Below are 57,671 nucleotides of genomic sequence, written 5' to 3'. Positions count from 1 at the left end.
CTCAACCACCAGCTCTAGGTTTTCGATACGGATTCCAAATTCATCTGCACGGTAGTAACCCGGCTCGTTTGATAACACCATGCCTTCAACAAGAGGTACGTCGATTAGCTTCTTAGAGATGCTTTGCGGACCTTCATGAACACTTAGGAAATGACCAACACCGTGACCAGTACCGTGGTCGTAGTCGAAGCCTTCTGCCCATAAGTGTTGGCGAGCTAGGATATCAAGTTGGAAACCACGAGTACCCTGTGGGAAACGTGCTCGCGCGATACCGATGTGACCTTTAAGCGCTAGCGTGAACTGCTGGATCATTTCGTCGCTTGGCTGGCCAATTGCGATAGTACGAGTGATGTCGGTCGTGCCATCTAAATACTGACCGCCTGAATCGACTAGGTACAGAGTATTCATCTCTAACTGACCTGGTTCAGGTTGGTTCTCGTGGTTGTAGTGACACATTGCTGCGTTGCCGCCTGCTGCTGAAATCGTGTCAAAACTTAGGTCCATTAGCGTTGGGTCTTGCTCGCGGAATGATTGTACTTTGTCAGCCAATACCGCTTCGTTGTGTAGGTTACCTTGCGCTACTTCAGCATCAATCCAAGACAAGAACTTGGCCATCGCAACACCATCACGAATGTGACACGCTTTCATACCTGCGATCTCAGTTGCGTTCTTCGCGGCTTTTGGCATTAAGCATGGATCTGCTGCTTCAATGATATGTGCGCCAGCGTTTTGTAGAACAAGCGTGTACCAAGCATTGCTTGTGCCTGAATCGACAGATACATTTTTGCTTTCTAATGATTGAAGGCGCGCTTCAAGCTCTGATGGGTGAGAAACTCGAATACCATTACCAACGTGTGCTTCAAAGCCTGTTGGGATACGTGCTGGGTCTAGGAAGAAATCGACGCTTTCATCGGCGTGAATGATCGCGTTGGATAACACAACAGGTAGACGGGATACGTCCAAACCACGAATGTTAAGCAACCAACATATTGAGTCAAGCTCGGTAAGGATAGCGGCGTCCGCACCTTTTGCTTTTAGTAAGCCAGCAATCTCGGCACGCTTGTTCTCGCTTGATTGACCAACGGCGTCTGTTGCCATTAGGCGAACACCGGATACCACAGGCTCAGGGCGATTAGACCAAAGCTCATCCATTGGATTAGAAGAGAGTGTTGTTAGCTCAACTTTCTCTGCCAGTTTTGCTTGTGCGCCTTTCAACCAAGCTGCGGTGTGCATGCGTGGGTCGAAGGCAACCTTACTGCCTTGTGGCAATGAATTAATGATCCAATCTAAAGCCGGTTCTTCAATAAGGTGGCGATACTCAAATAACTCTGCTGGTACTTGCTTACGAACCTGAACGGTGTAGCGACCATCAACAAAAATAGCAGCAGTTTCACGAGTGATAACTGCGGCACCGGCAGAACCAGTGAAACCTGTTAACCAGTGAAGTCGCTCGTTATGAGCTGGAACGTATTCACCTAGGTATTCGTCTTCGTGTGGAATGATAACGGCATCTAGGTTGTTTGTTTCAAGCCAAGCTCGAACCGCAGCAACGCGTTCAGCAGTGATATTGTGCATCTGTGTTTATCCTTATTGTTAGGGTCCTTGTTAACACTCACCGTCGATATACATGTGAGGGGACTTATTAGGTCAATAAGCTAGCGCTTTTGTTCGTTTGCTGCAAACGCTGTACGCCATTTTTATCTAAGGTGCAGAGTTTTTTCTTTGATGATATCTCGCAGCCAAGTTAAGGCTGGGTCATTTTCTCTGTCACGGTGCCAAAACAGAGTGTATGCCATCGGTGGGAATTCCATTGGTAAAGGGACAACCACTAAGTCGAGTTGCTTGGCGACGAGGTAAGTAAAATGACTTGGTGCGGTAAACACAAAGTCGGTGTAGGTACACAAGCTTGCTGCACTATTGAAGTCTGGAACAGAAATAGCGATATCACGCTGATGACCAAGATCAGCCAGTTTGTAGTCGAGCAGCCAGCGATCGTTACCATCACATCTTACTTGTACATGACGTTGTGCAAGGTAGGTTTCCAGATCCCATTTACCGTTCAGAGCTGGGTGGTTGCGTCTTAACACACACATCTGTGCATCACGGTAGATCTCTTGTTCGCAAATATCATCTGGTGGCAGCATAGTCAGGCGCGCATCGTTGATGTCGATATCTTTACCCGTGAGTCCGATATCTAGTTCACCAAGCTGCAATTTCTTAAAGGTTTGCTCCGTCCAAGCATGGGTATTGATATTCACCTTAGGGGCTTGTCGAAATATAGCCGGTAAGAAGTGGGGAAGAATCAGCGGGTAAACACTCTCAACAGCCGCAATATGAAAACTGTGGTCGCTGTTGTTGGGAATGAACGTCTCTGGTTGGGTAAGCACATCAAGTTGATTGATCAGCGTTTCTAATCGAGGCTTTAGAAATAAAGCCTTAGGTGTTGGTCGTAGGCCATGAGCACTTCGCGTAAAAAGGGGGTCATTAAATTGCTCACGTAGCTTGGCTAGCGACTTACTCACAGCCGATTGGCTCAAGCATAATCGGTGTGCGGTGCGAGTGACACTCAGCTCTTCCATCAGCACCTGCAAGCAAACCAATAGATTGAGGTCGAGGCGTGATAGTTTTTCGATATTCATGTGAGTTTCCTATTTGGAATAATGCTAATGAGTATATGCCATTTTTGTTCATATCTTTAGTTGGTTATCATGCACCTAAATTAACTCATTCGGAGAATCTTGTGCCTTCTAACGCGCTTCCAACCCCTAGTAAACTGCAGGTTGCTTTATTGGCAATGCTGGTTCTATTTAGCCCTTTGGCTATAGATATTTATCTTCCAGCTCTGCCACAAATTTCGACAGCGTTTCACGTGGAACACGCACTAGCACAAGATACGATTACCTGGTTTTTATTTGCTATGGGCGTCGGGCAATTATTTGCAGGCCCTTTGGCTGATAAGTTAGGACGTCGAACCGTTGCATTGGGAGGTGTTAGTATCTATGCATTGAGTGCTTGCTTGGCGTGGGCAGCTCAATCGATTGATATGATGCTAATAGCTCGGCTGCTACAAGGCTTAGGAGCTTGTGCGACTTCTGTAGCAGCCTTTGCAACGGTTCGCGATCTATTTGGCCCTGAGAAAAGTGGCCGTATGATCAGTTACCTCAATGGTGCAATTTGCTTTATTCCTGCACTGGCACCGATTCTTGGTGCGTGGTTGACTCAACAGTTTGGCTGGCGCTCGAACTTCAGTTTCATGGCTGTGTTTGCTGTCGTGGTTGGCACCATTTTGTTTTTCCAAATGAAAGAGTCTAATCCAGCGACAGAAAAGGTCGCGGTGTTCAAACTTGAGCGTTACTGGTCGGTATTGAAAACACCATCATTCCTTTTCCACGCAACTTTGTGTCTGATGGCGATGGCGGTCATTCTTGCTTACGTTACCTCTGCACCTGTTGTGCTGATGGAAAACCTAGGTTTGACGATGAATGAGTTTACGTTCTGGTTTGGTATCAACGCGGTTATCAACATCACGGCTGCATTCACGGCACCGAAGTTCATGGACCGTTTTGGTACTTACAAAGCATTGGTTGTCGGTATTTCAACGCTTGGCTTAGCGGGTGTGGTTATGTTGGTGCTTGCTGAGCATGCTAGCGCGATCGCATTCATGCTGCCGATTTTCCTATCTTCAGTTGGCTTCGCTTGGATTCTTGGTGCCGCAGCCGGTAAGGCACTTGAACCTTTTGGTGACCGTGCGGGTACCGCAGCTGCGTTGCTTGGCTTGTTCCAAATGAGCGGTTCTGGACTGCTTGTTGGTACGATGCAACGTCTTGATTTAACGTCTCAAGTGATGATTGCGCTGCAAATGTTCCTTATTGTTCCTGCCTTGTTAGTGCTTGCGAGCAAAGCGGGTAAGTCGTGGCACACGACGTTTGCTAAGGCATAAGTCTCAAGGGTGACAAAATATACAAATGGCGGTTTGCGAAACGTTAAAACATGGTATATTTGTCACTCATTGAAACGTTAGTCCCCAACGGAAAATACTGTAATGTCATTAACAACCTACGAAATGGCGCGCATCTTAGAACAAATGGAAGATGCACCTGAAAAGGTCATGTTTGGTAAATTGCTTAAAGAGCTAGGAAACCAAAGTGAAGAGCGTATTCGCAGTGCGGCAAAACAAGTTCCAATTGATACTTTGCGAGATATCATTTACCAATTTCAACGCGTGGTTGAATCTCGTAAAGGTGAACAAGTTCAGCTACTAGCAAAAGAGCTAGCCGAGCAAGGTATTTCTGCTGAAGAATTACAAGCTTTTCTGAGCAAGTAGTTTTTCACCAGTTAAAAAGAAACCACTCATTTGAGTGGTTTTTTGCGTTTTGGGATTGTGTAAATTTAGACTCTGTTGAAAAGAGGTTTAACTTCTAAACTGCGCTTTCAAGATTCTATCCAATGAAAATGGTCCAGCGCCCCATACAACGACGATAAGAATCATTAATCCCCAAAGCTGATGATCGTAGAAGCCTTGCGCCCACAATACAGGGTATGACACGACGGCCATGATATTGAAAACGAACAGTACTGCAGCCATAGGTCGTGTTAATAAACCAAGAGCTAAGAACACCGGTAGAATCAATTCAGCGGCAGTCCCCATATAGGCCGCTAACTCCCAAGGTAACAGTGGGACTTGGTATTCCAACTCAAACAAGTAAAGGGTGCTATCCCAAGTTGCTATCTTGGTGAGCCCAGAGTTAAAGAAGACCCACGCCACCCATAGGCGGCAAAACAGAAGTAGGACAGGAACAAAAAGTGCCTGTGATTTCTCAATCAAATTGTCGTATTGAGCCATCATGTTCGTGACTGTGTTGTTATCCATATTATGTCTCCAATTCGGCATCGATTGAAAAACCTGAGATGACATTAAGCGCTATGACAGTATTCAGGTGTTGTAGTAGTGAAGGGTCAATTTCAGCGAGCGCTTGACCCGATTGCAATTCGGTTAATAGTTGGTGGCATTCTTCTGTCAAGCAATGACTCTCAACCCGTGAATTCTCAGCTCGGATTAACACCCCAAATTCAGGTTGGTTGATGTCTAACCCGTCGAGTTGTTGCTGATAGATGGCTTGCTCAAGTGCGATCATCGTATAGCTAGAATTGACTAACGTTATTGAACCCTTGAGATGAAAGACTAAAGCGCCTTGCTTCTCTTGTGGCACATCAGCTAAACAAGAAAGGGGGCGTTGGTCGACATGTGATTCTGAAACACATCTTACTAAGCTATCTTTTTGCCATTCATACAAAGCCACTTCAGCGAGATAAGGTGCAGCCTCAATAACGGCAGGAAAGGCTTGGATAGTCTGTTCAAAATGTTCCCCATAACCGCTGACATCACCAGAGGTTGATGGATAACTCAAGACATGTTGACGAGCCATCTGTTGGAAGCACTCTTCACCAACCAGCATTTCAGTGAGTGGATAGGTTGCTGCCAGTACTTCGCTCAAGCTAATCACAAAGTTATCACGGTAAATCTGGATTCGCTGTTCATCAGTAAAATGGTCGCTCACTATGTCGCAATGCTCACCATTGTTTTGATAGCGTAATGCGTTCGCAAACTCTGATTGAACATCTGCTAGGGAGTGGCTCATGATGCGCGACTCCTTTGGTTGAACTTGTCGTGTTGATACAAGACATCACTGGCTTTGGTTGCTTCAGCCAATAAGACTTGTGGTTCTGGGATATCTAGATCCCACTCAATCAAGGTATGGCGCAAACCATGTTGTGCTATCCAGTCAGTGTAGAGTTGCCACACTTCATCACAGACAGGTTTACTGTGGGTGTCTATCCAGATCTCACCTTGTTCAAGCTTCTTTTTGGTAAAACCTGCCAAGTGAATTTCTTCCACCTTGTCCGCAGGAATTCCGCTTAAGTATTCTTCACAGCTGAAGCCATGATTAAAAGATGAGACAAAAATATTATTGAAATCGAGTAATAGTCGACACTCGGTGCGCTTCTGTACCTCGGCCAAAAATTCCCACTCTGGGATCGTTGAATGCTTGAAAGCAAGGTAGCTCGATGGGTTCTCAATCAGCATAGAGCGTTGCAGGCTGTCTTGCACCTCGATGACATTGCGGCAAAAGACTTCTAACGCCTCTTCGGTATAAGGCAGCGGCAGCAAGTCATTGAAGTAATGACCGCCGGTCTGACTCCAGCTGAGATGGTCAGAAACCAAGAAGGGTTCGATATCATCAATGAGTTCTTTTAACTGTACGAGATGATGTTGATTGATGCGATCAACAGAACCTAGCGACAATCCAACACCGTGACAGCTGATGTTGTGTGCACTACGAATCTCTCTCAGTTGTTGGCGTTGCGGTGATTGAGCTAAAAAGTAGTTCTCGCTGTGCACCTCTAACCAACTCACTAAAGCTAGGTTTTGGCTAAAGAAGTCCAAGTGCGGTGCTCTAAGACCAATCCCTGCGTTGGGGTGAAGAGTTTGAGTCACAACGATTCTCCTAATCGGAAGTGGAGGTGAGCTGAATGTCAGCTCACCATACTTAGTGCGTCAATTACGATGATTGAGTACTACCACCCGCTAATTTGCCACATAGCCCTTTAGGAACGACCACGAATGCATCTGATTGGTTGTCTTCTTTTGCTGTACCCGCACATGAGCTTGTTTTGGTTGCACAATCATTTTGGCCAGCTTTTGCCACGCCGTAGCATTTTTCTTTTGCTGCTGCTTCCGCAGGTGCTGATGTAAGAACTGCACCGCCAAACGCGAGTACACTTGTGATTGCAGCTGTAACAGCAAGATTAGAATTTTTCATAGTCATTCCCTCTAGACTTAATATTATTTATACATCGCAGGTTAATGAGTTGTTAACTTGCTTACTAAAAAGGATAGGAATAACTAGGAAATAATTTCACAGCATTATAAAAAATATCAATATTAGTGATGTTTTAGCGTTTAAGTTGTTGAATTTATGATGTTAAATTTTGATTGTTTTTTCTTCTTATTATCCTAAACGCAGCCTAGTGTTTAGGTTATAATCAACTTTTATGTATAAATACCCAGTAGTGAGCATATCCAATGATAGATCCTTCGCTTTTACTCGATGGCCTAAACGATAAACAACGTGAGGCGGTCGCGGCACCTTTAGAAAACCTACTTATTCTGGCAGGTGCAGGCAGTGGTAAAACGCGAGTATTGGTGCATCGTATCGCTTGGCTGCAAAGTGTAGAGCAAGCATCACCGTTCTCTATTATGTCGGTTACCTTCACCAACAAAGCGGCAGCAGAGATGCGTGGTCGTATTGAAGAGCTGATGATGGGCAGCTCGTCAGGCATGTGGAACGGCACCTTCCATGGTATCTGTCACCGCATCCTTCGTGCTCACTACCTAGATGCAAAACTGCCAGAAGATTTCCAGATCATTGATTCAGATGATCAGGTTCGTTTGCTACGCCGCTTAATCAAGGCGCAAAACCTTGATGAAAAACAGTGGCCTGCCAAGCAAGCTTCTTGGTGGATAAATGGCAAGAAAGACGAGGGACTACGCCCAAGTCACATTGACGCCTACCATGATCCAATAACTCAAACGTGGTTAAAGATCTACTCTGCTTATCAAGAGGCATGTGACCGTGCTGGCTTGGTCGATTTTGCAGAAATTTTATTAAGATCACATGAACTGCTGCGCGATAAGAAACACATTCGTGAGCATTACCAAGCTCGCTTTAAGCATATTCTTGTCGACGAATTTCAAGATACCAACAACATCCAATACGCTTGGCTACGTATGATGGCAGGCCCAGATTGTCGCGTGATGATCGTGGGTGATGATGACCAATCTATTTATGGCTGGCGTGGCGCGAAAATCGAAAACATTCAGAAGTTCTTGGACGAATTCCCAGGAGCGTCAACGGTTCGACTCGAACAAAATTACCGTTCAACCAAAACCATTCTTCAGGCGTCGAACGAGCTTATCTCGAACAACACCGAACGTATGGGTAAAGAATTGTGGACCGATGGCAACGATGGCGAGCCAATCTCTGTTTACTCGGCTTATAACGAGTTAGATGAAGCGCGTTTCACGGTTAGCAAAATCAAAGAGTGGCAAGAGAAAGGCGGTGCGCTAGAAGATACCGCGATGCTTTATCGTAATAACGCCCAATCTCGTGTTCTGGAAGAAGCGCTTATCCAAGGTGGTCTGCCTTACCGCATCTACGGGGGCATGCGATTCTTCGAGCGTCAGGAAATCAGAGATGCCTTGAGCTACCTGCGCTTAATGAGTAACCGCAGCAACGATGCGGCATTTGAACGTGTCGTCAATACACCCACTCGTGGATTAGGGGATAAAACCTTAGAAACGATTCGCCTTGCGGCGCGTGATCGTGGGGCAACCATGTGGGAAGCCAGTGTTGCTTTGATAGAAGAGCAAGTGCTACCCGGTCGTGCTGCGGGTGCATTGAGCCGCTTTATCGAGCTTATCAATGCACTTGAAGATGACACCATTGAACTGAGACTTCATGAGCAAACCGACCACGTGATTAAATCGTCTGGCTTGTTTGCGATGTACGAGCAAGAGAAAGGCGAGAAGTCGAAGGCACGTATTGAGAACTTGGAAGAATTGGTAACGGCAACGCGTCAGTTTGAAAAACCAGAAGAAGCAGATGAAATGAGCATGCTAACGGCGTTCTTAACTCATGCGGCTTTGGAAGCGGGTGAAGGTCAGGCTGATGAGTTTGATGATGCGGTTCAGTTAATGACTCTGCACAGTGCCAAAGGCCTGGAGTTCCCGATGGTATTTATGGTGGGTGTAGAAGAAGGTATGTTCCCAAGCCAGATGTCGGCAGAAGAAGCGGGGCGTTTAGAAGAAGAGCGTCGTTTGTGTTACGTAGGCATGACTCGTGCGATGGAGAAGCTTTACATCACATACGCTGAGATGCGTCGCTTGTACGGTCAGGACAAATACCACAAACCATCACGCTTTATTCGTGAACTACCAGAGACATGTCTGGATGAAGTTCGTATGAAAGCACAAGTGAGCCGTCCTGCAAGCAGTGGCCGTTTTAGCCAAACAGCTGTGAAAGAGAACTTCAATGAAACGGGCTTTAGCTTAGGTTCTCGCGTGAAGCATCCTAAGTTTGGTGAAGGCACCATCATTAACTTCGAAGGAAGTGGTCCACAGAGTCGAGTTCAAGTCGCGTTTAACGGTGAAGGCATCAAGTGGTTAGTAACGGCTTACGCTCGTTTAGAACAGCTTTAATCTGCTACTTTAGAAACTAACAACCATTCATGATAAAAAAGAGCAGCCGATGGCTGCTCTTTTTTATTGCTCTGTACCGTCCTAATTTAGGTTAATACAAGCTGAAGACATTTCTGCTTATAAGCGAGACCTACAGTGCTGCAAGTGCTGCTTCGTAGTTTGGTTCTTCAGTGATCTCTGCAACCAACTCGCTGTGAGTTACCACACCGTTTTCATCAACACATACAACCGCACGTGTTGTTAGGCTTGCTAGTGGGCCCTCAGCAATCGCCACGCCGTAGTCTGATGCGAACGCTGGAGAACGGAAAGTCGAAGCGTGTTGAACGCCTTCAATGCCTTCTAGTTCGCAGAAGCGACCAGCAGCAAACGGCAAGTCAGCAGAAACACAAACAACAACCGTGTTCTCAAGCTCTGCTGCTTTGGCATTGAACGTACGTACGCTTGTTGCACAAGTCGCAGTATCAATACTTGGGAAGATGTTTAGAACCACTTTCTTGCCTTCAAGAGAAGCAAGAGTCAGCTCAGAAAGATCGCCAGCAGTCAGTGCAAAGCTTGGTGACTTCTCACCCGTTTGTGGGAATGTGCCAGTTAGAGGTACAGCAGCGCCTTTGAAGGTAACGTGTGACATGAATTATCCTTAGTTTAATTATGGTTATGAAACTAGTTGAGCCTAGTGTGGCTTACATTACTCTGAAGTGATCAAGAAGTGAATGCTTTAAATGTCAGAAATATAATTAGACGTATTCGATTTTCGGTAGGTAGGTGAAACGGAAAGGTTAGTTGGAAGTAATTGATTGAGATATAGATAAAGAAAAACCCCGAGAGCTTGCGCTCATCGGGGTCTATAGTCTTACTCGCAGCAATCCGGCTACTAAGTGTGCTCCATGCATCAAATCCATGATAGTGTGCTGTTATCCTTCAGCGTATTCCTTTCGTCGCCTTCCTAGCGGTGTCCTTGATCTTATCCTGATCTGCCAACAATCCTCGTTAGCGCGCGTCACTTGTTCCTTGAGCGGTGTCCTTTACATCATCCTGATGTTCAGTCCTTTCCTCGTCCAGAGGTGTCCATTGTCTTTCCTTAGTAGCAACCATCCTAGTTACTATTGCGTCCATTCAATGTCCATTTCGCTATCCATGCCGATTATTCATCCTGAGTAATCGAATCTTCATCCTGAAGATAACCAAGTCCTTGGCGTTTCCTGTTCCGTGTCAGCATCCTTCCGACACCGTTAATACTACCGATTCTTGATTTATCAGCAATGGTGCAATAAGTGAATTTCTGTATAATTATTTGAATGATAAATGTACGTATCGTTTTGTTTCAATGGTTTATGGTGTGTTGGTGTTTAATTTATCAGTTAAATATCGATATTTACTCACTACCTTGTGAGAGATCTCGCACAAGGCAGTGAGTAAAAAGGGAGGGTTATTCCCTATTGGCCGATAGCAGTACCTTCACGGCGAGGGTCAGCAGCTCCTTCTAAGCCGTCTTTTGTAAGACGAATAGCGTGCAAACCAGAGTTCAGATCGCGAACGTTTACTTCAAACCCCATCTTTTCTAGCTCAGGTTTGAAGTTTTCCGCCGATGTTCCTTTTTCCAGATCTAAGGTGCCGAAGCGGTTTAAGAAATGCGGTTGGTTGATTGCTTGCTGAATATCCATGTCCCATTGGGTATGAGCAATGATCGCTTGCGCCACATAACCTATGATACGACTTCCGCCCGGAGAACCGATCGCCATGTAAGGTTTATCATCTTGCATGATGATGGTCGGTGCCATCGAAGAGCGCGGACGCTTACCCGGTTCAAGGCGGTTAGCTATAGGCTTACCATCGTTGTGGGTCTTGAATGAAAAGTCCGTGAGTTCGTTATTGAGCAGGAAGCCTCTCACCATTAAACGTGAGCCAAAGGCATTCTCAATGGTGGTAGTCATCGACACGACGTTACCATCGCTATCGACAATATTGAAGTGGCTGGTGGACGGTAATTCAATCGAAACATCTTGGCTGCGCAGCATAGCGTGCTCCCACGGTGGGGTGCCCGATGGTGCGCTTTCTAATGCCTTACCAGAAGTAATTAACTGGGCACGTTCCTGCAAGTAGTCAGTATTCACTAACCCTTGGGCTGGCATTGGCACGTAATCTTGATCTGCCATGTACATACCACGGTCTGCAAAGGCTAGGCGAGAAGCGTCCGCTAACACTTGCCAAGATTTCGCATCGTTTGGTCCCCATGATTTAAGATCAAACTGTTCGGTCATCGCGAGAATTTGTCCAACCGTCAATGCACCTGAACTGGGTGGCCCCATTCCACATACTTGATAGCTCTCATAAGCAGAACAAACTGGCTCGCGTTGCTTGATTGAGTAGGCGTCGAAGTCTTTTTGTGCCAGTACGCCCGGGTTACCTTTCGCGGTTTGGACGGTATTGATGATATCCGCAGAGATCTCACCCTGGTAGAAGGCCTTGGCACCGTTCTTCGAGATCGCTTTTAACGTTGCTGCGTATTCTGGGTTTTTAAGTAAGGTGCCTGCTGTTTTCGGACTACCATCGGTATTGAAGAAGTAGGCTTTGGTGGTGGTAAAGCGGCTCAGTCGTTCTTGGTCATTTTTAATCAAGGTCGCTAAACGTGGGCTGATAGTGAAACCTTCTTCAGCCAGTTGAGCAATTGGCTTGATCAGAGATGCCCACTCTAACTTGCCGTATTTCTGGTGGGTATCCCACAGCAGCTGTACGGTGCCCGGGGTGGCAACAGAACGACCACCAACCACGGCATCATAAAATTTAAGTGGTTGGCCATTTTCATCTTGGAACAGGCGTGGTGTTGCATCAAGTGGTGCAGTTTCACGACCATCGTAGGTTTTGAGTTGCTTGTCCTTGCCATCAAAATAAACAAGGAACGCACCACCACCAATACCTGATGACTGAGGTTCTACCAAGCCAAGCATAAGCTGTACCGCTACCATGGCATCAATCGCGTTACCACTACGAGCAAGTACATCAGCGCCGGCTTGTGCTGCGAGAGGGTTGGCCGCGGTGACCATCCAATCATTGGCTTTAACGAGTTGTTTGGTTTCTAAACCACTACTTTGTTCGGGTGCGACGGAATCGGCAGCTTGATTTGCCCAACTGACGTGAGAGGCAAAAAGTAGGGTAGAAGTGGCGAGGGTTGTTAGTTTTGTTTTCCACTGCATGATCTTCTCCTTTTAATATGCAGAGCTAGATTGGCAGTGGAAAGATGAGATAGCCAGAGTGTTGTTAACGAATTGTAATCTTGATTCGAATTTAAGCGATTAAACCGGATAGCGACTGCCAAAGAATACTCAGGCCAATCAGGCTGAACACCACGCCACATAAGCCATCGATGTATACCGTTGCTTCGCTGAGTTTTTTTTGTAGAGCCTTAGTCGAAAGCATCCACGCCAGTAGTGAGAACCAAAATAGAGACAGACCAAACAGGATGATCAGGGCAAAGCCTTTACCCGACAGAGACATGTCGGCAGGGACTAGGCTCGACATCAAGCTGATAAAGAACACCAAAGCCTTTGGGTTGAGAATATTGGTCGCAAACCCTTTCGAAAATGCCTGACGCTTGTTGGTCAGAATCAGATCTTTAGAATTAATGCTATCGGCATCATTGTCGTGGTTCTGAATGATTTGCCAGGTTGCTTTAAGTGCGCCATAGCCTAAGTACAGTAAGTAGCTACCGCCGGCCAATTGGATAATGGCAAAGATGGTTGGCTGCTGGTGGACTAGGTAACTGATTCCCGTCAGGCTCAGCAATGAATGCAGCAAGATCCCGCAAGACAGACCTAAAGCAATGTACAAGCCTGTTTGGCGTCCGTGACGCGTCGCATTTTGCACGACTAACGCAAAATCAGGGCCGGGGCTCATCAAAGCGATGAAGTGGATAGAGGCTAGGGTGATCAGTATAGTGACTTCGTTCATCGTCAGTTCTCAATAACGTTGCCGCTATTTTTAAATAAGTAATCGTATTGAGCGTAGCTTACCGTGATTTGAAATCGAGCAATTGTAAATTATCAACACTTAGTTGATTTGTGACGGTGGTACGCCGAATGTGGTTTTGAAAGCCTTAGAGAAGTGTGCTTGATCATAGAAGCCAACTTGGTGCGCGACTTTGGTACCACATATCCCAGACTTAATCAGACGCATGCTCTGCTCCATACGTAAACGGCTCAGCCATGCATAAGGCGTAATGCCCATTCTGTTTTTAAAATGGCGTTGGAATTGAGTCGTGGTTAAACCACACAACTCAGACAATTGTTCTAATCGCACTGGTTGATCCAAATTCGCCATTAAATAGTCTTTTAGCGTATCAATCGATTGATTACCCAGTTTGATGTCACTTTTCGATCCAAATTTCGCATAACGATCGACAATCGTCGAGAAGCCTTCGAAAGGTAAGCAATCTTGAGCAAGTTGGCTGATGTTTTGATTGATAAGCAACCCGTGCAGGTTACACAATTGTAAAAAAGTCGCTTGATCGGAGAGGATCAACTCAGAAAAGCTTAAAGCGTGACCATTTTCTCTGTGATCGGCAAGATCGCCCAGCCATTGCGGCGAGACAGCAAATACACTGACTTGATAACCCGAATCGAGTTTGGAGTGCCCATCATGCAGCTCATCGGGTGGCATGATAACAACTTGGCCAGCACCAACATTATGGCTCGTCCCTTTATAGACGAATTTCTGCTGTCCTTGGGTAATTAAGCCAATGTGAAAGTCCAAATGATAGTGGCGCTGAAAAGCAAACTCTTGGTATTGAGCTTGGATCAGGCTGATATCTTCTGTTGGTGTTGAGTAATAGTGGACTTTATCCATGGTACAAAAAAGCTTGGTCAAATAGTCATCAATTCAACCAAGCTTATCTTCGTATTCAGGGATTGTCTTGTAAAAAACGATCAGTGTTACTGCTTAGCGCGTTTGTTCTTTCTGTTGTTACGTAGACCGTCAAAGCTGAATATTACCAAAGCTCCCCAAATAAAGGCGAAGGTAATCGCTTTGTCACTGGTAAACGCTTCGCCATAAATCAGCACCGCTAACAAGAACATTAAGCTCGGTCCAATGTACTGGAAGAAGCCGAGGGTCGATAACTTTAAGCGTGTTGCAGCGCCAGTAAAACACAGCAGTGGAATGGTGGTAATAACACCAGCAGCAACCAGTAATAGATTGAGTTGCATCGGGTTCATTGAGAAGTCTGAGGTTGGGCTATCAGCAATAAACAGTAGATACGTTGCTGCGAGAGGCAACATAACCAGAGTCTCAATGAACAAACCGGTTTGTGCTTCCAAGCTCACTTTCTTACGCAGTAAGCCATAAAAACCGAAGCTAAAGGCTAGGGCAATGGCTACGATCGGCACTGAACCGAAGGCAACTAATTGGATTAATACGCCAATCGCAGCAAGAGCCACTGCAAACCATTGCAGCTTACGTAAGCGTTCGCCGAGGAAGAGCATCCCGAGCAACACGTTAATCAGTGGGTTGATGTAATACCCCAAACTTGCATCGAGCATGTGATTGGAGTTGACCGCCCAAATAAAGATCAGCCAGTTAGCGCCTACCAAAATAGACGTCGCCACCAAATAGAGCATTTTTGGCTTCGAGGTCAGGGTGTCACGGACTTTACGCCAGCTGCGGCCAATGTGTAGTAAGAAAGCGAGTAAGAAAAAAGACCATACTACACGGTGGCTAAGGATCTCTAACGGGGAAACATCACTTAACGATTTGAAATATATAGGGGCGATCCCCCACATTGTGTAGGCACCTACAGCAAGCAAAATTCCTTGGCGCGTACGTTGTTGTTCTTCTGGAGTCATGCATCTTTCTCTAGCACTGAGTGCTTATTAATAAGATTTATAAGAGAGTTGGTCAGTATAGGAGCGATAACCCTTTTCACCTAACAATTTGCGGTTTAATTCGCCAGCGTTCCCCTCTACAATGTGCGACTTGCTTGCCGAAGATGCTTGCTGATTTCATACCTCGATTAGGAACCATAATGACCGCCACTCTGATTGCTGAGCAAATACCAACTCCCGCGAATGATGCGCAAACCATCTTGCAAGATGTGTTCGGCTATCAAAGCTTTCGCGATGGTCAGCAAGAGGTCATTGATTTGGCCGTTGAGGGCAAAGACAGCTTGGTGATTATGCCAACTGGTGGCGGTAAATCTCTGTGTTACCAAATCCCGGCTTTGGTTCGTGAAGGGCTAACTCTGGTTATCTCACCGCTGATTTCGTTGATGAAAGACCAGGTTGATCAGCTGAAAGCTAACGGCGTCGCGGCAGAGTGCATTAACTCGTCAATGCCGCGTGAGAATCTGATCTCGGTCTTTAATCGTATGAACTCAGGTCAGCTGAAAATGGTGTATGTCTCGCCAGAGCGCGTGTTGATGCGTGACTTTATCGAGCGTCTACAAGGCTTACCGCTTTCGATGATTGCGGTCGATGAAGCGCACTGTATCTCTCAATGGGGACATGATTTCCGACCTGAATATGCTTCGCTAGGCCAGCTTAAGCAATATTTCCCTCATGTGCCTTACATGGCGCTTACAGCAACCGCTGATGATGCGACGCGCAAAGATATTATCTCGCGTTTGCAGCTGGTGGATCCGCACACTTACTTAGGCAGCTTCGATCGTCCTAATATTCGCTACAACTTAGTTGAGAAACACAAGCCGGTGTCTCAGGTGGTTCGCTACCTAGAAACACAGAAAGGCAATTGCGGCATCATCTACTGTGGTAGCCGTAAGAAAGTGGAGATGGTGACCGAGAAGCTGTGCAATAACGGTATTCGCGCCGCGGGTTACCATGCTGGCATGGACACCGACGAACGTGCTTACGTTCAAGAAGCTTTCCAACGTGATGATATTCAGATCGTTGTGGCGACCGTGGCCTTCGGTATGGGCATCAACAAACCCAATGTACGCTTTGTGGTTCACTTTGATATCCCACGCAACATCGAATCTTACTATCAAGAGACAGGCCGTGCTGGTCGTGATGGCTTGCCTGCTGAAGCTATGATGTTGTTTGACCCTGCTGATATGGGTTGGCTGCGTCGTATGCTGGATGAGAAAGAAGAAGGCCCGCAAAAACAAGTTGAGATGCACAAGCTGAACGCGATGAGTGCCTTTGCCGAAGCGCAAACGTGTCGTCGTCAGGTTCTGCTTAATTACTTTGGCGAGTATCGCGAGAAGCAATGCGGCAACTGCGATATCTGCCTAGATCCACCAAAACACTTTGATGCGACCCAAGAGGCACAGAAGGCGTTGTCTTGTGTGTATCGAGTGAATCAGTCGTTTGGTATGGGCTACGTGGTCGAGGTGATGCGCGGTATGCAGAATATCCGTGTGCGCGATAATGGTCACGATAAGCTGTCTACTTACGGTATCGGCCGCGACCATAGCCACGATTACTGGATCAGTATCTTCCGTCAGCTGATTCACAAAGGTTTGTTGTTCCAAAACATCACTCGTAACTCAACATTACAGTTAACAGAAGAAGCCCGCCCGTTACTGCGTGGTGAGATGTCTTTGGAGTTGGCTGTGCCTCGTTTAGATACCGCAGTTCGTAATGCTAAGTCCGATAAACTCAGCAGCAAGAACTACGATAAGAAGCTGTTTGCCAAACTGCGTAAGCTACGTAAATCGATCGCTGATGAAGATGGTTTGCCACCTTATGTGGTATTCAGTGATGCGACTCTGATTGATATGGCCGAAATCCTACCCACATCTTATGGCGAGATGCTGGCAGTCAATGGTGTTGGTCAACGCAAACTCGATAAGTACGCTGATCCATTCTTAGATTTGATTCAAGAACACATCACCACACACGGTTAATTGGCTAATTGCTAGTTTTCAGAAGCGTTTAGCTATAAAACGATTAGCTCATAGAAAAGAATAAGGTTGATAGGGACATGACAACACCAACAGAATTTGGCTTAAGAGAGTATTTGGCTGAGGAAGGGCGTTTATTGATTACGTCTCCAAGTTTTGATTTTGATTCTTACGAAGTGTTAGGTGAAAAGCTAGTGGCATTGTTGTCTGCTTCTGTGGTGGAAAAGCAGTGGGACGCTGACATGCACTCTTGGTTGATCGATTTTGAAGATTGTCGGATGTTCTTAAAGTCTGAGCATTACAGTGAATCAATTTGGTTTGAGTCGTTAAACGCTGAAGAGAGCCGAGAAGAGTTTGATTATTTAGCGACGCTTTTCAAGCGCGGCTTCTAACTTCAAGCGTGGTTTCTAACGTTTAGCATAGCTTCTAAAAATAGAGCTTCTAACGTCATTCACCAATAAAAGTGAGGATAAACGTTTGCGTTTGTTCTCACCATTGCAGCCAATATTGATTAATGTATAATCGCCCGCCGCTCAATAGAGCAAATTATAGAAACATTTTTAATTCACATTATTGGTAAGAGCTTTCTTGGATTATTCGAAGAAATGACTCGATTTGGGTTCCCTCACCCCCAAACCAAACTAAAAAGGTACAGCATGAGTAACTTTACCCCTGCGCAACAGCGCAAAGCCCTAGCACTATTAGTTTTGTTCCATTTGATCATTATTGCATCAAGCAATTATTTGGTTCAGCTCCCTTTTACCGTCTTCGGTATGCACACCACTTGGGGTGCTTTCACTTTCCCGTTTATCTTCCTAGCGACCGATCTCACAGTACGCATTTTTGGCGCGCAGCTTGCTCGTAAAATCATTTTCTTAGTGATGTTGCCTGCACTGGCCGTTTCTTATTTATTGTCTGTGGTGTTTTTTGAAGGTTCATTCCAAGGCTTTAGCCAACTCGGTGAGTTCAACTTGTTTGTTGCACGTATCGCAGCAGCGAGCTTCATGGCTTATTTGTTGGGGCAGATCTTGGATGTGCATGTTTTCAACCGTCTACGTCAGCTTAAGCAGTGGTGGGTCGCCCCAACATGTTCAACGCTATTTGGTAATGCTCTCGATACCATTGCGTTTTTTGCGATTGCTTTCTACCAAAGCCCAGATCCATTTATGGCTGAGCACTGGACTGAGATTGCCTTAGTTGATTATGGATTCAAACTTATCATTAGTTTAGGTCTGTTCGTGCCTATGTATGGTGTACTTCTTAATTACATTGTTAGAAAGCTAACCGCTGTGAATCCTGATTTTAAAGCGACAGGCGTTAACGCTTAAGTTTGATATTTGTAACGCAAAGCATTGATACTGCGATAAGAAAAAGCCCAAGTTAGTAGACTAACTTGGGCTTTTTTAATTTCTAGCGTCAGATACTAATATCAGAGGCATTCAATATTCAGTGGCCAGCCAATATCAGTTTGTCTATTCGACTCGATCTCTAGCTCTGCAGCAGTAAGCGGGTTGTTTGCTAGCCATTGCTTAGAAAGCGTCAAGGTCAGGTTATTATCATCAGTTGTCAGCTTGAACTCAGGTTCTAGCTCTGGATTGCGACGGTGGGTCAACAAAATAGCTAAACGCAGAATTCGTAAAATACGCTTGCTGCTGGTGCCTGAGATTGCATGTTGCTCTGGCAATGAAGTTAACTGCTCGCGGTAACGACGTGTTAATTCACCCAAGTAGTATTTTTGTGCTCGGGTAAAACCTGGCAAGTCTAGATTTTGCAGTAGGTAAGCACTGTGCTCGCCGCCTTTTTTGAAATCGATCGTTAAACCAATCTCATGAAGCTTGGCCGCGGTTTGCAATAAAACGCTGGCTTGAGGTTCTGATACCCAAGCTTCATCGCCCGCTTGATCTAACAGAGTTTGTGCGACTGCGGCTACTTGTTCACCGTAGCTTACGTCCATTTGATAGCGTGATTGCACGCTCTTGATGGTACGTGCACGGATATCTTCTTGGCGTAGCTCATCAACCATTTCGTAGGCTAAACCTTCACGGAGTGCGCCGCCTGCGAGTGTCATTGAATCTATTTCAAGCAGCTCAAAAATAGCGATAAGAATAGAAAGACCACTTGGGAACACTAGTGCGCGCTCAAGGGTTAAGCCTTCAATCTCAAGCTCTTCTAAGCGCTCTGTAATCATGGCTTGTTTTTGTAGACGCTTGAGTTTGGCATGAGTAATGACTTCATCCATGCCTTGCGCCAACATGATTTCTTGCAGTGCTTGAACGGTACCACTGGCACCAACACACACATCCCATCCGATATCAGTGTAGCTATCTAGGATAGGAGCCAACGTAGACTTAGCCGCTTCAATGGCATTGTTGAAGTTGGTTGCGGTTAATTGGCGATCTTTAAAGTGGCGTTCAAGCCAAGTAACACAACCCATCTTTAGGCTAGTTAAGGCTTTGGCTGAGAAACCTTCACCGATGATCATCTCGGTACTTGCACCACCAATATCAACCACTAGTCGGCGGCCGCTGCCACCAGAAGTGTGTGCTACGCCTTTATAGATAGTCGCAGCTTCTTCTTCTCCAGAGATAACATTGATGTCGTAACCAAGGATCTGGTTCGCTTTCGCGAGAAATATATCCACATTGATAGCGGTACGTAGGGTCGCTGTACCAACAATGCGGATATTTTCTTTCGGAATATCTTGCAGTCGCTCTGCAAAGAGACTCAAACAGTCCCAACCGCGCTGCATGGCTTCAGAACTAAGCGCATTATTTTCATCTAAGCCTGCAGCTAAACGAACTTTGCGCTTAATTTTAGCCATGGTTTGTACGCTGCCATCGATATGACGCACAACGAGCATATGAAAACTGTTCGACCCGAGGTCGATTGCAGCATAAAGCGGTGGTGACACTGTCTGACTCATAAGCGACTAAGCTTCCTTGTTATGACGCGGTTGGCGTGGGCGACGGTTCTGGTTTGGTTTACGGTTACCGTTGCGTGGGCCATTGTTGTTTGAGCGGCGTTGTTGCGGGTTACGTGTACGTAAGCGCATCGGTGCTGGCAGATCTTCCAGTAGTGCAGAAGCATCGTAGTCAGACATTGGGATAGCGTGCTCAATGTATTCTTCGATTGGTGGCAAGTTGATTGCGTAATCTTCACAAGCAAAGCTGATCGAGTGACCGCTTTCACCAGCACGACCTGTACGGCCGATACGGTGAACGTAATCTTCACAATCGTCAGGTAGGTCAAAGTTGAATACGTGTGTTACTTGAGGGATGTGTAGGCCACGAGCTGCAACATCCGTTGCGACAAGCAGGTCAACATCACCTTTAGTGAATTGCTCAAGAATCTTTTCACGTTTCTTCTGAGGAACATCGCCAGTTAGTAGGCCAACACGGTGACCATCTGCAGCCAAGTGGCCCCAAACTGATTCACACTTGTGCTTAGTGTTAGCGAAGATGATTGCACGATCGGGCCATTCTTCTTCGATTAACGTTTGTAGAAGAGCCATCTTATGTTCGTTAGAAGGGTAGAACAGCTCTTCTTGAATGCGGTGACCTGTTTTACGCTCTGGCTCAACAACCACGTGTTCTGGGTTGTGCATGTGTTCGAACGCTAGCTCTTGTACGCGGTAAGACAATGTCGCAGAGAACAGCATGTTCAGACGATCTTTTGGCTCAGGCATACGGCGGAACAAGAAGCGAATGTCTTTGATGAAGCCAAGATCGAACATGCGATCAGCTTCGTCAAGAACAACTGCTTGAATGTGGTTAAGGTTAAATACCTTCTGCTTGTAGAAATCGATGATACGGCCAGTAGTACCAATTAAGATATCTGCGCCTTCTTCGATCTTACCTAGTTGCTTGTCGTAGCTTTCGCCACCGTAAGCGAGTGCTGCTTTGATACCTGTGCTTTCAACCAGAGAGTCAGCATCGTTGTAGATCTGAATCGCAAGTTCACGCGTTGGTGCCATAATAATCGCACGTGGCTGGTTAGGCTTACGCCCTTCATGCTCAGGTGTTTTTAGCAGGTGGTTAAAAGTAGCAGTAAGAAACGCAAGCGTTTTACCAGTACCCGTTTGGGCCTGGCCTGCAATGTCTTGGCCGGTGAGCAGTACCGGGAGCGCCAAGGCTTGGATAGGGGTACAATAATCGAACCCTTTTTTCTCCAATCCTTCAATGACTTGAGGAAGTAAATCCAAGTCGGCGAACTTTTGCTCTGTGATATGCGTCTTTTTCATTGCTATAGAATATCAGCTTAAGCTTGCAATACGAAAGTAAATACATTCCAATAGGGCATCTATTTACTGGTTATCATCCAACCAGTTCTAAAAAATACATTGGAGTGGAAGATGAGTGATAAGATTTTGCAGCTAACTGATGACGGTTTTGATAACGATGTAATCAATGCTGCAGGCCCTGTTCTTGTTGATTTTTGGGCAGAATGGTGTGGTCCATGTAAAATGATTGCGCCGATTCTTGATGAAATCGCAAACGAGTACGAAGGTAAGCTCACAATCGGTAAATTAAATATCGACCAAAATGCAGGTACTCCACCAAAATTTGGTATTCGCGGTATTCCAACGCTACTTCTTTTCAAAGATGGTGGCGTAGCAGCAACTAAAGTTGGTGCATTGTCTAAAACTCAACTTAAAGAGTTCCTAGACGCTAACCTATAATCAGGTCAGCATTTGAAAAGAAACCGTGCAGTTAACAAATGCGCGGTTTTGTTTTTTCTAAGCTATGGACTAGTCTTAGTTTTAGTGCTAATTTATCGCACGTTAATTGAACAAATTCTCTTCTTGGTCGAGCCTGTGACCAAATCCTTCTTAACTTAAGAAAACAGACCCTATTTTGACTAAACAAACTTCCACCACTATGAATCTTACTGAACTGAAGAACAGACCTGTGTCTGAACTTGTTAAACTTAGCGAAAGCCTAGGTCTTGAAAATCAAGCTCGCTTAAGAAAACAAGACATTATCTTCTCCATCCTTAAAGCACACGCAAAAAGTGGTGAGGACATCTTTGGTGATGGTGTTCTAGAAATTCTTCAAGACGGTTTTGGCTTCCTACGTAGTGCAGACAGCTCATACCTTGCTGGTCCTGATGATATTTATGTATCACCGAGCCAGATTCGTCGTTTTAACCTTCGTACAGGTGACTCTATTGGCGGTAAAATCCGTCCACCTAAAGATGGCGAACGTTACTTTGCTCTGCTTAAAGTAAATACGGTTAACTACGATAAACCAGATAACGCTCGTAACAAGATTCTTTTCGAAAACCTTACTCCTCTTCACGCCAACGAACGTATGGTGATGGAAGCGGGTAATGGTGCAACTGAAGATATCACAGCTCGTATTCTTGACCTTGCTTCTCCAATTGGTAAAGGTCAGCGTGGTCTGATTGTTGCTCCGCCAAAAGCGGGTAAGACAATGCTTTTGCAAAATATTGCTCAAAGCATTGCTCGTAACCATCCTGAGTGTGAACTAATGGTTCTACTTATCGATGAGCGTCCAGAAGAAGTAACAGAAATGCAGCGCCTAGTTAAAGGCGAAGTAATCGCATCGACGTTTGATGAACCAGCATCTCGCCACGTACAAGTAGCAGAAATGGTAATCGAGAAGGCGAAGCGTCTTGTTGAACACAAGAAAGACGTGGTTATCCTACTGGATTCAATTACTCGTCTAGCTCGTGCTTACAACACTGTGATCCCTTCTTCAGGTAAAGTTCTTACTGGTGGTGTTGATGCGAATGCTCTACATCGTCCAAAGCGTTTCTTCGGTGCGGCACGTAACGTAGAAGAAGGCGGTAGCTTAACTATCATCGCAACAGCACTGGTTGATACTGGTTCTAAGATGGATGAAGTTATCTACGAAGAATTCAAAGGTACAGGTAACATGGAACTGCACCTTAACCGTAAGATTGCTGAAAAACGCGTATTCCCAGCGATTGACTTCAACCGCTCTGGTACTCGTCGTGAAGAGCTTCTTACCAAGAACGATGAACTACAGAAGATGTGGATCCTGCGTAAGATTGTTCACCCAATGGGCGAAATCGATGCAATGGAATTCCTTATCGATAAGCTAGCAATGACTAAAACGAACGATGAGTTCTTTGACGCAATGCGTCGTCAGTAATCTTGATTAGCTGATAGTTATTAAAAAGCGCTGCCTTCGGGTGGCGCTTTTTATTTGCATTTTGTCGCGGCAGCTTGCAGAATGAGCAAAAGTGTTACGAGGAAGTTAAAATGCAACATGGACTGTTGTCATCATTACTCCTGTCTACTTCACTGTTACTTTCACCGGTCGGCATGAGTTATGCCACTGAGATGTCTCCACTTACAGTAGAGTCTTGGCTTGAGAATGATCAAGTAAAACTGAAAACTGCTGAATTACTCGATCTAGTCGTGCGTGACGAGGTCAACTCACTACGCTTTGCGCTTGAGCGTCTGACATTTCCCCAGCAAGAGGTAGCTCGCTATCAACTCTTGAAGAAGCTCGAACAGCAAGAGATTGTACTTACCCCTAAGATGTCCATCTTCATTGAGCAACAGCTCGCTATCACGCCGACTTACCAAGTATTAGAACGTGGGGAGGGCTATGAATTTACGGTACCTGCTTTTAATTACCCTTCGATAGCAAATCGACTGATCAAACAATGGCACCAAGACCAAAAGACACTGGTGTTTGTATTGGATGCAGAGAAACAGGAGCTCAACCTTAATGAGTGGTTGTCAGGGCCTGAGTATCAAGTTCAAACGCGAGAAGCGCTACTAATTAGAGAGCTAGACAGTTTGTCTCCAGAAGCTGTTGATTACCTGACTAAGCAACTCACCGCATCTTCTATTGTTAGCTGGTTACCTTCTACTGAGGTGGTGGTTCGATTAGCGCAAGTGAGCGAAGACCCTGAGGTCTATAAGATTCTATGGCGAATGAAGGCCGATTATCATAGCCAAGCAGAGTTAGAGCGACTCGCTAAAACTAAACAAACGTTCGCGTTAGAACAGGTAATGGCAGCGACTAAGAATCCGCGCTTGAAAGATGAAGCGATTACTTTGCTCACCAAGGTCAACCCACTCTCAGAAGAGGTGAAGCAGTTCCTTATTTCTAGGATGGCGATTGCCGATGAAGCGCCATTAGTCGCTCGTGAATTAGCTAAACAAGGTCATACGCGATGGTTGCAAGATCTTGTGAATGATAACCCTCAGGTGAAAAGCTCTTTGATCGAGCAAGCATTGCCATAAAGTGGATTTTGTCTCTCAATAACCACACTAAAAAGGGGGATCTCAGCGTCACCCTTTTTGATATACTGAGCGCAGAATAATCAGCATGTAGAAGTCCTATGAGTTTTAAAGATTTACGTGATTTTATCGACCACCTTGAAAGTATTGGTCAGTTGAAACGCATTTCTCACCCTGTTGACCCAGACTATGAAATGACCGAGATTAGCGACCGTACTCTACGTGCTGGTGGCCCGGCTCTTTTATTTGAAAATCCCGTAGGCTATGACATGCCTATTTTGACCAATCTATTCGGTACACCTAACCGTGTTGCTATTGGTATGGGCCGTCAGGAAGTTAAAGAATTGCGTGAAGTGGGCAAGTTGCTTGCTTACTTAAAAGAACCTGAGCCACCAAAAGGTTTTAAAGACGCTCTTGATAAACTGCCTGTGTTTAAGCAAGTCTTAAACATGCCGGCTAAACGTCTTCGTAAGGCTGCCTGTCAGCAAATCGTATGGCAGGGTGATGACGTCGATCTTGATAAAATTCCGGTAATGAGTTGCTGGGCTGATGATGTCGCACCATTGTTAACATGGGGTTTGACCGTTACTCGCGGGCCGAATAAGAAACGCCAAAACTTAGGTATCTATCGTCAGCAAAAGATCGGTAAGAATAAAATCATCATGCGTTGGTTAGCCCATCGTGGTGGTGCGCTTGATCTGCGTGATTGGATGGAATCCAACCCAGGTAAACCATTTCCTGTATCGGTAGCGTTTGGTGCAGATCCTGCCACGATTCTTGGTGCCGTTACACCAGTGCCGGATACTTTATCGGAATACGCGTTTGCAGGCTTACTACGCGGTAGTAAAACTGAGGTTGTTAAATCAATCAGCAATGATTTAGATGTTCCTGCAAGTGCGGAAATCGTGATGGAAGGTTACATCGACCCGAATGAATTCGCGGATGAAGGACCTTACGGAGACCATACTGGTTACTACAACGAGAAAGAAAAGCATCATGTGTTCACTATTACTCATGTAACCATGCGCGAGAACCCTATCTATCACAGTACCTATACTGGCCGTCCACCTGATGAGCCTGCGGTACTAGGTGTTGCGTTAAATGAAGTGTTTGTTCCTATTCTTCAAAAGCAATTCCCAGAGATAGAAGACTTCTACTTACCACCTGAAGGTTGTTCGTACCGAATGGCGGTAGTGACCATGAAGAAGCAATACCCAGGTCACGCTAAGCGAGTGATGATGGGTGTATGGTCTTTCCTACGCCAATTCATGTACACCAAATTTGTCTTGGTATGCGATGAGGATGTTAACGCTCGAGATTGGTCTCAAGTGACCGCTGCCATGTGTGAACATATGGATCCGTCTCGTGATAGCCTGATGATAGAGAACACACCTATCGATTCACTAGACTTTGCATCGCCAGTGGTAGGTTTAGGCTCAAAAATGGGTTTAGATATTACTAAGAAGTGGGATGCGGAGCTGGCACTATCATCTGATGCTAAATCTTTACCTGTAGGTAGTCAGCATATTGAAGGTTGCCTAGCTGAGTTAACCGAAACCTTCCCTGAAATTATTGATATTTACTTACAGAATGACAATGCGTGCATGGTCGTTGTGTCAATCGATAAACAAGCGGCAGGCAATGGTAAGAAAATCATTGAAGCGGTTTGGTCTCAGTTCGATGAGAACAAGTTTGTCATCGTGTGTGATAGTGACGTTTACGTTAGTGATTGGAATGACATTATCTGGGCGGTGACTACAAGAATGGATCCGGCAAGAGATACGTTCTTCCTGAAAAACCAAACTGGACACTCAAAAATGGGTCTAGATGCGACGAACAAGTTTGAAGGTGAATGCCTACGTGAGTGGGGTGTTCCAATCACTAAGAACCCAGACGTAGTTAAAAAAATTGATAGCATCTGGGAACAGCTAGGAATCTCATGAGCTTCCAAGTAGTCTTATACCCAGAAAATATTAGTTTTACCGTAGAAAAAGGGCAAACGGTTTTGGATGCTGCGCTCAACAGCAATATCAATTTTCCAAACCGCTGCCAAGTTGGTGCATGTGCTATGTGTATGTGCAAAAAATTAGAAGGCCAAGTGAGTTACCACCTTGAACCCATGCTCACAGAGAAAGAGCAGCTACAAGGTTGGATTTTTGCTTGCCAAGCATTTGCAGAAAGTAATTTAGTTCTAACCTTTGCCGATTAAGGGTTAGTGAGAGGAAGAACATGACTATTAAATGTAAAGTGAAGTCTATCGAGCCATTGGCTTGTAATACTTACCAAATCCTACTTCACCCAGAAACACCGGTAGCTTTTAAAGCGGGTCAATACTTGATGGTTGAAATGGGTGAAAAAGACAAGCGTCCATTTTCGATTGCAAGCAGCCCTTGTCGCCATGAAGGCGAGCTTGAGTTACATATTGGTGCAGCTGAGCACAATGCTTACGCTTCAGAAGTCGTTGAGGCCATGAAGAAAGCGCAAGCTGAAGATGGTGATATAGCTATTGATGCTCCGCACGGTGACGCGTGGGTTAAAGAAGAAAGCGATCGTCCTCTGTTACTAATTGCTGGTGGTACTGGCTTTAGCTACGTGCGCTCTATTCTCGATCACTGCATCGCGCAGAACAGTAAAAAAGAGATTCATCTATACTGGGGCGCAAAAGATGAGTGCCAGCTATATGCGAAAGAAGAGCTTGTCGACATTGCAGCAAAACACAGCAATGTACATTTTGTACCAGTAGTAGAAGAAGCACCTGAAGTTTGGCACGGTCAAACAGGTAATGTACTTGAAGCAATCACACAAAGTTTCGAATCATTAGCTGATTTCGATATCTACATAGCGGGTCGTTTCGAAATGGCAGGTGCTGCAAGAGACCTATTTACTCAGAATAAAGAAGCAAAGCGTGACCATATGTACGCAGATGCTTACGCATTTATCTAAGAATACTTTTAGATTTAGAGCAAAAAGAGAGTAGAAATGCTCTCTTTTTTCCGTTTAGGTGAACTATTAAGCACTTAAGCTCTATTTATTCATTTTTTATGAAAAAGTAGTTGCTAAGCTGAGAGGGTTCCCTATAATGCGACACCACTGAGACGGCAGGCGCCATAAGGCTTCAGCAAGAATCAGTTAGACGGAAAGCGACAAGAAATTAATTTTCAAAAAGTATTTGACACTGAATGTTAATTCGCTAGAATGGCCGTCCACTTCGAGAGGCTCCTTACTTAAAGGAACGCTCAACAAGTGAAGCTCTTTAACAATTTAAACCTATCAATCTGTGTGGGCACTCGTTGATGAATATCAAAACGTTTTATCGTTAGATAAAACAGATTCTTCGGAATCAAACTTGATTTCAATGAACTGAGTGACCAATACGTTTAACTACTTGTAGTTATTCGGCACAGTCAATTCATTACCATTCTGTTGGAATGGTAATAGCTTTAGAATTACATGTTTACTTCGGTAAATATTAGTTTTGAAGTCAGTATTCGTTGAGTCACAAAATCTTAAATTGAAGAGTTTGATCATGGCTCAGATTGAACGCTGGCGGCAGGCCTAACACATGCAAGTCGAGCGGAAACGACATTATTGATTCTTCGGAGGATTTAATGGGCGTCGAGCGGCGGACGGGTGAGTAATGCCTAGGAAATTGCCTTGATGTGGGGGATAACCATTGGAAACGATGGCTAATACCGCATAATGCCTACGGGCCAAAGAGGGGGACCTTCGGGCCTCTCGCGTCAAGATATGCCTAGGTGGGATTAGCTAGTTGGTGAGGTAATGGCTCACCAAGGCGACGATCCCTAGCTGGTCTGAGAGGATGATCAGCCACACTGGAACTGAGACACGGTCCAGACTCCTACGGGAGGCAGCAGTGGGGAATATTGCACAATGGGCGAAAGCCTGATGCAGCCATGCCGCGTGTATGAAGAAGGCCTTCGGGTTGTAAAGTACTTTCAGTTGTGAGGAAGGGGGTAACGTTAATAGCGTTATCTCTTGACGTTAGCAACAGAAGAAGCACCGGCTAACTCCGTGCCAGCAGCCGCGGTAATACGGAGGGTGCGAGCGTTAATCGGAATTACTGGGCGTAAAGCGCATGCAGGTGGTTCATTAAGTCAGATGTGAAAGCCCGGGGCTCAACCTCGGAACTGCATTTGAAACTGGTGAACTAGAGTGCTGTAGAGGGGGGTAGAATTTCAGGTGTAGCGGTGAAATGCGTAGAGATCTGAAGGAATACCAGTGGCGAAGGCGGCCCCCTGGACAGACACTGACACTCAGATGCGAAAGCGTGGGGAGCAAACAGGATTAGATACCCTGGTAGTCCACGCCGTAAACGATGTCTACTTGGAGGTTGTGGCCTTGAGCCGTGGCTTTCGGAGCTAACGCGTTAAGTAGACCGCCTGGGGAGTACGGTCGCAAGATTAAAACTCAAATGAATTGACGGGGGCCCGCACAAGCGGTGGAGCATGTGGTTTAATTCGATGCAACGCGAAGAACCTTACCTACTCTTGACATCCAGAGAAGCCAGTGGAGACACAGGTGTGCCTTCGGGAGCTCTGAGACAGGTGCTGCATGGCTGTCGTCAGCTCGTGTTGTGAAATGTTGGGTTAAGTCCCGCAACGAGCGCAACCCTTATCCTTGTTTGCCAGCGAGTAATGTCGGGAACTCCAGGGAGACTGCCGGTGATAAACCGGAGGAAGGTGGGGACGACGTCAAGTCATCATGGCCCTTACGAGTAGGGCTACACACGTGCTACAATGGCGCATACAGAGGGCAGCAAGCTAGCGATAGTGAGCGAATCCCAAAAAGTGCGTCGTAGTCCGGATTGGAGTCTGCAACTCGACTCCATGAAGTCGGAATCGCTAGTAATCGTGAATCAGAATGTCACGGTGAATACGTTCCCGGGCCTTGTACACACCGCCCGTCACACCATGGGAGTGGGCTGCAAAAGAAGTGGGTAGTTTAACCTTTCGGGGAGGACGCTCACCACTTTGTGGTTCATGACTGGGGTGAAGTCGTAACAAGGTAGCCCTAGGGGAACCTGGGGCTGGATCACCTCCTTATACGAAGATACCACGATGAGTGTCCACACAGATTGATGGTTTAGATTTAGTTAAAGCCAGAGCTTTAATTAATAACGTAAGTTATTGATTAAAGCTTTTTGCTTTATGCTCTTTAACAATTTGGAAAGCTGACTGATTTGATTACTTACGAGTAATTCAAATCAAATTTAAAAGTTCTCAATGTTTATCTGCTCTTATTTAATAAGAACGGTATAAACACAACAAACACATTCAAGTGTCTTGTATTCGAATCAAACTTAGTTTGATTCACAATTGAGTCCGGCAAACAGTCATTGAGAATTAACCCTTCTTGATGACAACCAAAAACCTTGGTTAGTTGCCATACGCTAAGACCCTTTCGGGTTGTATGGTTAAGTGACTAAGCGTACACGGTGGATGCCTTGGCAGTCAGAGGCGATGAAAGGCGTAATAACTTGCGATAAGCCCAGATTAGGTAGTAATAACCTTTTGAGTCTGGGATTCCTGAATGGGGAAACCCACTTACATAAGTAAGTATCCTGTTGTGAATACATAGCAACAGGAGGCAAACCGGGGGAACTGAAACATCTAAGTACCCCGAGGAAGAGAAATCAACCGAGATTCCGAAAGTAGCGGCGAGCGAAATTGGATTAGCCCTTAAGCTTTTAATGATGCAGGTGAAGAGTCTGGAAAGTCTCGCAATAAAGGGTGATAGCCCCGTAACCGACACATCATAATCAGTGAAAACGAGTAGGGCGGGACACGTGATATCCTGTCTGAATATGGGGGGACCATCCTCCAAGGCTAAATACTACTGACTGACCGATAGTGAACCAGTACCGTGAGGGAAAGGCGAAAAGAACCCCTGTGAGGGGAGTGAAATAGAACCTGAAACCGTGTACGTACAAGCAGTAGGAGCACCTTCGTGGTGTGACTGCGTACCTTTTGTATAATGGGTCAGCGACTTAATTTTAGTAGCAAGGTTAACCGTTTAGGGGAGCCGTAGGGAAACCGAGTCTTAACTGGGCGTACAGTTGCTAGGATTAGACCCGAAACCAGGTGATCTAGCCATGGGCAGGTTGAAGGTTGAGTAACATCAACTGGAGGACCGAACCGACTAATGTTGAAAAATTAGCGGATGACTTGTGGCTAGGGGTGAAAGGCCAATCAAACCTGGAGATAGCTGGTTCTCCCCGAAAGCTATTTAGGTAGCGCCTCGGACGAATACTACTGGGGGTAGAGCACTGTTAAGGCTAGGGGGTCATCCCGACTTACCAACCCTTTGCAAACTCCGAATACCAGTAAGTACTATCCGGGAGACACACGGCGGGTGCTAACGTCCGTCGTGGAGAGGGAAACAACCCAGACCGCCAGCTAAGGTCCCAAAGTATAGCTAAGTGGGAAACGATGTGGGAAGGCTCAGACAGCCAGGATGTTGGCTTAGAAGCAGCCATCATTTAAAGAAAGCGTAATAGCTCACTGGTCGAGTCGGCCTGCGCGGAAGATGTAACGGGGCTAAGCTATACACCGAAGCTGCGGCTACGTACCTTAGGGTATGTGGGGTAGGGGAGCGTTCTGTAAGCCGTTGAAGGTGTGCTGTAAGGCATGCTGGAGGTATCAGAAGTGCGAATGCTGACATGAGTAACGATAAAGGGAGTGAAAAACTCCCTCGCCGGAAGACCAAGGGTTCCTGTCCAACGTTAATCGGGGCAGGGTAAGTCGACTCCTAAGGCGAGGCCGAAAGGCGTAGTCGATGGGAAACGGGTTAATATTCCCGTACTTCTTACAATTGCGATGGGGGGACGGAGAAGGCTAGGTGGGCCTGGCGACGGTTGTCCAGGTTCAAGTATGTAGGCGGAAAGTTTAGGTAAATCCGGACTTTCTTAACGCTGAGATACGATGTCGAGCTACTACGGTAGTGAAGTCATTGATGCCATGCTTCCAGGAAAAGCCTCTAAGCTTCAGATTGTAAGGAATCGTACCCCAAACCGACACAGGTGGTCGGGTAGAGAATACCAAGGCGCTTGAGAGAACTCGGGTGAAGGAACTAGGCAAAATGGTACCGTAACTTCGGGAGAAGGTACGCTCTTATCAGTGAAGTCCCTTGCGGATGGAGCAGACGAGAGTCGCAGATACCAGGTGGCTGCAACTGTTTATTAAAAACACAGCACTGTGCAAAATCGTAAGATGACGTATACGGTGTGACGCCTGCCCGGTGCCGGAAGGTTAATTGATGGGGTTAGACTTCGGTCGAAGCTCTTGATCGAAGCCCCGGTAAACGGCGGCCGTAACTATAACGGTCCTAAGGTAGCGAAATTCCTTGTCGGGTAAGTTCCGACCTGCACGAATGGCGTAATGATGGCCACGCTGTCTCCACCCGAGACTCAGTGAAATTGAAATCGCTGTGAAGATGCAGTGTACCCGCGGCTAGACGGAAAGACCCCGTGAACCTTTACTACAGCTTGGCACTGAACATTGAACCTACATGTGTAGGATAGGTGGGAGACTATGAAACCGCGTCGCTAGATGTGGTGGAGTCGTCCTTGAAATACCACCCTTGTAGTTTTGATGTTCTAACGTTGGCCCCTGAATCGGGGTTACGGACAGTGCCTGGTGGGTAGTTTGACTGGGGCGGTCTCCTCCCAAAGAGTAACGGAGGAGCACGAAGGTGGGCTAAACACGGTTGGACATCGTGTGGTTAGTGCAATGGCATAAGCCCGCTTGACTGCGAGAATGACAATTCGAGCAGGTGCGAAAGCAGGTCATAGTGATCCGGTGGTTCTGAATGGAAGGGCCATCGCTCAACGGATAAAAGGTACTCCGGGGATAACAGGCTGATACCGCCCAAGAGTTCATATCGACGGCGGTGTTTGGCACCTCGATGTCGGCTCATCACATCCTGGGGCTGAAGTCGGTCCCAAGGGTATGGCTGTTCGCCATTTAAAGTGGTACGCGAGCTGGGTTTAGAACGTCGTGAGACAGTTCGGTCCCTATCTGCCGTGGGCGTTGGAAAATTGAAAGGGGCTGCTCCTAGTACGAGAGGACCGGAGTGGACGAACCTCTGGTGTTCGGGTTGTCATGCCAATGGCATTGCCCGGTAGCTAAGTTCGGAATCGATAACCGCTGAAAGCATCTAAGCGGGAAGCGAGCCTTGAGATGAGTTTTCCCTGACGCTTTAAGCGTCCTAAAGGGTTGTCGTAGACTACGACGTTGATAGGCAGGGTGTGTAAGTGCTGCGAGGCATTGAGCTAACCTGTACTAATTGCCCGTGAGGCTTAACCATACAACACCCAAGGGGTTTTGTGGACTCAAAGACAGACCTTGAATGAGTTTGAAGAGAAATAACTTTTATAGCTCTATTAAATAGAGAAGCAGCTTTCCAGATTATTTTGCCTTCAGTTTTTAAAAAACTGAAAGTAAAAGCAAAATTTGCTTGGCGACCATAGCATTGTGGACCCACCTGATTCCATGCCGAACTCAGAAGTGAAACACAATAGCGCCGATGGTAGTGTGGGGTTTCCCCATGTGAGAGTAGGACATCGCCAGGCTTTAATTTCGACTTTGTCTAGTTTCTAGACAAGTCACCATAGAGTTCTAAGTTTCTTAGAGTTTTATGTTGACTTTCAAAGTGAAAAGCGTATTATACGCGTCCTGCTTACGTGCTAAGGCGCTGAAAGCAAAGCTCTTTAACAATTTAAACCTATCAATCTGTGTGGGCACTCGTTGATGAATATCAAAACGTTATTACTTAGGTAGTAACAGTTACTTCGGTAACAAACTTGATTTCAATGAACTGAGTGACCAATACGTTTAACTACTTGTAGTTATTCGGCACAGTCAATTCATTACCATTCTGTTGGAATGGTAATAGCTTTAGAATTACATGTTCACGTTCCTTTTTCGAAAAGAGCGAATGAATATTAGTTTTGAAGTCAGTATTCATTGAGTCACAAAATCTTAAATTGAAGAGTTTGATCATGGCTCAGATTGAACGCTGGCGGCAGGCCTAACACATGCAAGTCGAGCGGAAACGACATTATTGATTCTTCGGAGGATTTAATGGGCGTCGAGCGGCGGACGGGTGAGTAATGCCTAGGAAATTGCCTTGATGTGGGGGATAACCATTGGAAACGATGGCTAATACCGCATAATGCCTACGGGCCAAAGAGGGGGATCTTCGGACCTCTCGCGTCAAGATATGCCTAGGTGGGATTAGCTAGTTGGTGAGGTAATGGCTCACCAAGGCGACGATCCCTAGCTGGTCTGAGAGGATGATCAGCCACACTGGAACTGAGACACGGTCCAGACTCCTACGGGAGGCAGCAGTGGGGAATATTGCACAATGGGCGAAAGCCTGATGCAGCCATGCCGCGTGTATGAAGAAGGCCTTCGGGTTGTAAAGTACTTTCAGTTGTGAGGAAGGGGGTAACGTTAATAGCGTTATCTCTTGACGTTAGCAACAGAAGAAGCACCGGCTAACTCCGTGCCAGCAGCCGCGGTAATACGGAGGGTGCGAGCGTTAATCGGAATTACTGGGCGTAAAGCGCATGCAGGTGGTTCATTAAGTCAGATGTGAAAGCCCGGGGCTCAACCTCGGAACTGCATTTGAAACTGGTGAACTAGAGTGCTGTAGAGGGGGGTAGAATTTCAGGTGTAGCGGTGAAATGCGTAGAGATCTGAAGGAATACCAGTGGCGAAGGCGGCCCCCTGGACAGACACTGACACTCAGATGCGAAAGCGTGGGGAGCAAACAGGATTAGATACCCTGGTAGTCCACGCCGTAAACGATGTCTACTTGGAGGTTGTGGCCTTGAGCCGTGGCTTTCGGAGCTAACGCGTTAAGTAGACCGCCTGGGGAGTACGGTCGCAAGATTAAAACTCAAATGAATTGACGGGGGCCCGCACAAGCGGTGGAGCATGTGGTTTAATTCGATGCAACGCGAAGAACCTTACCTACTCTTGACATCCAGAGAAGCCAGTGGAGACACAGGTGTGCCTTCGGGAGCTCTGAGACAGGTGCTGCATGGCTGTCGTCAGCTCGTGTTGTGAAATGTTGGGTTAAGTCCCGCAACGAGCGCAACCCTTATCCTTGTTTGCCAGCGAGTAATGTCGGGAACTCCAGGGAGACTGCCGGTGATAAACCGGAGGAAGGTGGGGACGACGTCAAGTCATCATGGCCCTTACGAGTAGGGCTACACACGTGCTACAATGGCGCATACAGAGGGCAGCAAGCTAGCGATAGTGAGCGAATCCCAAAAAGTGCGTCGTAGTCCGGATTGGAGTCTGCAACTCGACTCCATGAAGTCGGAATCGCTAGTAATCGTGAATCAGAATGTCACGGTGAATACGTTCCCGGGCCTTGTACACACCGCCCGTCACACCATGGGAGTGGGCTGCAAAAGAAGTGGGTAGTTTAACCTTTCGGGGAGGACGCTCACCACTTTGTGGTTCATGACTGGGGTGAAGTCGTAACAAGGTAGCCCTAGGGGAACCTGGGGCTGGATCACCTCCTTATACGAAGATACCACGATGAGTGTCCACACAGATTGATTAGGTTTAGAAAGTAAAAGAGACGATATTGGGTCTGTAGCTCAGCTGGTTAGAGCGCTCGCCTGATAAGCGGGAGGTCGGTGGTTCGAGTCCACTCAGACCCACCAATATCGACTAGAAACAAAGATGGGGCTATAGCTCAGCTGGGAGAGCGCCTGCCTTGCACGCAGGAGGTCTGCGGTTCGATCCCGCATAGCTCCACCATCTTTAAGTATTCTCTTCTATCAGAGTATTTAAAAATGGTTCATTAGTTTGAATCAAGCTCTTTAACAATTTGGAAAGCTGACTGATTGATTACTTACGAGTAATTCAATCAAATTTAAAAGTTCTCAATGTTTATCTGCTCTTAGTTAATAAGAACGGTATAAACACAACAAACACATTCAAGTGTCTTGTATTCGAATCAAACTTAGTTTGATTCACAATTGAGTCCGGCAAACAGTCATTGAGAATTAACCCTTCTTGATGACAACCAAAAACCTTGGTTAGTTGCCATACACTAAGACCCTTTCGGGTTGTATGGTTAAGTGACTAAGCGTACACGGTGGATGCCTTGGCAGTCAGAGGCGATGAAAGGCGTAATAACTTGCGATAAGCCCAGATTAGGTAGTAATAACCTTTTGAGTCTGGGATTCCTGAATGGGGAAACCCACTTACATAAGTAAGTATCCTGTTGTGAATACATAGCAACAGGAGGCAAACCGGGGGAACTGAAACATCTAAGTACCCCGAGGAAGAGAAATCAACCGAGATTCCGAAAGTAGCGGCGAGCGAAATTGGATTAGCCCTTAAGCTTTTAATGATGCAGGTGAAGAGTCTGGAAAGTCTCGCAATAAAGGGTGATAGCCCCGTAACCGACACATCATAATCAGTGAAAACGAGTAGGGCGGGACACGTGATATCCTGTCTGAATATGGGGGGACCATCCTCCAAGGCTAAATACTACTGACTGACCGATAGTGAACCAGTACCGTGAGGGAAAGGCGAAAAGAACCCCTGTGAGGGGAGTGAAATAGAACCTGAAACCGTGTACGTACAAGCAGTAGGAGCACCTTCGTGGTGTGACTGCGTACCTTTTGTATAATGGGTCAGCGACTTAATTTTAGTAGCAAGGTTAACCGTTTAGGGGAGCCGTAGGGAAACCGAGTCTTAACTGGGCGTACAGTTGCTAGGATTAGACCCGAAACCAGGTGATCTAGCCATGGGCAGGTTGAAGGTTGAGTAACATCAACTGGAGGACCGAACCGACTAATGTTGAAAAATTAGCGGATGACTTGTGGCTAGGGGTGAAAGGCCAATCAAACCTGGAGATAGCTGGTTCTCCCCGAAAGCTATTTAGGTAGCGCCTCGGACGAATACTACTGGGGGTAGAGCACTGTTAAGGCTAGGGGGTCATCCCGACTTACCAACCCTTTGCAAACTCCGAATACCAGTAAGTACTATCCGGGAGACACACGGCGGGTGCTAACGTCCGTCGTGGAGAGGGAAACAACCCAGACCGCCAGCTAAGGTCCCAAAGTATAGCTAAGTGGGAAACGATGTGGGAAGGCTCAGACAGCCAGGATGTTGGCTTAGAAGCAGCCATCATTTAAAGAAAGCGTAATAGCTCACTGGTCGAGTCGGCCTGCGCGGAAGATGTAACGGGGCTAAGCTATACACCGAAGCTGCGGCTACGTACCTTAGGGTATGTGGGGTAGGGGAGCGTTCTGTAAGCCGTTGAAGGTGGTCTGTAAGGGCTGCTGGAGGTATCAGAAGTGCGAATGCTGACATGAGTAACGATAAAGGGAGTGAAAAACTCCCTCGCCGGAAGACCAAGGGTTCCTGTCCAACGTTAATCGGGGCAGGGTAAGTCGACTCCTAAGGCGAGGCCGAAAGGCGTAGTCGATGGGAAACGGGTTAATATTCCCGTACTTCTTACAATTGCGATGGGGGGACGGAGAAGGCTAGGTGGGCCTGGCGACGGTTGTCCAGGTTCAAGTATGTAGGCGGAAAGTTTAGGTAAATCCGGACTTTCTTAACGCTGAGATACGATGTCGAGCTACTACGGTAGTGAAGTCATTGATGCCATGCTTCCAGGAAAAGCCTCTAAGCTTCAGATTGTAAGGAATCGTACCCCAAACCGACACAGGTGGTCGGGTAGAGAATACCAAGGCGCTTGAGAGAACTCGGGTGAAGGAACTAGGCAAAATGGTACCGTAACTTCGGGAGAAGGTACGCTCTTATCAGTGAAGTCCCTTGCGGATGGAGCAGACGAGAGTCGCAGATACCAGGTGGCTGCAACTGTTTATTAAAAACACAGCACTGTGCAAAATCGTAAGATGACGTATACGGTGTGACGCCTGCCCGGTGCCGGAAGGTTAATTGATGGGGTTAGACTTCGGTCGAAGCTCTTGATCGAAGCCCCGGTAAACGGCGGCCGTAACTATAACGGTCCTAAGGTAGCGAAATTCCTTGTCGGGTAAGTTCCGACCTGCACGAATGGCGTAATGATGGCCACGCTGTCTCCACCCGAGACTCAGTGAAATTGAAATCGCTGTGAAGATGCAGTGTACCCGCGGCTAGACGGAAAGACCCCGTGAACCTTTACTACAGCTTGGCACTGAACATTGAACCTACATGTGTAGGATAGGTGGGAGACTATGAAACCGCGTCGCTAGATGTGGTGGAGTCGTCCTTGAAATACCACCCTTGTAGTTTTGATGTTCTAACGTTGGTCCCTGAATCGGGATTACGGACAGTGCCTGGTGGGTAGTTTGACTGGGGCGGTCTCCTCCCAAAGAGTAACGGAGGAGCACGAAGGTGGGCTAAACACGGTTGGACATCGTGTGGTTAGTGCAATGGCATAAGCCCGCTTGACTGCGAGAATGACAATTCGAGCAGGTGCGAAAGCAGGTCATAGTGATCCGGTGGTTCTGAATGGAAGGGCCATCGCTCAACGGATAAAAGGTACTCCGGGGATAACAGGCTGATACCGCCCAAGAGTTCATATCGACGGCGGTGTTTGGCACCTCGATGTCGGCTCATCACATCCTGGGGCTGAAGTCGGTCCCAAGGGTATGGCTGTTCGCCATTTAAAGTGGTACGCGAGCTGGGTTTAGAACGTCGTGAGACAGTTCGGTCCCTATCTGCCGTGGGCGTTGGAAAATTGAAAGGGGCTGCTCCTAGTACGAGAGGACCGGAGTGGACGAACCTCTGGTGTTCGGGTTGTCATGCCAATGGCATTGCCCGGTAGCTAAGTTCGGAATCGATAACCGCTGAAAGCATCTAAGCGGGAAGCGAGCCTTGAGATGAGTTTTCCCTGACGCTATAAGCGTCCTAAAGGGTTGTCGTAGACTACGACGTTGATAGGCAGGGTGTGTAAGTGCTGCGAGGCATTGAGCTAACCTGTACTAATTGCCCGTGAGGCTTAACCATACAACACCCAAGGGGTTTTGTGGACTCAAAGACAGACCTTGAATGAGTTTGAGAGATACTTTTAAATTATAGCTTTCCGAATTTTAAAATTTGCTTGGCGACCATAGCATTGTGGACCCACCTGATTCCATGCCGAACTCAGAAGTGAAACACAATAGCGCCGATGGTAGTGTGGGGTTTCCCCATGTGAGAGTAGGACATCGCCAGGCTTTAAATTAAATCTTTAGGTTGACCGACCTGGGGATATGGACGCTCACTTAGTGAGTTGACCACTGCGGAGTGGTAGTTCAGTTGGTTAGAATACCGGCCTGTCACGCCGGGGGTCGCGGGTTCGAGTCCCGTCCACTCCGCCACTTTTTAGAAAAGCCCTGCTAGAAATAGCAGGGCTTTTTTACATTTGGAGAAAAGTGTTTTGCTGCTATACCAATCCGGAAAATTAACTGATCAGGTTTATCCAATCCCTTCTGCTCATTTTTGTGACACGATCTTTGCACTCAAGAAATCCATTCCAAGCGCGACAAACCTTGGAAACAATGTCGTTATAATCAGTGAAACTTTGATTCGCTAGATAATGTTGTCGCAACCAACTCCAAACTTGCTCTATAGGGTTAAGCTCTGGCGAGTAGGGAGGAAGCTTAATAGTACTGACGTTATTAAACTCTCTCGCAATATCATCGGTATGCCAGCCTGCACCATCCATTATAACGACAGCATAACGTCCTTTTTCAGTAGCCTTAGATATCTGCTCTAAGTGATTTGTCATTATGTCCTTGTTAACCCAAGGAACCACTATGGCTTCACCAATTCCTCTTTCAGGGCATACCGAACCAAACAAATAAGCGTATTCAAATTGCTGTTGTTTTACTACGCGAGGCCTCGTTCCACGAGTCGCCCAAAGACGTGTCGTTGTGTTCTGTTGGCCAAACCTAGCTTCGTCTTGAAACCAGACATCAACACTCTCTAGCCCAATATGGCCGGGGATCTTAAGGATCGTTTCTATTTTAAATTTTTTAAAATCGTCTTGGATTTGCTGTGATTGTTTAGGGGGTCTGGAGCGAGAAGTTATCCAAGAGAAGCCCATGTGGTCGAGGAGATAATAGATAGAATTAGGGTAGTATTTATCAAAGTTTTTCACGATATAGTCATGTATATCGCTCCCGACAAGGCGCCCGCCTGAAGGGGACTCTGCTTCTTTCTTAATGAATGCACTGAGTTGTTTTCGTTGTTCTGCATTGAGATAGGCAGGTCTGCCTGTGCGAGGTTTCTCTTGAAGCCCTTCCAATCCTTCTTCAAGAAATGCTTGGACCCATTTGTTTACACTAGTTCGACTGACTTTAAGGTATTTGGCAATTTGAGTGCGCGAGTGACCTTCTTTGAAGTGGGCAAGTGCTAGCAAGCGAACCTTCATTTGAATGGTTTTTTGTTGGCTTGCTAGTTTTTTAAAATCAGTATTATTAAGGCTATCCATAGCGATTTTCTGTAAGAGTTCGACGGCCTCAATTAGATCATATTTTTACTTTAATTGGTATGAGTGGCTAAGGGTTGGATAGGTTTAATAAAGAATGGACTGTTTATGCGTAAGCTTTGATCACTATTAAGTTGGACGTTTATAAGGGGGGAGATGGAAGGCTCTTGCTCTCATTTTCTAGTGTTGGATTATCAGTTCTTAGGAAGTTATCTAGGGCAAACTGCAGACATAAAAAAGCCGATGCTTAACATCGGCTTCATTTTAGATGTACTAGATTAAGCTGGCTGAACTAGAGCGAGTGCCTTACGAGAAACTTCATGGGCTGCTTTCGTTAAGTTTTGCTTCTCTAGGGCGTCAGATAGGTATCCGTAATCTGAAACATTTGAGCGAAGCGCTAGGGCTTTTTCGAAGTGGCTTTGTGCTTCCGCCCACTTCTGCTCTCTTAGATAGAAGTGAGCCAACGCGCTGTGTGCTTCGGCATTACCACTGTCTTTACTGATTGCACGTTCTAGCATGACCACTACTGGGTGGTGATCGGCTAGGTTCAGCTCTGGAAGCAATATGTAGAGTTCATTTGAACCACTCTTCGCAATGTTTTCTTTAATCACTGTGAAGGCTTCTGAATCAGCTTTGCGAGCGATCAGTTGCTTCACAAAGCAGGAAACAAGGTGAGAGCTTTGTTTCTGCTTTCTTGAAAGCTTGTTCCAATGGCTGATTAAACCTTCGCTACCTTGTTGCTGTGCCACATCGTGAAGCAAACCACATTGTGCTTTCTGTTCCAACTCAACTTGCTCTTCAGCTGTAAGAAGCTTGTTCTTAGCCAGCTTAGGCGTTAGCTCTAACAGTGGTTGCCACAGCTTAAGCTGCATGTAAGTGGCTTTTAGCAGGCCAAGCACGGCGGTGTTATTCGGGTACGAACCTTTCAATGTTGAAAGTGTATCGAATGCGGCTTCGTAGTTCGACTCACTGATCTGTTGTTTTGCTTTGGTTAGCTCAACGGCCAATAGAGAGTCCTCTTGTTGGCTAGCAAGCTCGATGTACTTATCACGCTCACTTGTATTACCTTGTTCGTGAGCAGCTTGAGAAGCGACTAAATAACAAAGTAGCGGCATGTCGTGGTGGTTAGCCCAACGAGTTACCTTTTTCTCTGCGCTTTTCCAGTCACCTTCAAGAAGTTTGATAATGCCTTCATTGGTATAACGACGAGAGCGTTTCAGTTTACGAACACTGAACCAGTTCCAAGTGGTTGAACTTGCGTAAATAAGCTTTTTAAATAGGTATTCTAAGCCGAACAAAGTCGCTAGAACCGCAATCACAAAAATAACTAGAGTCGTCACACTCATCTCAATCGTTTTGTTCGCAATTGAGATCAGAACGTAGCCTTGTTGACCAGAGAACTGAGTACCAACAATTAACCCAGCACCTAGAACGAGAAAAAGAAAAATCCAACGAATCATTATTTTTCCTCCGTGGTCATAACAGTGACTTCACGACGTAGGCGTTCGCGTATCACATCAGACAACTCGTTTTGAGACTCAAGCTTTACAGGATATTTCACAGAGATATTTTGCTCACTTAACTGTTTAATCGCTTTCTCAAATTCAATCACAGAGTTGTTATCTTGGTTTAGATACGCTTTCGACCATTCGCTAGCGGTATTAAGAGCTGCGCTATAGAGTTCACCTTGCTCTTTGTAGACAGCGCGAATTGCGGTCTCTAGTTTGCCCTTGATATTCTCACGCAGGTAAAAGTGTTGCTCAGGAGAGAGTAGAGGAATAACTTCACCATCACGACTGCGGAATGTGATGAAGTTTTCTGAAAAGTCTTTCATCGACGTCATCAGGTTGTTCTGCCAATCATTGATGTCTTGCGATACGGCTTTTTTCTCAACAACCGCAGCTTCTGGAAGAATCGCATTGGCAAGCGGCAGAGTATCGACTTGTTGTTGTAGGCTTGTGATACGAAGAACTAAGCCATCACGGTCGATCAGAGGGATAGTGCGAAGCTTAGTAATGTCATTGGTCATTGATTGGCGTAGAGACACTAAGCTTGGGTCATTCAGTGCGGCGATACGTTGATCGGCGCTTTCCATTAACTTGGTGGCACTAATGGCATCATGCTCTAGGAACAGTTTACGACCAGCAAGTTTCACAAGGTAATCAGCTTCAGCAAGCAGCCAGTCATTTGGACGGCGACCTTTAACGTCAGCCACAGCTAGCTGTAGGCTTTGAATGCTCTTCTGTTGCTGAGATTGTACGACTTGAGTTTTCTCCACCGCATGTGATGCTTCTTGGATAGTCTCTTGCTTGATGGTTTGTAGGTCTTTATTTACTGCAGATTGAGTATTTTGCAGTTGTGCTTGAAGAGCTGCGATCTGAGCTGAGTACTCAGCGCTCTTTTGCTGCATTTGAAACGCGATACCGCCGCTAAAAATAATAGAAATAGCGATCGCAATAGCGCCAAGTTTGACACCGCGCTTACCTTGCTTTTCCGCTTTTTCTATTTGCTCTTTATGTTCTTGAGGCTGTTCATTTTGAGCGGTATTTGACGCAGAGGCATCGAGCGTCTTTTCAGGTTGTTTTGTCTCTGTAGATTCAGCTTTTTCGTTTTCAACAACTACTGGCTGAGTGTCTTGTTTCTTTTCAGGTTCAATATGCTCATTATTTTTTTTGCTTGTCATGCTTATTTCCTGTTCTAGCTAGGGCCGGAGAGCAGCCAGTAATATTTGGTTCGTAGCACTGTGAGTATTGGTCACGTTCGAGAAGCCGAGTTGTTGTGCTCGTTCTACTATGCGCTGGCTTGGGACAAATAGTTGTCTTGTTGAAAGCCAAGCCAAATACTCATCAGGGGTAATTGAGCAGAGATACTCCAATTGTTCCTGACTAGTGATGACAACTTTGGACGTTTTATTGTTAACCCATGCTTGATAGGTATTGTGGTTGCTAATGGGAATATATTCTCTACGGTAGGTCTCACAATAAGAGACTTGTGCACCTCGATTAAGTAAAGAATCTCGAATGAGCTCACGCCCACCATTGCCACGCAGTATTAAAATGGATTTATTGTCTACGTCATTAAGTTCAGTAAGTTTGAGAAGATGTTCACTGTCACTCACTTGGGGATAGTTTACTTTTTGTTTACAGATTTTGCTCAAAACGTGCGCAGTTTTTTGACCAACGCCAAGATAAAGCGGCGAAGTGGGCCAAATGGCTGAAGTTTTCGAAAGGATGTTTTGGGCAGCGGTCACGGCGTGGTGACTGACTGCAATAATGATATCGCTGTTATTAAGCTGGGTGCTTAAATCCGATGAGTGTGGATTATCAACGATACGAATCAGCGGATGATGGATTGCTTGAATTCCTTCATCCGCTAGTTGTTGGCAAAGCGATTGTCCCTCAGACCCGGGACGAGTTACCAACACTGTCATGATTATTCTTGGTCAGCATAAAGCTTGGTTAAGATTTCTCTCGCGCCATCATCCAACAATTGATTTGCCAGAGTAACGCCAAGAGCTTCTGCATCCTTACGAGGGCCAGAGATCTCACCACGAACCATTTTAGAACCATCTGGTTCGCCTACTAATGCACGTAGCCAGATATTATCGCCATCTAATAATGAGTAGCTGCCGATAGGAACCTGACAACCACCTTCTAGGGTAAGGTTCATTGCACGTTCGCACAGTACACGATCAGCCGTGTCTTTATGATTCAGTGGTTCAAGAAGTTTAATCAGACGCTCGTCATCAAGGCGACACTCAATACCAACAGCGCCTTGGCCGACAGCAGGTAGAGACTGTTCTGGCTCAATAAAACTACGAATGCGTTCTTCTAGTTCTAGGCGTTTAAGGCCGGCTGCCGCTAGGACGATCGCATCGTATTGACCGTCATCGAGTTTACCGAGACGAGTCCCCACATTGCCGCGCAGTTCTTTGATGATTAGGTCAGGACGGTATTCAAGTAACTGACATTGACGACGTAGGCTACATGTACCAACGACAGCACCTTGTGGTAGCTCATCGATATTGTTATAGGTATTTGAAACGAAAGCATCGCGAGGATCTTCACGTTCACAGATAGTTACCAAACCTAGACCTTCTGGGAAGTCTACCGGCACATCTTTCATTGAGTGAACTGCTAGGTCAGCACGACCTTCTAGCATAGCGACTTCGAGTTCCTTAACGAACAGTCCTTTACCACCCACTTTAGCAAGCGGAGTGTCTAGGATGATGTCACCTTTAGTCACCATAGTTACCAACTCAACCTCTAAACCAGGGTGAGCAGCTTGAAGAGCATCCCTTACAAAGTATGCCTGCCAAAGGGCAAGAGGGCTTTTTCTGGTCGCGATACGGATAGGTGCTGAATTTGTCATGGTGTTTCCGATATAGGTTCTGTAATAGCCTAATCCTACCATTGTGAGGCGAAAATTCTTACTGTTTGATCATTCGATACTTTGATAGCTGAGGGATTTTCATGAGTTCTCCAAAATAGTGTGATTAGTATCTCATTTGAAACATGGGCTATTATTAGAAATAGTCAATAAATAGGACACTACGGCGCCGTGAGTTTAACTTTCTGTCATCAAGGTATTCGTAAGTATGACGGCTTCCTTTGCTTTACCGATAAGGGTAAAAGTGTTAAATTGATCACGTTTTGTTACTGCTTTCGTTCAGTAACTAAACAGAAGTGCACTTAATCTCAAACCAAGGACTTACCTTGCAGGCTTACACTCAAACTTTGATTCAACGATTAGACAATCTAAATCAGCAGCGTATTGATCGTGCGCTGGCGTTGATGAATGTACAAGGCCAGCGAGTTTTCAACCTTATTCCCGCACTGCTTCACTTCAATCACCCGATGATGCCTGGTTATTATGACCAACAAGTTCCTTTCGGAATTCGTAGTTTCACGCCTAATGAATTCCAAAAGCAATTTGTCTCTGATACCGAATTAACGCTGGGTGACAAACTTACCGAGGCCGCTGAACCTGAAATCCTTGGCTTGTACACCATGGGCAGCACTTCTTCTATTGGCCAAAGCACTTCAAGTGATCTTGATATTTGGGTGTGTGTTTCTCCTGATATGGATGGCGCATCTCGCGATAGCCTGACTAACAAATGCCTGCTGATTACCGACTGGGCTGAAACCTTAGGCGTTGAAGCTAACTTCTTTTTGATGGATGAGCAGCGTTTCCGTTCGAATCATTCAGAAGAAATGACCGGTGATAACTGTGGTTCCTCACAACACTTGTTACTGCTTGATGAATTCTATCGCTCAGCTGTTCGTTTGGCTGGCCAGCGTTTGTTGTGGCAAATCATTCCGCCAGAAATGGAAGAGTGCTACGACGAGTATGTTCAAGGCTTGTGTCAGGACGGTTATCTTGATTGCTCGCAGTGGATAGACTTCGGCAAGCTGAACCGCATTCCTGCTGAAGAGTACTTCGGGTCTAACCTATGGCAGCTCTATAAGAGTATCGACTCACCGTATAAATCGGTTTTGAAGGCGATTCTGTTAGAAGCTTATTCATGGGAATACCCAAACACCCAACTGCTTAGTATTGATACCAAGCGTCGCTTCTTTGCGGATGAACCTGATCTATATGGTATGGATAGCTACTATCTGATGCTAGAGAAGGTAACGCGCTACCTAGAGCGCATTAACGACCACACTCGATTGGACTTGGTGAGACGCTGTTTCTATCTTAAGACTCATGAGAAGTTGTCGCGAGACGCGGGCATTGGTTCTGTGGCATGGCGTCGTGAAGCCTTGACAGAGATGACTCAATCTTGGAGTTGGGAGCATGAAACCATTGCAGAGCTCGATAATCGCCGTAATTGGAAGGTTGAGCAGGTTAAAGTGGTGCACCATGCACTGCTTGATGCCTTGATGCTGAGTTATCGTAATCTGATTCAATTTGCTCGTCGTAACGACATCACTTCTGCAATCAGCCCACAAGACATCAGTATCTTGGCGCGTAAGCTTTATGCTGCGTTTGAGGTCTTACCGGGGAAAGTGACGTTGCTGAATCCGCAAATCTCACCGGATCTCCATGAGCCAGACTTGAGCTTTATTGAAGTTCGTCAGGGTCAGTCCAATAAAGCCGGTTGGTATCTGTATAAACAGCCGTTGGTTGCGCATCGTATTCTCGGTCAGCCTTCTCTTGAACACCATGAGTACTTGAGTAAGCTGGTTGCTTGGTCGTTTTTTAATGGCCTAATTACAGAGTCGACGCGTTTGCACTCCGTGGTTCGTGATGCTCATATTGATATTGATAAGTTCTATCAAATGGTCAGTGACTTACGCAATACTTTCTCGCTGCGTAAGCGTCGTCCAAGTATGCAAGCACTCGCGAGTCCATGTGAAATCAGCCAATTGGCGATGTTCATCAACTTTGAAAATGATCCTACTTCAGAGTTAAGCAGTCGTGAGTTGAAAGTGGATCTGAAGAACGCTGATATCTTCAGTTTTGGTGAAGAAGGTAAGAGTTTAGTTGGCAGTGTTGATCTGGTTTATCGTAACTCTTGGCATGAAGTTCGTACGCTTCACTTCCAAGGCGATACCGCAATGCTAGACGCGTTGAAAACGGTTTTGGGGAAAATGCATCAAGATGCCTTACCGCCGGAATCTGTGGATGTATTCTGCTATAGCAAAAACCTGCGCGGTGTGATGCGTAATATGGTTTACCAATTGCTTGCTGAATGTATCGATTTGCGTTTGAAGCCAATTGAACCCGAGAAACGTCGTCGCTTTAAAGCTATCCGTTTAGCGAATAAAATGTTCGGTCTGTTCTTTGAACGTCGTGGTGTTTCGGTACAGATGTTGGAAAATTCGGTCGATTTCTACCGCAGTATCTCAAGCAATAAGTTGAAGGGCTCACCCTTATTGATGCTTGATAAAGAGCAAGAGTATCAATTACCAGAAGTGGTTGATGGTTTTGCCAGTGAGGGTTTAATCCAGTTTTTCTTTGAAGATACAGATAAAGGTTTCAATATCTATGTATTGGATGAATCGAATCAGGTTGAGGCGTATCACCAATACAACGGTGAGAAAGATGAGATGATTGCCAGCGTGAACTCTTTCTATACTTCAGTAAAAGATGAGTCGAAGTTGTCATCGAAGTTGATTAATTTCAACTTGCCTCAGTATTACCAAATCATTCATCCGGAAGAAGGCAACTCTTATGTTGTGCCTTATCGTAACGACTCTATTTTGTCTTCTCGGAGTTCGAAGATAGTCAACATTTAGGCTATTTTAAGTCGGTTGATATTAAAAAAGGAGTGATTGATTCACTCCTTTTTAGTTTTTCTTACAAATGGTTAAACCCAATCGATCTCTTCACCTGCGTGCTTCACGCACTCTTCTTTGACCATCTCAAACAGTTCCACGCCCGTTTTTGAACATGTCCACTTGTCGTCGATTAGTTTGAAATGAAAGCCACCAGATTTAGACGCCAACCAGATCTCACGCATTGGCTCTTGGCGGTTGATGATAATTTGACTGCGGTTTTCAAACTCTAGTGTCATCACGTTACCAGTTACTTCGTAATCAATATCGGCCTCTGATTCATCGATAGCTTCTTCGATGTTTTGCATCTGTATATCGACCAATTGATGAAATTCAGTATCGTTCATCCTTTCTATCCTATTGCTTTTCCTGAGTGTGGTGCGATTATAGGGGGCATTGAGTTAATAATCACGATGTGCAAAATGAAAAAATTAATTACTGCTCTATTTATGGTGTCCGTTATTGGACTTTCTGGTTGTGGTCAAACGGGTCCTTTGTATGATCCTGATGAAGTTCAACAGACTGAACAATCACAATAAGTGAAAACACGCAGAAATCGTTATTTATAAGGGATAAGAACTTTGGATTACTTCAACTATCAGGAAGATGGCCAGCTTTGGGCTGAAGACGTCGCACTTTCACAATTAGCTGAGCAATATGGTACACCGCTGTATGTATATTCTCGTGCAACATTAGAGCGTCACTGGAACGCGTTTGATTCATCGGTAGGTGAGCATCCGCATTTGGTGTGTTACGCCGTTAAAGCTAACTCGAATCTAGGTGTATTGAATTCCCTAGCTCGTTTGGGTTCTGGTTTTGACATCGTATCTGGCGGTGAGCTAGAGCGAGTGGTTGCTGCCGGTGGCGATCCGGCAAAAGTTGTGTTCTCTGGTGTCGGCAAAACAGCCGCAGAGATGAAGCGTGCGCTTGAGTTGAACATTAAATGTTTCAACGTAGAGTCTGAGCCAGAACTGGAGCGACTTAATAAAGTTGCTAGTGAACTTGGAGTTAAAGCACCGATTTCACTGCGAATCAATCCAGACGTTGATGCCAATACTCACCCTTATATCTCGACAGGTCTGCGTGACAACAAGTTTGGTATCGCTTTCGATCGTGCTCCTGCTGTTTATGCGTTTGCAAAAACACTCGATAATTTGTCTATCCATGGTATTGATTGCCACATCGGCTCTCAGTTAACGGATATCGAACCTTTCATCGATGCGACCGATCGCCTGCTTGCGTTGATCGACCAACTACGTGCTAACGACATCAACATCAAGCATCTTGATGTTGGTGGTGGCTTGGGTGTGGTTTACCGTGATGAATTACCACCGCAACCTTCAGACTACGCGAAAGCTTTATTGGCACGCCTAGACAATCATTCTGATCTAGAGCTGATTTTCGAGCCTGGAAGAGCGATTGCGGCTAACGCTGGTGTATTATTAACAAAAGTCGAGTTCCTTAAGCCAACAGAGCATAAGAACTTTGCCATTATCGATGCGGCAATGAACGACCTGATGCGCCCTGCACTTTACCAAGCTTGGCAAGATATTGTTCCAGTTAGCCCGCGTCAGGGTGAAGCTGTGACTTACGATTTAGTTGGCCCAATCTGTGAAACGGGTGACTTCCTAGGTAAAGATCGTGATCTTGTTCTTGAAGAGGGCGATTTACTGGCCGTTCGTTCAGCGGGTGCTTATGGCTTCGCAATGTCATCTAACTACAACACTCGTTCGCGTGCGGCTGAAGTGATGGTGGATGGCGATAAAACTCACTTGGTTCGTCAGCGTGAAGAGCTTACAAGCCTGTGGGAACTTGAAAACATTCTTCCGGAGTAATTTTAAGCGTTATGCACTTCCATTTTTCTAAAATGCATGGTTTGGGCAATGATTTCATGGTCGTGGACTGCATTACTCAAAATATTTTCTTTTCTCCAGATTTGATCCGTCGTTTGGCGGATCGTCACACTGGTGTGGGTTTTGACCAGTTACTTGTGGTTGAAGCTCCCTATGATCCAGAAACTGATTTCCATTACCGCATATTCAATGCGGATGGCAGTGAAGTGGAGCAGTGTGGCAATGGTGCGCGTTGTTTTGCACGATTCGTTCGCATGAAAGGCTTAACGAATAAGTACAGCATCAACGTGAGTACCAAGAAAGGAAAAATGGTTCTCAAGATTGAAGATAATGACCAGATCACTGTCAACATGGGTATTCCTGAATTCGAACCAAGCAAGATTCCATTTAAGGCGAAGCAGCCAGAGAAGACGTATATCCTAAGAACGGATGTACACACCTTGTTCTGTGGTGCTGTTAGCATGGGTAATCCACATGTGGTAACTGTGGTTGATGACGTCGATACCGCGGATGTGGATACCTTAGGTCCACTGCTTGAATCTCACGAACGTTTTCCTGAACGTGTTAATGCTGGCTTTATGCAGGTGGTTAACCGTGAAGAGATTCGCTTGCGTGTCTACGAGCGTGGGGCGGGTGAAACACAGGCGTGTGGTAGCGGTGCATGTGGCGCTGTTGCGGTTGGTATAACTCAAGGCTTATTGGCTGAGAATGTGAAGGTTAGTCTACCAGGCGGCGACTTACACATTAGTTGGCAAGGCCCGGGAAAGCCTCTGTTTATGACTGGCCCAGCAACGCATGTGTTTGATGGTCAACTTTCTTGTTAATAACGATAATAACAAATAGATTTATAAAAAATAAAGGATAGGTTTTGTCTTACGTTGAAGGCGACACTCTGACTGCAGAAGTGGTTGCGGAATATTTACGTGATAACCCAGATTTCTTTCAAAACAGGAAAGATTTGGTTGATCGCCTTGCTATTAATAATGTTGAGCAAGGCGCTGTTTCTCTGGTTGAGGTACAGCTTAAACGCCAGCGTCATAGAATCGAAGAGCTGGAAGAAGAGATCACTGGCCTGATGTCACTAGCGGCGAATAATGATAAAACTTTCTATGAATTCATGGATCTGCAAGCTCAAGTGTTGAAATGCAGTGACTTCATTGAGGTTATCAAGGCTGTTGAACAAAAAGCGTTAGAGCTAGGGCTTAAGGCTCACGTTCGAGTTCTCTCACAGTTAGGCTTTTATCAGCTGAATGAAGAGCGCTACTCGAAGTTCTCGCTTAACCACTTCAATGGCAAAGATGCTTATCTAGGGCGATTGAGAAAGGCAGACAGGCACGATTTGTTTGGTGATTATCCAGTTCCAGAGCTAGGCTCTTATGTAGTATTGCCACTTGCTAAGCGATCTCCTCTGGGTGTACTCGCTTTTTCTAGTGAAGATGGCGGACACTTCCAGCCCCATATGGATACGCTATTTTTGCGCCATTTAGCACTTGTTGTCGCTCATTTGGCGGACACCTTACCTTGGCAGATAAATAATGAGCCTAGAGCCCAAAATACCTCTTCCTAACAGCCTTCAAAATCCACTTTCTCGCTTCTATGAATATCTCAGAAGCGAGAAGGGACTCAGCCTGCATACCCAACGCAATTACAAACAACAACTTGAAACCATGGCCGCTCATTTAGTCACTCTCGGACTAAGGGATTGGGCTCAAGTCGATGCGGCGTGGGTAAGACAGCTTGCCAGTAAAGGTATGCGTGAGGGAATGAAGGCGAGCAGTATTGCGACTCGCTTATCGTCACTGCGCAGCTTCTTTGATTTCCTTGTTTTGCGCGGTGATATGACTGCTAACCCTGCTAAAGGAGTTTCTGCACCTCGCAAACAGCGTCCTTTGCCTAAAAACCTCGATGTTGATGAAGTCGGGCAGCTGCTTGACGTAAACGAGGACGACCCGTTATCGATTCGTGACAGAGCGATGATGGAAGTGATGTATGGCGCAGGCTTACGACTGGCTGAGTTGGTCGGTATCAATCTTAAAGATGTGCTAGGTCGACAAGGCGAAATCCGAGTGATAGGTAAAGGCGACAAAGAACGTAAAGCCCCGTTTTCGGGTTTGGCTAAAGAGTGGGTCGATAAATGGCTCAAAGTACGCGGTGAATTGGCTTCGTCGGGAGAAACAGCGCTGTTTGTCTCCAAATTAGGGACCCGGATCTCTCATCGCAGCGTGCAAAAGCGCATGGAGGAGTGGGGGAAGAAGCAGTCTGTCGCGAGCCACATTAGCCCGCATAAACTGCGTCACTCCTTTGCAACACATGTACTTGAGTCGAGCCAAAATCTTCGTGCTGTTCAAGAGTTACTCGGCCATGAAAACATCTCGACCACTCAAGTGTATACCCACTTAGACTTCCAACACTTAGCACAAGCTTATGACCAAGCTCATCCAAGAGCTCGTAAGAAGAATAAAGATTAGATTAAAGGTTTAACTATGCGAATTTATCGAGGGCTAAAGCCCATCAAAGCCATGACCTTTGATTTGGATGATACCTTGTACGACAACTGGCCTGTGATCATGAAGGTTGAGAAAGAGATGGCACTGTGGCTTTATCAAAAGCATCCTGTGTCTGCATCTTTATCGCTAGAAGAGTGGCACGGGATCAAGCTACAAGTTGCATCTGAAAACCCAGCTTTAAAACATGATGTCACAGTATGGCGTGAAACACAGATTAAGCGTGGTTTGTTACAACTGGGTTATTCTCAGCAGCAAGCAGAGCAAGCCGCTCGTGAGGGAATCGAACATGCCTTGTGGCTGCGTAATCAAGTCGATGTGCCACAAGAAACGCATCGAGTGATGACTGAGCTGAGCCAACGTATTCCTTTAGTTGCGATTACTAATGGCAATGTCGACCCACATAAAATTGGCTTGGGACAGTACTTTCAATTAATCCTTACAGCCGGTCCTGATGGCAGAGCAAAACCCTACCCAGATATGTTTGATAAAGCCCAGCAATACCTAGATTGTGACGCTGAGAATATTCTTCATGTTGGTGATCATCTGAGAACGGATGTCTATGGAGCTAAGAAAAATGGTTTCCAAGCGTGCTGGTTTAATGATATGGGTTCCAATTTATATTCTTCCCCGAAGGCAACAGTGCTACCTGATGTTGAAATAGAGCAACTTAGTGATCTTGTGCGATTAATTTAATGACTGTTGTAAGCGTATTGTGTCGCATTTATGATATTGAATTGTTACATTAGTCACAATTAAATGCCTGTTTAGGCTAGGATAATTGGCGACTACTTTCTATCGAGATCTATCAGTCATAGCAGTAGTTGCGGGTTCTCATTTCACTCGATTTCGAACAAGGGTTGGCATGCAAACATTTACATTTCTCGCAAATACTGAGGAGTCCTTTAAGTCTCAAATTGATCAGCGAGAGTGGTGTGAAAGCAAACAGTACCTTATTCAAATTCTCTCTACTCAATCCTCAGATATCGCTCGTCGAATTGCGAGTGTTGCCCTCAATCGTATAGAACATGCAACGTTAATCGGTCAGAGCGCCCGTTATGTTATTTGCGATAACAGCCTAAAGAGTGAATGTACTTTAGTCATTATTAGTGAATTTAACGATACCTATTTAACGTCTACAGTTCAGACATTTACCGGTAACCCAAACCAAGATAGCCAAGATCTCGCTTCTCAATTAAGCCTTACAGAAGAAACCCAAACGGTTATCAGCTTGTGCGATCAGGTTGAAGGGCGTGATTACCCTATCTATAGCGCCTTTGAGAATTTGTCTTACGCATTACCTGTTGCTGGTGGGCTGTGTCATGAGAATGAATATGGTCGTTGGGTCATGCATAACGAACAAACTTACCAACATGCGTGTGTTGCTGTCGCATTGACTAACCCTAAGTTGAAGGTTTGGTCGGACGCGTACTCTGAGTGGAATCCGATTGGGATGAAACTACGAGTGTCGCATGCTGTCGGAAATCGTTTATATGCGTTGAATGACAAGCCGGCTATCGAGGTGTTTAAACAATACCTTGCGGATGGTAAAGATCTCCCTTTCAGTCAGCTGATGAGCTTCCCACTGTATCGAGAACTTGGCAGAAAGAAGGGCATCTCGACGCCTCTACGCATTAACGATGATGGTAGTATCGAGTTTGATAGCCCTTGGCATGTCGGTGAAGAGGCTCAGTTTTGTTATAACCACCCTTCTTTGACCGCAGAAAAAGTGCGTCATGGTGCTGAGATGCTTGCCATGCATCAGCCTGAATCTGTGATCATCTATAATTGTGTCTCTCGACTTGAATTTATCGACAGTAAACTTGAGCTTAAACCATTTGAAGGGATAGTAAACGCGTGTGGTGCATACTGTATGGGTGAGCTATATCGCAATGACGATCGACAAGAGATACTGCATCACAGCCTTACCTATATTGCGATGAGAGAGTCGGACGAGATTAATGAGTTTCGTTGTGAAGATTTCCAGCGTGACTCAACGGTATCGCCACTACTCAACCTAGTCAGAAATGCGGTCGCTGACCTCGATAGCATGAACACTCAGATGGAAAAAAAACTCCATCAACAAGCACGTCGCTTAACCGAAAGTTACCGTATTGATTCTCGTACTGGGCTACCTAACCGTATTGTATTAAAAGAGCGCCTCAATACGATTTTGTTCAATGAACATCTACTGACGCTGAAGCTGACTAATTTCCATCAAGTTAATGAAAAATACGGTTATCAAGTGGGTGATCAGTTACTGCTTGATCTGTCGAATCATTTTGTCGAACGATTGCACCTGAGTGTGGCTAAGGAATCCAAGGTAAAGGTTGAGCTGTTCAGTATTGGTGTCGGTGAGTGGGCGATCATCTTTAATGCGAGTGTCGATAGCGTGAAGATAGAACAACGTTTTGTTGAGTTTGCTGATGGCATTGAGCACATTAATTTTGAACCATATGGATTAACCGACATAGATTACCTTTCGGTTTCCCTGTGCGGTGGTTTCGCTAGTCGCTGTGATTTCTTAGCTGATAGTGGTGATGAGATCTTGTTGAAAGCGATTGAAGCTCGACGCTACGGGGTGCGGAACAATACTCACATCACTAATGCTAAAAACATTCAGGTGAGTGAGGAAGATCGTAAAGAGCAACTAGGCTGGCTGAGCTGTGTAAGCCGCGCAATCTTGGATCAAAACATCATCACCTACTCACAGCCGATTGTGGCATCAGGTACCCACGAAATGATTGGCCAAGAGTGCTTGGTCAGAATCATGGAGTCGGACGGTACCATTGTACCTCCAGGTAAGTTCTTACCCATTATTGCTGATACGCATCTCTATACTCGACTTAGCCGGCACATGATTAGAAACACTATTGGCTACATGGCAAATAAGCAGAGCTCTTTTTCTATCAATCTATCCCCACAAGACTTACTGAGTGACAAGACGCTTGAGGTTCTCGAGTCAGCGATTAGTGGTATGAACGATCCTACTCGACTTGGCCTAGAGGTTCTCGAGTCTGAACAGATCAAAGATTATGGCCGCATGATAGAAGTGTGTGATCACTTCCGTGCTCTTGGGGCGAGAATCATTGTTGATGACTTTGGCTCTGGTTATTCCAATATTGATGAGATCATTAAGCTTGAGCCGCAAATCATTAAGCTCGACGGTAGCTTGATTCGCAATATCGACAAAGACCAAAAGCAAAGGAATATCGCCTCTCAATTAGTACGCTTGTGTCAGGTGTTTAACGCCAAAACAGTTGCCGAATTTGTCCATAACCAACAGGTTTGTGAAATTGCAGAGCAAATGGGAGTCGATTATCTGCAAGGTTATTACTTCGGTGAGCCTAAGCGATTGTTTTAGTTATTAAAGGTATTAATAGCTTAATCTCTTTTGCTTTTAAAGTGCCCCATCGCCATAGATGAGAGTTTTTGGTGGATTGAATGATGTCTAACTAACATCACATTATTTATAAGACGATTGTAAGTATTCTGTGTAAGCTTTATCTATAATAAGCACAATAACAAATCATTAACGTAACGATTAATGTGAATATGCAATCGACCTCTTTCCAGATACAAGACATTAAGTACACCCAGCGTGAATTGCAAAAGATAGATTTTCATCAACATGACAATCTACTGATTCAGGTGTTTTCTTCTTTCGAGAAAGATTCGGTGTTGGCTGCCTGCCAAGTAATTCAGTCGACTTTCCCCAACGCCAAATTGATTGGTTGTAGCGCTAATCACTACATCAGCCAAGGTGTGATCCTGCATAAAGGTCTCTATGTTATTGTTACTCGCTTTGAGGTGACGTCTTACACTTGTGGTGTTGTCAAATATAGCGAGCAACCTCGACGGGATAGCCAAGCGATGTGGCAGCAGCTTGAATGTAATGCTGATACTCAAAGCATTATTTGTTTCGCCGATCGCTTGCAGATAAATAACCAAGATTTATTTTCAGCGTTTGAGCAGTCGATACATTCATTACCTATTTGTGGCGGTGCATCGACCATTACAGAGCATGGACGATGGGTGATGCTCGATGGTATTTGCTATGAAAATGCCTATGTCATGTTAGCGTTGCACAGTGTTGAACTCGCAATTACTAAGGGGTATTACTGCGAATGGAACCCCATTGGTCGTACCTTCCGAGTGACTGGTGCTCAAGATAATCGGCTAGCTGAATTGGACGGTATACCTGTCCGAGAAGTCTATAATCGTTACCTCGCTGACGGTCTCGAAATCCCTTTTGAGCAACTGTATAACTTCCCCTTGATGGTCGGTGAACCAAAAGACCAGAACACTCACTTACCGCTCAAGGTGACAGAGGGCGGAGAGATAGAATTCAGTGGGTCGTTTCAGGTTGGTGATGAGGTGCGGTTTTGTTATGACCACCCTTCATTGACCCTAGAGCAAATCCGATTGGGCGTTCAACAGATTGCTTCCCATAAACCAGAACAGTTTTTTATCTACAACTGTACCTCTCGCATTGATTTCATTGATGGCAACCAAGAGGTTGAGGTTTTCCAAGCATTAGCGGACACCTATGGCGTGTACTGCATGGGAGAGCTCTATCAAGATAATGGCCAGCAACGAATTTTGCATCATAGCCTCACTTATCTTGCGCTTAGGGAAGGTGAAGGCAAGGCGGTATTGCCATTAGAGACACAACCCGCGACCAATATTTCCCCTCTGTTTTCATTGATACGAAATGCTCTGCTTGATGTCGATGAGATGAACAACAGCATGGCGAGTAAGATTCAACAGCAAGCGACCGCATTGACCGCGAGCTACCGAATTGATCGCCGTACAGGTTTACCTAACCGAAGCGTACTGCGTGAAAAACTGTCAAAAATGAGTAGTGATAGTCATTTGTTGGCTTTGAAAGTCACCACATTTGGCCAAATCAATGAGAAGTATGGCTATCGAGTCGGTGACAAGCTTCTGCATGATTTAAGCGAGTATTTTCAAAAGGCGCTGTGGCAGTTCTTTGATGAGGGGTGTCAGCTCTATAGCATTGGTATTGGTGAGTGGGCGGTGGTGTTTGATAGTTGGGCCAGCCAAGAATACATTCATCAGCGTTTCTCTGAATTTTCAGATCAAACCGAGCATGTTAATTTTGAGCCGATGGGGCTACCCGATATCGATTATCTTTCGGTTTCAATCTGTGCGGGTGTCGCGAGTCGTCGAGACTTTCCTGAGACCTCGATTGATGACTTGTTACTGAAAGCGATTGAAGCTCGACGCAGTGCGGTGAGCCAAAATAAACATCTGGTGAGTGCCAAGACGTTAATTCAACTGGAGAAGCATCGCCAAGAGCAGCTTGGCTGGCTATCGTGTGTGAGCCGCGCAGTACTCAATCAAAATATTGTGGCGTGTTCCCAACCTATTGTATTGGCGCATAGCCATCAGGTAGAAAGCTATGAGTGCTTAGTTCGAATTGAAGAGGACGGTCAGTTGATTGCGCCGGGTAAGTTCTTGCCGATCATTGAGGGAACTCATCTCTATACGCGTTTAAGTCGTCAGATGATAACGCGTACCTTTGATTTTATGAGTCAGCGAACCGATTCGTTCTCAATTAACTTAGCACCCCAAGATTTTAGCAATGAGAAAACCATTCTTCACCTTGAGCAAGCTATCAAGAAAATCAGTCACCCACAGCGTATTGGCTTAGAAGTGTTAGAAACGGAACAAATTCAGGATTACGGTCGCTTGATCGAGGTGTGTAATCACTTCCGCGACCTTGGTGTGAATATTATTGTTGATGACTTTGGTTCTGGCTATTCGAACATTGATGAGATATTGAAGTTAGAACCACAAGTCATAAAGCTTGATGGTAGTTTAATTCGGAATATTGATAAAGATAAGAAACAGCGCAAGATCGCTCAGCAATTGGTGAGTTTATGTCAGATTCTGAATGCTAAGACGGTGGCTGAATTTGTTCATAACGAACAAGTGTGCCGTATTGCCGAAGACATGGGTGTCGATTACCTGCAAGGTTACTACTTTGGTCAGCCTCAACGCTTATTCTGATAGGGAGAGTAAAATCTCTTTTCAACGAACAGCTAGAGTGTGCGTTTCACGTGAAACACTAAATGGTTCAATAGATTAAAGTACTATGTAAAAAGGGTGAGCTCATGGCTCACCCTTTTTGCTTTTAGTATCTGTCCCGTCCTGAAATGTGCTTATTGCCTTCGCGTGCGCCTGCT

40 protein-coding genes, 3 tRNA genes and 6 rRNA genes (1 of these 49 only partly in view) are annotated in these 57,671 nt (G+C 45.7%); 30 read left to right on the top strand and 19 right to left on the bottom strand.

The features are described 5' to 3' along the window. Positions 1-1,575 carry the 5' portion of an aminopeptidase P family protein gene (locus tag Q5H80_RS14110; RefSeq protein WP_304565886.1) on the bottom strand. 216 nt of this gene lie to the left of the window's left edge, so 1,575 of the gene's 1,791 nt are visible here — the first part of the coding sequence; it begins with the start codon at positions 1,573-1,575; its stop codon lies off the left edge, out of view. Between the two features lie 122 nt (positions 1,576-1,697). After that, positions 1,698-2,639: a LysR family transcriptional regulator gene (locus tag Q5H80_RS14105; RefSeq protein WP_304565884.1), complete on the bottom strand. Its 942-nt coding sequence runs from the start codon at positions 2,637-2,639 to the stop codon at positions 1,698-1,700. Between the two features lie 101 nt (positions 2,640-2,740). On the opposite strand from Q5H80_RS14105, the gene Q5H80_RS14100 reads away from it, so the two are divergent. After that, a complete protein-coding gene (locus tag Q5H80_RS14100) occupies positions 2,741-3,940 on the top strand; it encodes a multidrug effflux MFS transporter (protein ID WP_304565881.1) in 1,200 nt (399 codons plus the stop codon). 102 nt (positions 3,941-4,042) lie between these two features. After that, a complete protein-coding gene (locus Q5H80_RS14095) occupies positions 4,043-4,324 on the top strand; it encodes a hypothetical protein (protein ID WP_016787602.1) in 282 nt (93 codons plus the stop codon). Positions 4,325-4,411: 87 nt separating this feature from the next. On the opposite strand, the gene Q5H80_RS14090 is transcribed toward Q5H80_RS14095, so the two are convergent. The 4 genes from Q5H80_RS14090 to Q5H80_RS14075 form a co-directional block, all read right to left on the bottom strand. Continuing rightward, positions 4,412-4,870 (bottom strand): DoxX family protein, encoded by a 459-nt coding sequence (locus tag Q5H80_RS14090; RefSeq protein ID WP_102421329.1) that lies wholly within the window; start codon positions 4,868-4,870, stop codon positions 4,412-4,414. A gap of 1 nt (position 4,871) precedes the next feature. Continuing rightward, complete coding sequence (locus Q5H80_RS14085; protein ID WP_304565874.1) at positions 4,872-5,639, bottom strand: DNA-binding domain-containing protein; 768 nt, start codon at positions 5,637-5,639, stop codon at positions 4,872-4,874. Further along, entirely contained in the window at positions 5,636-6,496 is an 861-nt protein-coding gene (locus tag Q5H80_RS14080; RefSeq protein ID WP_304565873.1) for a DUF692 domain-containing protein, read from the bottom strand. Before Q5H80_RS14080 ends, Q5H80_RS14085 begins: the two co-directional genes overlap by 4 nt. A 64-nt stretch (positions 6,497-6,560) precedes the next feature. Then, positions 6,561-6,821 carry a DUF2282 domain-containing protein gene (locus Q5H80_RS14075; RefSeq protein WP_304565871.1) on the bottom strand — a complete coding sequence of 87 codons (261 nt, stop codon included), beginning with the start codon at positions 6,819-6,821 and terminating at the stop codon, positions 6,561-6,563. A 263-nt stretch (positions 6,822-7,084) separates the two neighbouring features. Here Q5H80_RS14075 and uvrD point away from each other — a divergent pair, with 263 nt between their 5' ends. Further along, the gene (gene uvrD / locus Q5H80_RS14070; protein ID WP_102454340.1) at positions 7,085-9,259 is read left to right on the top strand and encodes a DNA helicase II; all 2,175 of its coding nucleotides are present in this window, start codon (positions 7,085-7,087) and stop codon (positions 9,257-9,259) included. A 130-nt stretch (positions 9,260-9,389) separates the two neighbouring features. Here the strand turns inward: uvrD and tpx are convergent, their stop codons facing one another. From tpx to rarD, 5 genes are all read right to left on the bottom strand, one after another. Further along, positions 9,390-9,887: a thiol peroxidase gene (gene tpx / locus Q5H80_RS14065; protein WP_304565867.1), complete on the bottom strand. Its 498-nt coding sequence runs from the start codon at positions 9,885-9,887 to the stop codon at positions 9,390-9,392. 805 nt (positions 9,888-10,692) lie between these two features. Next, a complete protein-coding gene (gene ggt / locus Q5H80_RS14060; protein ID WP_304565865.1) occupies positions 10,693-12,450 on the bottom strand; it encodes a gamma-glutamyltransferase in 1,758 nt (585 codons plus the stop codon). A 91-nt stretch (positions 12,451-12,541) separates the two neighbouring features. Next, entirely contained in the window at positions 12,542-13,204 is a 663-nt protein-coding gene (locus Q5H80_RS14055) for a LysE family translocator (protein WP_304565863.1), read from the bottom strand. Between the two features lie 99 nt (positions 13,205-13,303). Then, positions 13,304-14,098, bottom strand: coding sequence for an AraC family transcriptional regulator (locus Q5H80_RS14050; protein ID WP_304565861.1), 795 nt, complete (start codon positions 14,096-14,098; stop codon positions 13,304-13,306). Between the two features lie 86 nt (positions 14,099-14,184). Further along, a complete protein-coding gene (rarD, locus tag Q5H80_RS14045; RefSeq protein WP_304565859.1) occupies positions 14,185-15,093 on the bottom strand; it encodes an EamA family transporter RarD in 909 nt (302 codons plus the stop codon). Positions 15,094-15,272: 179 nt separating this feature from the next. On the opposite strand from rarD, the gene recQ reads away from it, so the two are divergent. The 3 genes from recQ to Q5H80_RS14030 all read left to right on the top strand — a co-directional run bounded on the left by recQ (position 15,273) and on the right by Q5H80_RS14030 (position 18,436). Further along, a complete protein-coding gene (gene recQ / locus Q5H80_RS14040) occupies positions 15,273-17,111 on the top strand; it encodes an ATP-dependent DNA helicase RecQ (RefSeq protein WP_146454381.1) in 1,839 nt (612 codons plus the stop codon). Between the two features lie 77 nt (positions 17,112-17,188). After that, positions 17,189-17,500, top strand: a complete 312-nt coding sequence (locus tag Q5H80_RS14035; protein WP_009848192.1) for a DUF3630 family protein — start codon at positions 17,189-17,191, stop codon at positions 17,498-17,500. A 264-nt stretch (positions 17,501-17,764) separates the two neighbouring features. Then, a complete protein-coding gene (locus Q5H80_RS14030; RefSeq protein WP_304565841.1) occupies positions 17,765-18,436 on the top strand; it encodes a 7-cyano-7-deazaguanine/7-aminomethyl-7-deazaguanine transporter in 672 nt (223 codons plus the stop codon). Positions 18,437-18,537: 101 nt separating this feature from the next. On the opposite strand, the gene gppA is transcribed toward Q5H80_RS14030, so the two are convergent. Together gppA and rhlB are read right to left on the bottom strand one after the other, a co-directional pair. Then, positions 18,538-20,031: a guanosine-5'-triphosphate,3'-diphosphate diphosphatase gene (gene gppA / locus Q5H80_RS14025; protein WP_304565840.1), complete on the bottom strand. Its 1,494-nt coding sequence runs from the start codon at positions 20,029-20,031 to the stop codon at positions 18,538-18,540. A 6-nt stretch (positions 20,032-20,037) separates the two neighbouring features. Continuing rightward, the gene (gene rhlB / locus Q5H80_RS14020) at positions 20,038-21,348 is read right to left on the bottom strand and encodes an ATP-dependent RNA helicase RhlB (protein WP_004736636.1); all 1,311 of its coding nucleotides are present in this window, start codon (positions 21,346-21,348) and stop codon (positions 20,038-20,040) included. A gap of 111 nt (positions 21,349-21,459) precedes the next feature. Between rhlB and trxA the strand changes: the two genes are divergently transcribed. From trxA to Q5H80_RS13945, 15 genes are all read left to right on the top strand, one after another. Beyond that, entirely contained in the window at positions 21,460-21,786 is a 327-nt protein-coding gene (gene trxA / locus Q5H80_RS14015; protein WP_004736635.1) for a thioredoxin TrxA, read from the top strand. A gap of 199 nt (positions 21,787-21,985) precedes the next feature. Next, complete coding sequence (gene rho, locus Q5H80_RS14010) at positions 21,986-23,245, top strand: transcription termination factor Rho (RefSeq protein ID WP_009848197.1); 1,260 nt, start codon at positions 21,986-21,988, stop codon at positions 23,243-23,245. A 110-nt stretch (positions 23,246-23,355) separates the two neighbouring features. Continuing rightward, positions 23,356-24,351 carry a hypothetical protein gene (locus Q5H80_RS14005; RefSeq protein ID WP_304565827.1) on the top strand — a complete coding sequence of 332 codons (996 nt, stop codon included), beginning with the start codon at positions 23,356-23,358 and terminating at the stop codon, positions 24,349-24,351. A gap of 98 nt (positions 24,352-24,449) precedes the next feature. Then, complete coding sequence (gene ubiD / locus Q5H80_RS14000) at positions 24,450-26,291, top strand: 4-hydroxy-3-polyprenylbenzoate decarboxylase (protein WP_304565826.1); 1,842 nt, start codon at positions 24,450-24,452, stop codon at positions 26,289-26,291. Then, positions 26,288-26,557, top strand: coding sequence for a 2Fe-2S iron-sulfur cluster-binding protein (locus Q5H80_RS13995; protein WP_102308324.1), 270 nt, complete (start codon positions 26,288-26,290; stop codon positions 26,555-26,557). The genes ubiD and Q5H80_RS13995 overlap by 4 nt, the downstream gene beginning before the upstream one ends. Before the next feature lie 20 nt (positions 26,558-26,577). Beyond that, complete coding sequence (gene fre, locus Q5H80_RS13990; RefSeq protein WP_009848201.1) at positions 26,578-27,291, top strand: NAD(P)H-flavin reductase; 714 nt, start codon at positions 26,578-26,580, stop codon at positions 27,289-27,291. A 565-nt stretch (positions 27,292-27,856) separates the two neighbouring features. Then, a 16S ribosomal RNA gene (locus tag Q5H80_RS13985) occupies positions 27,857-29,411 on the top strand. Between the two features lie 369 nt (positions 29,412-29,780). Then, positions 29,781-32,673: ribosomal RNA gene (locus Q5H80_RS13980) — 23S ribosomal RNA — on the top strand. A 149-nt stretch (positions 32,674-32,822) separates the two neighbouring features. Beyond that, positions 32,823-32,938 (top strand): 5S ribosomal RNA (gene rrf / locus Q5H80_RS13975). Positions 32,939-33,349: 411 nt separating this feature from the next. Beyond that, a 16S ribosomal RNA gene (locus Q5H80_RS13970) occupies positions 33,350-34,904 on the top strand. A 66-nt stretch (positions 34,905-34,970) separates the two neighbouring features. Continuing rightward, a tRNA-Ile gene (locus tag Q5H80_RS13965) sits at positions 34,971-35,047 on the top strand. Between the two features lie 21 nt (positions 35,048-35,068). Then, a tRNA-Ala gene (locus tag Q5H80_RS13960) sits at positions 35,069-35,144 on the top strand. A gap of 317 nt (positions 35,145-35,461) precedes the next feature. After that, a 23S ribosomal RNA gene (locus Q5H80_RS13955) occupies positions 35,462-38,354 on the top strand. A 93-nt stretch (positions 38,355-38,447) separates the two neighbouring features. Beyond that, positions 38,448-38,563, top strand: a 5S ribosomal RNA gene (gene rrf / locus Q5H80_RS13950). The 16S, 23S and 5S rRNA genes sit together here with 3 tRNA genes alongside, the layout of an rRNA operon. 67 nt (positions 38,564-38,630) lie before the next feature. Further along, a tRNA-Asp gene (locus tag Q5H80_RS13945) sits at positions 38,631-38,707 on the top strand. An 83-nt stretch (positions 38,708-38,790) separates the two neighbouring features. Here the strand turns inward: Q5H80_RS13945 and Q5H80_RS13940 are convergent. The 5 genes from Q5H80_RS13940 to hemC all read right to left on the bottom strand — a co-directional run bounded on the left by Q5H80_RS13940 (position 38,791) and on the right by hemC (position 44,190). Then, positions 38,791-39,822: an IS630 family transposase gene (locus Q5H80_RS13940; protein WP_304565804.1), complete on the bottom strand. Its 1,032-nt coding sequence runs from the start codon at positions 39,820-39,822 to the stop codon at positions 38,791-38,793. A gap of 275 nt (positions 39,823-40,097) precedes the next feature. Then, positions 40,098-41,279, bottom strand: coding sequence for a heme biosynthesis protein HemY (locus Q5H80_RS13935; RefSeq protein ID WP_304565802.1), 1,182 nt, complete (start codon positions 41,277-41,279; stop codon positions 40,098-40,100). Continuing rightward, positions 41,279-42,502 (bottom strand): uroporphyrinogen-III C-methyltransferase, encoded by a 1,224-nt coding sequence (locus Q5H80_RS13930; protein ID WP_304565800.1) that lies wholly within the window; start codon positions 42,500-42,502, stop codon positions 41,279-41,281. Before Q5H80_RS13930 ends, Q5H80_RS13935 begins: the two co-directional genes overlap by 1 nt. A gap of 18 nt (positions 42,503-42,520) precedes the next feature. Next, the gene (locus Q5H80_RS13925) at positions 42,521-43,249 is read right to left on the bottom strand and encodes a uroporphyrinogen-III synthase (RefSeq protein WP_304565798.1); all 729 of its coding nucleotides are present in this window, start codon (positions 43,247-43,249) and stop codon (positions 42,521-42,523) included. Positions 43,250-43,251: 2 nt separating this feature from the next. Continuing rightward, the gene (gene hemC / locus Q5H80_RS13920; protein ID WP_048610790.1) at positions 43,252-44,190 is read right to left on the bottom strand and encodes a hydroxymethylbilane synthase; all 939 of its coding nucleotides are present in this window, start codon (positions 44,188-44,190) and stop codon (positions 43,252-43,254) included. A gap of 344 nt (positions 44,191-44,534) precedes the next feature. On the opposite strand from hemC, the gene Q5H80_RS13915 reads away from it, so the two are divergent. Beyond that, positions 44,535-47,063 (top strand): class I adenylate cyclase, encoded by a 2,529-nt coding sequence (locus Q5H80_RS13915; protein ID WP_304565790.1) that lies wholly within the window; start codon positions 44,535-44,537, stop codon positions 47,061-47,063. 71 nt (positions 47,064-47,134) lie between these two features. Here Q5H80_RS13915 and cyaY read toward each other — a convergent pair whose 3' ends face one another. Next, positions 47,135-47,449 (bottom strand): iron donor protein CyaY, encoded by a 315-nt coding sequence (gene cyaY, locus Q5H80_RS13910; RefSeq protein ID WP_304565788.1) that lies wholly within the window; start codon positions 47,447-47,449, stop codon positions 47,135-47,137. Between cyaY and Q5H80_RS13905 the strand changes: the two genes are divergently transcribed. The 8 genes from Q5H80_RS13905 (at position 47,429) to Q5H80_RS13870 (ending at position 57,495) form a co-directional block, all read left to right on the top strand. After that, the gene (locus Q5H80_RS13905; protein ID WP_304565787.1) at positions 47,429-47,641 is read left to right on the top strand and encodes a lipoprotein; all 213 of its coding nucleotides are present in this window, start codon (positions 47,429-47,431) and stop codon (positions 47,639-47,641) included. The two genes, cyaY and Q5H80_RS13905, sit on opposite strands and share 21 nt — an antisense overlap. A 42-nt stretch (positions 47,642-47,683) precedes the next feature. Continuing rightward, a complete protein-coding gene (gene lysA / locus Q5H80_RS13900; protein WP_304565785.1) occupies positions 47,684-48,937 on the top strand; it encodes a diaminopimelate decarboxylase in 1,254 nt (417 codons plus the stop codon). Positions 48,938-48,948: 11 nt separating this feature from the next. Beyond that, the gene (gene dapF / locus Q5H80_RS13895; protein ID WP_304565783.1) at positions 48,949-49,779 is read left to right on the top strand and encodes a diaminopimelate epimerase; all 831 of its coding nucleotides are present in this window, start codon (positions 48,949-48,951) and stop codon (positions 49,777-49,779) included. Positions 49,780-49,823: 44 nt separating this feature from the next. Beyond that, positions 49,824-50,522, top strand: a complete 699-nt coding sequence (locus tag Q5H80_RS13890; RefSeq protein WP_304565781.1) for a DUF484 family protein — start codon at positions 49,824-49,826, stop codon at positions 50,520-50,522. Beyond that, positions 50,491-51,423 carry a tyrosine recombinase XerC gene (xerC, locus tag Q5H80_RS13885; RefSeq protein WP_304565779.1) on the top strand — a complete coding sequence of 311 codons (933 nt, stop codon included), beginning with the start codon at positions 50,491-50,493 and terminating at the stop codon, positions 51,421-51,423. Before Q5H80_RS13890 ends, xerC begins: the two co-directional genes overlap by 32 nt. Before the next feature lie 15 nt (positions 51,424-51,438). Continuing rightward, a complete protein-coding gene (gene yigB, locus Q5H80_RS13880; RefSeq protein ID WP_304565778.1) occupies positions 51,439-52,155 on the top strand; it encodes a 5-amino-6-(5-phospho-D-ribitylamino)uracil phosphatase YigB in 717 nt (238 codons plus the stop codon). A 169-nt stretch (positions 52,156-52,324) separates the two neighbouring features. Then, positions 52,325-54,823 carry an EAL domain-containing protein gene (locus Q5H80_RS13875; protein WP_304565776.1) on the top strand — a complete coding sequence of 833 codons (2,499 nt, stop codon included), beginning with the start codon at positions 52,325-52,327 and terminating at the stop codon, positions 54,821-54,823. Between the two features lie 191 nt (positions 54,824-55,014). Next, complete coding sequence (locus Q5H80_RS13870) at positions 55,015-57,495, top strand: EAL domain-containing protein (RefSeq protein ID WP_304565775.1); 2,481 nt, start codon at positions 55,015-55,017, stop codon at positions 57,493-57,495. Positions 57,496-57,671: the final 176 nt, after the last annotated feature.

This window comes from Vibrio sp. SNU_ST1 (assembly GCF_030563405.1).
GTDB lineage: Bacteria > Pseudomonadota > Gammaproteobacteria > Enterobacterales > Vibrionaceae > Vibrio.
This window is presented reverse-complemented; position numbering and strand designations above follow the sequence as displayed.

Coding starts and splice junctions, on each gene's coding strand:
- Q5H80_RS14105 (WP_304565884.1), bottom strand. CDS start 2,639: ATGAATATCGAAAAACTATCACGCCTCGACCTCAATCTATTGGTTTGC.
- Q5H80_RS14095 (WP_016787602.1), top strand. CDS start 4,043: ATGTCATTAACAACCTACGAAATGGCGCGCATCTTAGAACAAATGGAA.
- Q5H80_RS14090 (WP_102421329.1), bottom strand. CDS start 4,870: ATGGATAACAACACAGTCACGAACATGATGGCTCAATACGACAATTTG.
- Q5H80_RS14085 (WP_304565874.1), bottom strand. CDS start 5,639: ATGAGCCACTCCCTAGCAGATGTTCAATCAGAGTTTGCGAACGCATTA.
- Q5H80_RS14075 (WP_304565871.1), bottom strand. CDS start 6,821: ATGAAAAATTCTAATCTTGCTGTTACAGCTGCAATCACAAGTGTACTC.
- uvrD (WP_102454340.1), top strand. CDS start 7,085: ATGATAGATCCTTCGCTTTTACTCGATGGCCTAAACGATAAACAACGT.
- tpx (WP_304565867.1), bottom strand. CDS start 9,887: ATGTCACACGTTACCTTCAAAGGCGCTGCTGTACCTCTAACTGGCACA.
- ggt (WP_304565865.1), bottom strand. CDS start 12,450: ATGCAGTGGAAAACAAAACTAACAACCCTCGCCACTTCTACCCTACTT.
- Q5H80_RS14055 (WP_304565863.1), bottom strand. CDS start 13,204: ATGAACGAAGTCACTATACTGATCACCCTAGCCTCTATCCACTTCATC.
- Q5H80_RS14050 (WP_304565861.1), bottom strand. CDS start 14,098: ATGGATAAAGTCCACTATTACTCAACACCAACAGAAGATATCAGCCTG.
- rarD (WP_304565859.1), bottom strand. CDS start 15,093: ATGACTCCAGAAGAACAACAACGTACGCGCCAAGGAATTTTGCTTGCT.
- recQ (WP_146454381.1), top strand. CDS start 15,273: ATGACCGCCACTCTGATTGCTGAGCAAATACCAACTCCCGCGAATGAT.
- Q5H80_RS14035 (WP_009848192.1), top strand. CDS start 17,189: ATGACAACACCAACAGAATTTGGCTTAAGAGAGTATTTGGCTGAGGAA.
- Q5H80_RS14030 (WP_304565841.1), top strand. CDS start 17,765: ATGAGTAACTTTACCCCTGCGCAACAGCGCAAAGCCCTAGCACTATTA.
- gppA (WP_304565840.1), bottom strand. CDS start 20,031: ATGAGTCAGACAGTGTCACCACCGCTTTATGCTGCAATCGACCTCGGG.
- rhlB (WP_004736636.1), bottom strand. CDS start 21,348: ATGAAAAAGACGCATATCACAGAGCAAAAGTTCGCCGACTTGGATTTA.
- trxA (WP_004736635.1), top strand. CDS start 21,460: ATGAGTGATAAGATTTTGCAGCTAACTGATGACGGTTTTGATAACGAT.
- rho (WP_009848197.1), top strand. CDS start 21,986: ATGAATCTTACTGAACTGAAGAACAGACCTGTGTCTGAACTTGTTAAA.
- Q5H80_RS14005 (WP_304565827.1), top strand. CDS start 23,356: ATGCAACATGGACTGTTGTCATCATTACTCCTGTCTACTTCACTGTTA.
- ubiD (WP_304565826.1), top strand. CDS start 24,450: ATGAGTTTTAAAGATTTACGTGATTTTATCGACCACCTTGAAAGTATT.
- Q5H80_RS13995 (WP_102308324.1), top strand. CDS start 26,288: ATGAGCTTCCAAGTAGTCTTATACCCAGAAAATATTAGTTTTACCGTA.
- fre (WP_009848201.1), top strand. CDS start 26,578: ATGACTATTAAATGTAAAGTGAAGTCTATCGAGCCATTGGCTTGTAAT.
- Q5H80_RS13940 (WP_304565804.1), bottom strand. CDS start 39,822: ATGGATAGCCTTAATAATACTGATTTTAAAAAACTAGCAAGCCAACAA.
- Q5H80_RS13935 (WP_304565802.1), bottom strand. CDS start 41,279: ATGATTCGTTGGATTTTTCTTTTTCTCGTTCTAGGTGCTGGGTTAATT.
- Q5H80_RS13930 (WP_304565800.1), bottom strand. CDS start 42,502: ATGACAAGCAAAAAAAATAATGAGCATATTGAACCTGAAAAGAAACAA.
- Q5H80_RS13925 (WP_304565798.1), bottom strand. CDS start 43,249: ATGACAGTGTTGGTAACTCGTCCCGGGTCTGAGGGACAATCGCTTTGC.
- hemC (WP_048610790.1), bottom strand. CDS start 44,190: ATGACAAATTCAGCACCTATCCGTATCGCGACCAGAAAAAGCCCTCTT.
- Q5H80_RS13905 (WP_304565787.1), top strand. CDS start 47,429: ATGAAATTCAGTATCGTTCATCCTTTCTATCCTATTGCTTTTCCTGAG.
- cyaY (WP_304565788.1), bottom strand. CDS start 47,449: ATGAACGATACTGAATTTCATCAATTGGTCGATATACAGATGCAAAAC.
- dapF (WP_304565783.1), top strand. CDS start 48,949: ATGCACTTCCATTTTTCTAAAATGCATGGTTTGGGCAATGATTTCATG.
- xerC (WP_304565779.1), top strand. CDS start 50,491: ATGAGCCTAGAGCCCAAAATACCTCTTCCTAACAGCCTTCAAAATCCA.
- yigB (WP_304565778.1), top strand. CDS start 51,439: ATGCGAATTTATCGAGGGCTAAAGCCCATCAAAGCCATGACCTTTGAT.
- Q5H80_RS13875 (WP_304565776.1), top strand. CDS start 52,325: ATGCAAACATTTACATTTCTCGCAAATACTGAGGAGTCCTTTAAGTCT.
- Q5H80_RS13870 (WP_304565775.1), top strand. CDS start 55,015: ATGCAATCGACCTCTTTCCAGATACAAGACATTAAGTACACCCAGCGT.